Raw genomic sequence first — 50,777 nt, 5'->3', positions numbered from 1 at the left:
GGCCGCTCTAGAGCTTCGCTTCTGATTCCATCAGAAACGAAAATGCTCTAACGTGATCGCATACTTGAAGAGCCGAGCCGGCTTCAGCCTATCAAAGCCGGGCGGGTTGGGGCACGCTCGCTCGCAGACCGGAAAAGCGCCGTGCCGGAACCGGCTCTCCGGTGCGGCTCTTTCGATGGCCTGACCCGCGGGGTCTTGCGACCGGCGCCGCTGGATAATCCGCTGGAACGAAAGTCGTACCGCCCAACAGAAAAACGCGGCATCCGCGCAAGGAGCGCAGAGCGCGATTGAAATCCACTCCCGTCGACACCAGCGCCCGCAAAGTCAGCGGATTTCGAGCAAGGCCGCTCAGCACTTTTTTCAGGTCGATGTTGCCGTTCGGCTTGATGGCGTTGCGGGCGATCGCCGGGAGCGCCCGCGTCGCGGGATCACTGATCACACGCAAGGCGGCGAAGGGGAGACCTGCCTCCGTCGCATAAGCAGCCGCGATGTGGCTTTCCATATCGACAGCCGAAGCACCGGTCGTCGCGTGGAGCACCGCCTTGCCGGCCTGTCCCAGCACGACCTGCTCGACGCCGGCAAGCCCGGCGCGGACCACCTTCTGACCACCCATACCGGTGCCGTCGATCAGTTCCTCGCTCAAAGAGAGGCCTGCCCGCCACCGCGAAGCACCGTTCACAACTTCCGTTGCAACGACAACGTCTCCCGATTTCAGGGACGGGTCGAGCCCGCCGGCGACGCCGAAGCTGATCACGCCGCGTACCGTGGACGAATCGAATCCGTCGAGAAGCTTGCGCAACTGCCGGGGATTGCTGCTGCTGCAAATGACGGTCATGCCGGGGCCTGCGGCGATGCGGGCTTCCTGAACCAGACCGGTCACAATCAATACCGGCCGCGGGTCAAGGGCATTGCCCACGGACACGTCAATCGTCGTCCCCAAACTCACATCCCGACCCCTACCGCCTTGCTATTGGTGCTTCTCAAATTCCGATACCGCGCCAGCGCCCAGAGCGGGAAGAACTTGGAGTAGCCATGGTACCTCAGATAAAATACGCGTGGAAAGCCCGTGGCCGTATAGCGCTGCTCGTCCCACAGACCTTTTTTTGTTTGTGTGTCTATCAGGTACTTGATTCCCTTCGCCACTGCAGGATTTTCGACCTCGCCCGCCGCCATCAAGGCCAGCAACGCCCAGGCCGTCTGCGAAGCCGTGGTCGGCGCTCCCTCGAATCCCTTATAGTCGAGTCTGTAGCTGACCGCATCCTCGCCCCAGCCGCCATCGGCATTCTGGATCGACACCAGCCAGTTTATCGCCCTGCGGATCGCGGGATCCTGGTGATCGACCCCGGCGGCGTTGAGCGCACAGAGCACTGACCAGGTGCCATAGATGTAGTTCAGGCCCCAGCGGCCGTACCACGATCCCTCCGCGAGTTGGGTCCGGCGCAGATATTCGACGCCTGCCGCCATGGACGGGCTGCTGTCCACGGTCTCGCCGAGTTGCGCCAGCATCGAGACGCACCGCGCCGTGACGTCCTCGGTCGGCGGATCGAGCAGCGCGGCGTGGTCGGAGAACGGGATGTTGTTGAGATAGTATTCAAGATTGTCGGCATCGAACGCGGCAAAGCCGCCGTCCCGGCTCTGCATCCCCTCGATCCACTCGCGACCACGCGCGATCGCCTCGTCGTATTGACCATTCGGGCCGTTCCGGCGCACCCGGTCCATCGCCATGACGACGACCGCGGTATCGTCGAGATCGGGATAGTGGCCGTTGGCGTATTGAAACGCCCAGCCGCCCGGTCGCACGTCCGGACGTTTCACCGCCCAGTCACCCTTGAGAACGAGTTCCTGTTTCGGAAGCAGCCAATCGAGGCATTTACCGGTGCTGTTCAGAGCCTCAGGTCCGCCCGCTTCGAGCAGCGCGTGACAGCTCAGCGCGGTATCCCAGATCGGCGACACACAGGGCTGGCAGTAGGCCTCATCTTCGCCGACGACCAGAAGCTTGTCGATGCCGCGTCGCGTCACCGCGCGCGGCGGATGCTCGGGCGGAAATCCCAGCGCGTCATACATCATCACCGTATTGACCATCGGCGGAAAGATCGCGCCGAGGCCGTCCTCGCCGTTGAGGCGCTCCTCGACGAACGCGATCGCCTTTTTCATGGCGCGCGTCCGCAGCCACCTGGGAGACAGCGGCTCTATCAGTCGCAAGACCCGGTCAAAGCCGGTGAACAGCGAAAACCAGCCAGGGCTTTGGTGCGGAGCCCTCTTCGGCGTGCCGACCGTCGCCGGATCCTGAAGAAAAAGTTCGCGAATGCCTACGCCGCGCGGATTGCGCGCGCGCGGCTTCAGCGCGGCCAGCACCATCAGCGGCACTATGGTGGTCCGCGCCCAGTAGGAGACCTTGTTGAGATGGAACGGCGACCACATCGGCAGCAGCATGATCTCGACGGGCAGCACCGGAACGCTGCGCCAGGTCAGTTCGCCGAAAAACGAGAGCAGAAAGCGCGTGAAGACGTTCACATTCACCGCGCCGCCGCGGGACAGGATGGCCTCGCGCGCCCGCGCCATGTGTGGCGCATCGATGGAATCGCCGGCCATTTTCAGCGCGAAGTAGGCCTTCACGCTGGCGCTCATGTCGAACGGGCCGTCATGCACCAGCGGCCAGCCGCCGTGCGCGCCCTGGATGCGGCGGAGGTAGGCCGCGATCTTGGCTTCGAGCACCGTGTCAACCGATTCGCCGAGGTAATGTCGCATCAGGATATATTCTGACGGGATGGTCGCGTCGGCCTCGAGCTCGAACACAAAATGACCGTCCGACTGCCTGAGGCTCAGAAGTCCGCGCGTCGCATCGCCGATACGATCCCCGAGAACGTTATCGTCGATCGGCGCGGCTGTGGCGTTGATGGAATTCATGGCGACTGACGTCTCAGATTGAACGGGTTTTCAGAACGTGATCGGCGGCCCGGTTTCCGGAACGAACCGATCCCTCGATGGTTGCCGGCAACCCCGTATCAGTCCAGTCGCCGGCGAGGAACAGGTTTTTCCACGCCGTCACAGCTCCCGGACGCAGGCCATTCTGCTCGGGCGAAGCCTCGAACGTGGCGCGGCGCTCGCGCACGATCTGCCAGGCCGGCATCTCGGCCTTGAGGCCGGCGACCGCGCAGATATCCTTCCAGATCGCCCGCGCCAGTTCCTCGCGCGGCATGTCCACCAGCCGGTCGCCGCCGCTGATGGTGATGGAAAATCGATCCGGGAAGGCGAACAGCCATTCGATCAGGCCGTTCACGACGCCGATCATCTGCGGATGATGAGGCGGCGGAACGAAACGGAAATGCGCGTTGACGATGGCGCGGAACCTGGTCGGCACGGTCAGGCCGGGCAGCAGCGTGGCGGCGGAGCGCGGCGGAACCGCCATCACGACGGCATCTTCGGGGCCGAGCGCGATGGTCTGATCGCCGAGCGCGAGTTCCGTGACCCCGCCATTCGCCATCGTGAGGCGCCGCACCTCGTGGCCGACATCGACGCTGCCGCCCCTGGCGCGAATGTAATCGATCGCCGGCTCGATCAGCACTGAACTCAGCCCGTCGCGCGCGATCAACGGGCGGCACGCCTGACCGCCCGCCAGCAGCGTCTCGCGAATGATCGCACCGGCAAGGCCGGCCGATCCGTCGGGCGGATCGATGTTCAGCGCCGCAAGTAGAAGCGGCAGCACCAGCCGCTTATAAAGCACGCCTTCGCATTTGATGGCGTCGCCGACCCGCGTGCCGGCGCTCGCCCAGATCAGCGGCGCGAGCGCGAAGTAATCGGCGGGTGATGTGTCCGGCACCCGGCGGGTGCGGTCGAACACCCAGAACGGAACGCGCCCGTCGTTGATCCGCAGGGTCCAGCGTTTATCGGCGGCAAGATCGATGAACTGGAATTCAGCCTCCGGCGGCCCCTGCAAGCCGGCTTCCGAGCCGATCTTGCGTGCATAAGCCAGCACATTGTGGTTGCCGGAGAGCACCAGATGGTTGCCGTTATCGATCGTGAGATTGGTCGCGCCGTCGAAATAGGAACGGCAACGGCCGCCCACCTGCTGCGCCGCCTCGTGCACGCGAACCAGATAACCGGCGTCGGCCAGGCGCACGCCCGCCGCAAGCCCGGAAATGCCGCCACCGGCGATATGAACGGTCCGTTGCATCAGATCAACGCATACCGAAGGACGATGGCGATCTTCGCCGCGTAGCTCACGCGAACGGGTGAACGTGGCGGCTGAAAACCGCGCTCCTCCAGCAAATCCAGTATCGCGTGATAATATTTCGACATGATGCGCGGCGCACGCACGGCACGGCGCGCGTTGCGATTCATGATCTCATCCGATTCGACGAAATGCGTCCGCGCCCGCTCCATGAGCCGGGCACAAACCTCAGGGAGCGCCGGGCTCGACATCACGGCGGCCGGATCGGCGCAGTCTATGCCGGCGCGGAGCAGAGCCTCGCGCGGCAGGTACAGCCGGCCGATCGCGGCGTCCTCGTCGAGGTCACGCAGGATGTTCGTCAACTGCAGGGCGCGGCCAAGGTGGTGGCTGAGCAGGATGCCTTCCTGCTCCGGCAAGCCGAACACCCGGACCGACAGCCGTCCGACGGCGCTGGCGACGCGATCGCAATACAGATCGAGCGTGGCTTCCTCGGGCGCGCGAATATCCGCCAGCACGTCCATTTCCATACCGTCGATGACGTCAAGGAAATCCTCGCGGCGGATGCCGAAGGCATCAATGGAGGCGACGTAATCGCGCAACCGTTCCGGCGCACCTCCCTGATAGAGCGCGTCGATGTCGTCACGCCACTGCTGAAGCGCGGCCTGCCGTTCGGATCGCGGACGGTCCGAATCCGCGATGTCGTCCACATAGCGGCAGAACGTGTAGATCTGGAACATCGCCTCCCGCTGCGCGCGCGGCAGGATACGCATCGCCGCGTAGAACGAGCTGTTGGACGCGGTTTCTCCCGAACTCGCGTCGGCTGTCGTCGCGATAGTCATGCGCCGGCCGCCGGGTTCGACACCGGCCGCCGCCGCACCGAGCGCCGAAGCATCTCCGCAGTGATGCCGGCGACGCTGTAACCGAGCAGTTGCCACGGCTTGAGGTGAACCGTCTCGCTCAAGGGATCGCGCACCTTCAGCATTGCAACGATCTTGTCGGCGAACATCTGGATCACGGCGACGTCAAGCCCCAGCCGCATGTCCCTGATCTCGCCCGCCAGCGGCCGGCCTTCGTTGAGCAATGCTTCGGTTCGTCCGGCGAGCGCGTGCAGGCATTGCAGCAGTGCCGGCGGGGCTTTCTGCTCCCCGAGCATCTCCACCGAAACGCCCGATTCAGCAAGTGCGTCGCGCGGCAGATAGACCCGGTTGAGGTTTTTGTAATCCTTGGCGCAATCCTGAAGATGGTTGTTGATCTGCAGGCCGGCGCACAGGGCGTCGGACGCGGCCCAGGTCGACGTGCTCTCGCCATGCACGTCGAGCATGAAGCGTCCGACCGGCATCGCCGAATAGCGGCAATAATCGATCACGTCGTCCCAGGTCTCGTAGCGCAGCTTGGTGACGTCCATCCGGAACGCCTTCAGCACATCGATGGCGTGGCGCGGCGGCATCGACCGTTGCGCCAGCGCTTTGCGAAGGTTGACGGCTTCCGGCTGGCTGTCTCCCTGCCCCAGAAGTTCACTCTCGAACAAATCGAGCCAGGCCAGCTTGTCCTTTTCACCGAGTTCGGCGTGATCGGCGATGTCGTCCGCCGTCCGGACGAAATTATAGAATGCGAGAATCAGCGCGCGATGGCGCGGATGAATAATCCACGACGCGACGGGAAAATTCTCGTCGCGATGGGTCTTTCCGGATCGTAGCTGGTTCGCGGCAGGCATCAGGAAGACATCAGGACCGGTTACGTTGACTGAATCGCAATCGGGCCTCCCGCTGGTTCCAAAACCGGCGGGCTGAGTAGCCCGCGTTCCATATAGGGGAAACCGCGGGCTAAACCAATGCTATCTTTCGCCTTTTAGTCCGGCCGCCCGGCACTGCGACAAAAGGGAACGAATAAAGCGGGCTGGTCTGTTTTACTGGCCGTGACTCAGCAGAACCTGGTTGCACGCCTTGGAGAGCTTCGGGCGATACTGCTGCAGGCACGCGAGAACCGTCAAATCACCCTGATCCATCACGGCGCGGCAAAAACGGCTGACGTCTCGCACGCAAGCGCGGTGTTCCGCTTCAGTCCCGCTGTGCGGTTGAAGCTGGGGCTGCCTCTGGACCTGCGCCATTGCCAGGGTCGATCCGAAGGACAAAAGCAGGGCGGACGATAGTAAAATCTTGGACATCATAATCCTTCATTGCAACGAGGGAGAACTCAAACCTGCACCATGCGGGTCATACCCGGTGACAGGCCTTTCAAAACTTTGGAAGAGATCACGTCATTCTATCGATACCATACCGAAAGGGTTCACAAGGACCACAGCCGTTTCGACGCCGCGTGCGTGTCGACGCCCCGAACCTGCCTGCTGCTGCGGCGCGCAGCGAACACGATCACCTGGACCATTCCCAAGCACACCCTTCCGATACATCGGCGAATGCCAAAAGCGCTGCGAATACGGCCAAATTTGCGGCGGCAGGCGATTGCCCAGATGCACCCCAGCGGTTTTTCAGATGATAATTTTTAACACGGCTGAAATAATCGACTAAAGTACGCACAAGGATTCTGCTATGCTCCGTGGCAGGTTTGCCGATGGCCCGTCAAGTGTCATCATCTCGTTTTTCACGGTTCATCCGCCGGATTGAACCGCGCGAGCACGGTAGAACTTATAGAGCTTGATGCAGCACGAGAAGCATTGGCAAAGCACCTGCTGATAAGGAAAACCGGCCATGAAGCAGTTTGCCATCGGGCTGATTCAGAGGTCAGCTTTCACCGTCGGTTTAGTCGCGGGCCTCGCATTGTCCGCCCCGGCGAGCTTCGCCCAGTCTGCTCCGTTCACAGGATTCGCAGGAAACTGGTCGGGGAAAGGCACCGTCACCCTGTCCGACGGATCGAAAGAGAACATTCGCTGCAAGGCGTCTTACAGGGTGGATGGCCGAGGCACGGCCATGAACCAGAACCTGCAATGCGCCAGCGCCAGCTACAGGTTCGATCTCTCCAGCGACGTCGCCAGCCATGGCAATAAGATTACCGGACATTGGAGCGAAGCCAGCCGGAACCTCTTCGGCTCCCTGCACGGCCGCGCAGAAGATGGAGAGATCGACGTGTTCGCGCAAGCCGCCGGTTTTACCGCAAACCTGACCATACGTATCCAAGGCAACCGGCAATCGGTCACGATCACGTCCAGGGACGAAATCAGAAACGTTTCCATCACCATGGCGCGTCGCTGAGGACTTACTGATCCACCGTCAAGCTGTGCTGCCGGCGTTGCTTATTCCGCCGGCTTCGCCACGCCGCCGTGGCGGAAGCGTTCGGCAAAGGTGATCAGCCACATCGCGGTGGGGCGGAGGATCAGGAAGTCGGCCACCAGAGCGGCGACCATCGCGAAGGCGCTGAGCCAGCCGAACAGCCGCAGTGAAGGCAGGTCCGAAAACACGGTCACCACCAGACCACAGGCCAGCACCACGGTGGTGAGGATCAAGGCTGGCCCCATCAGCACAGTTGCGCGCTCAACCGCCTTGCCGGCGCCGACGCCAGGCTGGCTCTCCGACCGCAGGCGGTTGAGAAAGTGGATGGTCGCACTCAGTCCAAGGCCGAACGACACCGTGAGCGCGACCACGCTCGCGAACTGCAACCCTTCCCCGAGCAACCATAACAACGTGCCGGACAGCACGACCGGAAAAATTCCGGGCAGGATACAAGCAAACATCACGACGACCGAACGGAACGCCAGTCCGATAAAGACCGCCACCAGCACAAACTCGATCGTAAGACCGTGGTTGAGCTTCTCGATCATACCGGCGCTGTTGCGCGCGGCGATGGCGGACAGGCCGGTGACGGCCACCTCATAACCCGGATGCGCTGTCCTGACGGCATCCATGGCGCGGTCGAGCTTCTCGACCACCGGCAGAATCTGGCTCGAATCGCGGTCAGGCACGCGGCCCGACACCACGACCGCCGTCTGGTCCTCGGAGATGAAGCGGCGCACCAGATGCTCGGGAATGACGCTGACATATTCCTTGAGGGTCGCGACATCGTGGCTGCCGGCCTTTTCGGCGAGCCACCGCCGCAATGTTTCGATCGACCAGACATTGCCGACGCCGGCCTGCTCCTCCACCAGCTTGTGGACCGCGGCGATGGTGGCCAGCGTCTGCGGCGAATACAGAGTCTCGCCGGCGGGGAATTCGATCAGGATGTCAATCGGATTGGCCCCGGTGAGCTTGGCATCGAGGCGACTGCTCGCCGCCACCGCCTGCTCCTTGTCCGGAACCTGATCGGCGAGCCGGTAACGCGGCTCCAGGCTGGCGTAGACCACGGCCAGTCCACCGACCACCAGCAGCGCCAGCACGCTGAAGAAGCCGGGATGCCCCACCATCCGCTCCGCGATCCAGGCGCAGAAGCGGCGCAGCGCCTGCACGCCCCAGTCCGCCGTCTTGAACTTCTCCGCGAAACGCCGTTCGTCGCGAACCAGCAGAACGCCGAACGCCGGCACCAGCAGCAGCACCGCGAGCAGCGCGATGATCGTCGCCAGCAGGCCGGCCTCGCCGAAGCTGCGAATCAGGTCCGAGTTCGAGAATTGCAGCGCGATGAAGGAAATTCCGGCGGTGGCATGGGTCAGGACGCAAGCGGGCCCGACGACGAGGACGGCATTGCGGAAGGCGGAATACTTGTCCTCGCCGGCGATCAGACGGTCGCGCGCCGCGAACGTCAGCTGCATCGAATCGGAAAAACTGATGACCATGATGAGCGGGGTCATCACATTGAGAAACATGTTGAGGCTGAAATTCGCCCAGCCCAGCACGCCCAACGACAGCAGGATGGCAAGCAGCGGCGGAAACGCCGCAATGACCATGAAGGAGACCTTGCGGAAGAACACGATCGCGATCAGGCAGCCCGCCAGAATGCCGGCGACGTTGTAGATGATCCCGTCACGCTCCACCGCGTTGCGGATTTCGAGCTGCATCACCGGCACGCCGGACAACTCTTTGGTAAGTCCGGTGTCCGCAAGATCGTCGTTCATGACCTGGCGGATCTGGCCGACGGTCGCTTTCAGCTTGCTGTCTCTGACGATCGACGGCTCCAGCGACAGCACGACCAGCGCCAGCGTGCCGTCCTCCGACAGCAGCTTGCCGCGAATGATCTCGTTGGACTTCACGGTCTCGATGAACTGGTCGTATTCAGCGCCTTGCGGCAGTTCGGATGGAAAGAGCGCCGCAGGCAGCTTGCCAGGCTCGGGCGCCTGACGCGCCGAGAATAACGAGATCAGGCCACGCACGCCGTCCACCAGTTGCAGATCGGTGACCAGATCCCGCAACTTTTCGAGGTTATCGCGTTCGAGCAGCGTCTTGCCCTCGACCACGACCAGCACATCGAACTCAGTCGACGGAAAGCGCCTGGTGACTTCCTCGTACTGGCGATACTCTTTGGTATCGGAGCGGAACAACTGGCTGAGCGAGTCATCGATCGTGATGCGCTGGATCCCGAACACAGCGCCGACGACCATGGCCAGCAGAATGATGCAGGACAGAATGGGCGCGCGCATCGCAATCAGCCCGATCCGCTCGAACCCGAAAGCGATGCTGAGCGACCGCCCGTCCGGCTTCGTCATATCGGTCGCATCGGGATTTCGCTCATGCATATGCTGTCCGTTCTGTCGAGAACCCATCGCCTGGCAAACTTCCGGAAAGCCCCGGAGCAGACCCTGAAACCGCGGACGGCCGGCCCGGTTCTGACAGCATGCGTCGATTTTCGGGCGCAACGTTTAGAGCATGATCCCGAAAAGTGGAAACCGGTTCTCGGAGAAGATCATGCTCAAACGAAAAATAGGGGACGAGTCTGTTCTGTTTCAACGCAGATGAAACAGACTCTAGCCGTTTCCCGGATAGACTACAAGCAAGGGCGGATCACCCTCTTATCCGCGTCGCTCAAGTCAAAATGATCTCGGTTCGAGGCGCGTTTGACGCAGGTGCTCTTGCCATCCCGGCCTTACACCGCCGCGCCCGCTGGTCCAGCGATTTACTGAGGTGAATTTTATCAGACGGGTGTGACCCGCTGGCCGCTCGGCCTGTCAGCCAGGAGGGTCGGCACGGTCGCGGCCGCTTTATGTTCCGTGGGAACGGCGGTTTCGGCGGATTCCCGAAGTTTCAACGAATAATAGGAAGCATTGGTTTTGCCGCGGGAGGCCGAGCGCGCGAACATGATCAGGTGGTGGGCAACCAGAACCGAGCTGATGAGGTATTCGATCTCACCCCGAGCCAGCCTGCGCAACGCGAATTTCCAGAACACGCGCCTGTAATCGCCGCGCGCCCCCACCTTCCAGAAAATGTTGCGAAGCATGGTCAGGCCGAGCTTGATATTCCGCCATGACCTCTGCTGCCGCGTGCGCGGCTGAATCCGTTTCGGATAGGTTTCGCGGATCTGGTACTCGTAGCGCTCCAGAAGCTTTTCAGGTTCGTACGCGCGGCCCATGCAATCGCGCCAGGTCGCAACGACGTGATCATAAGGCAAGCGGAAGTCGACGTTGGAGTCGCGGCTGTCGTCCTCGATCAGGCGATTTTCGCGTTTCAAACGGTCCCACAGCGGCGTCTTCGGCAGGGCCTGCAGGAGATTGATGGTCAAAAGCGGGATCCGGGAGTGATCGATGAACTCCAGCAAATGCTCTCCGGTTTCGGGCTTGTCGGTATCGAGTCCAAGAATGATACCGGAAACCACCTCCATGCCGTAATCGTTCAGCGTCCTGATCGCCTCCATGATGGGAACCATCATGTTGTGATCCTTGTGCATCGCCTTCAGCGCAACCGGATCCGGCGTCTCGATGCCGCAGAAGATCGTCGCGAAAAATGCTTCGCGCATCTGCGACAGTATCTCCGGACGCTTGGCGATGTTCAGCGTCGCCTCGCAGGAGAAGCGCAGAACGTAACCGGTCTTCTTCTGCCATTCGATCAGATGCGGCAGAAGCTCCAGCGCAGCCTTCCGGTTGCCGATGAAATTGTCGTCGACGAAATAAACCGAGCCGCTGATGCCGCATTCCAGCAGCTTGTCGAGTTCGCGCGTGATCTGCCCGGGAGTCTTGAGGCGCGGATTGCGGCCATACAGGCCGGGAATGTCGCAGAACTCGCATTGATAAGGGCAGCCGCTGGAATACTGGATGCTGCCCAGGAAATAATGCTTGATGTCGGCCAGCTCGTAAGCGGGAATGGGAAACTTGTCCATGTCCAGCCGGTCGGCGGTTTTGAGGACGACCTGAGCGGCGGGCCGCGCCGGATCGCGCGCCAGCCGTTCGATCAGTTCGTCCGTGGCGTCGCCGAGTTCACCGACGTGAAGGTAATCGAAGGACGGATAGTAATCCGGACAGGCGCTGACCGATGGCCCGCCGAGCGCGACGGAAAGATTGAAGGCGTGGGCGCGGCGGCAGATATCGTTCATCTGCTGGCGCTGGATGTGCATGCCGCTGACGAATACGGCTTCGGCCCATTCGAAGTCTTCGTCTGTGGCGAAGCGAATATTCTCGTCGATGAAACGAACCTTCCAATCGGCTGGAAGATAGGCCGCGATCAGCAGAAGTCCCTGCGGCGGCATGAAGGCCTGTACGCCACCGGTCAGCGGATAGGCGTGTTCAAACGTCCCGAACGAGGATGTGTAGCGGGGGAAGACGCAAAGAATACGCCGAACGCCATGCTGACCAACACCCCTCATCGCAGTTTCCCCATCGTGCAAAGGCATATCAAACGAAAACCGTTGTCAACGCTTTCACGCTGATGTTGGTTCCCAGAGCATGATCCGATCAGGTTGAATCGCACATGCTCATGATCTCGTCGTATTTTCTTGCGGCAAACAGGTCATCCACTTCGCTCGAAAACGCCCCAGAGCACGTTCGCTTCTGATTGAATCAGAAGTGAAGCTCTGGATTGTTGTTTTGACGCGTTTTCTTCACGCGAACCGGTGCCCGCCTCGCTCGAAAACGATATGGCTGCCGTTGAAAGCTGCGCAACAAATCCTTCAACAATGTGGCGAAGCGAAAGACGTTTCAGGCATGGCAGACGCGCTCACGGTATCCGCCGCGACACCCATCTCATGAGAAAGCCGGGGATACGGGCTTTGAGTTCATCAAAGCATCGAAGCCGGAATGGCTTCAGCCGCGAATAATCGGCTCAATCGCCGCCGCAAGCTCGAAAATCCGGCGATCCGCTCCGCCCGTCCCGGCAAGCATCAGGCCAACCGGCGGCTCGCCCTCGCGATGACAGGGCAGCGAGATCGCGCATCCATCGAGGATGTTGATCAGCGAACAGTTGCGCAGCGAAAGCATGTTGGCTTTCACGTAGGCCGCATCATCTGCGAGATCAGCTATCAGCGGCGGCGTGGTGGCCACGGTCGGCGACACCAGTCCGTCGTATGGCGCAACGCGCCGCTCGAAACTTCCGATGATCGCGCGGCGAATGGAGAACAGATCAACATAATCCGCTGCGCTGATGCTTTCGCCACGCCGAATGCGGCTGAGAACGCGGGGATCGTACAGTTCAGCCTTCTCGGCGATGAGCGCGCGATGCCAGGCCCAGCTTTCCGCCGCGGCAAATCCGCCCCCGATGTTCAGCGCCGCAACCTCGCCGAACTCGGGAACGGCGATGCGACCGATCAGCGCGCCGGCATCGGCCAGAAGGCCCAGCGCACGCTCGAAGGCTGACGCAACGGTGGGATCGAGGTCGTCCAGCATCACCGTGGTCGGTACGGCAAACCGAAGTCCTCTCACCGAGCGCGGCGCGACCGGCGCGACCGGTTGGTCCGCCAGAACCGCGTCCAGCACGGCGCAGCAACCGACCGAGCGCGCGATCGGACCGTAACTGTCCAGCGTGGCGGACAGTGGGACGCCGCCATCGAGCGGAATGCGTCGCGCGGTCGGCTTGTAGCCGACGATGCCGCAATAGGCCGCCGGAATCCGGCACGATCCGCCGGTGTCGGTGCCGAGCGCGCCGTGCGCCATGCCGTCTGTGATCGAGACCGCCGCGCCCGACGACGATCCGCCCGGCACATGGCCGACATCGCGCCGCCAGCCATTTTTCGGCGTGCCGTAGTGCGGATTGACGCCCAGACCCGAATAGGCGAATTCGGTCATGTTGGTGCGCCCGATCACCACGAAGCCGGCCCGGCGCAGACGCGCCACGACCGGGGCGTCCTTCGCTGCCGGCGGCGCATCCTTGAGCGCCAGCGACCCGGCGCGCGAGACCTGTCCCCTGACGTCGAACAGATCCTTGATCGAAACCGGAATGCCGGCGTACGGCGACGGCGCGGCGTTGACCTCGCGCAGCCTGTCCATGGCCTCGGCCGCGGCGAGCGCGCCGTCCGCATCGACCTGGATGAACACGCGCGCGCCCTCTCCCGCCCGGTCCGCGATTTTCGCAAGGCAGTCGCTGACGAGCGAGCGCGCCGTGACGCGGCCCGCCGCGAGATCGGCGGCGAGCGAGGCCAGGGTCGGTTGATCGGGCATGGCGCATCTCGCAGGCGGACGGATGAATAGATGGCATCCTGGAGCATGATCCGATCATGTTGAATCGGGCCATGCTCTGGAAATTATTGTCTGGTCGCATTTTCCTGCGGCGAACCGGTATCCACTTCGCCGGAAAATGCTCGATTGTCTGGTCGCATTTTCTTGCGGCGAACCGGAAACCACTTCGCCGGAAAATGCTCTAGCCGCTGTTGCGCAGGCCCGCGGAAATTCCGTTGATGGTGAGCTGGATACCCCGCAGCACCTGCTCATCCTCGCACTGCGCGCGATGGTCCTTCAGGAGTTCGACCTGCACATGATTGAGCGGATCGAGATAGGGAAAGCGGTTACGGATCGAGCGCTCAAGCAGCGGATTACCGGCAAGCAACCGCTCCTGCCCCATGATGGCGAGCAGCTTGTCGATGGTGAGATGCCACTCGCGCCGGATGCGTCCGAAGATCGCCTCGCGAAGTTCAACGTCGGGGACAAGATCGGCATAACGCGACGCGATCGCGATCGAACTTTTCGCGAGCACCATGTCCATGTTGGAAAGCAACATGCGGAAGAAGGGCCATTCCCCGTAAAGCTCCTGCAGGAACGCCATGCCTTTGTCGGGATGACTTTCTATCCACGCCTCCACCGCGCTGCCGAACCCGTACCAGCCCGGCAGCATCACCCGGCATTGCGCCCAACTGAAGACCCACGGAATCGCACGGAGGTCCTCGATCCGGCGCGTCTTCTTGCGTGACGCCGGCCGGCTGCCGATGTTCAATGTGGAGATTTCGTTGATGACGGTGGAGGCCCAGAAGTAGTCCTCGAAACCCGGCGTCTCAAAGACGAGGTCGCGATAAGCCTTGTAGGCAAGCGATGACAGCGACTCCATCGCGTCGAGGTATTCCAGGCTCGGGGCGCTCTGCCGCGGCTGTAACAGGCTGGCCTCCAGCGTGGCGGCGGCGAGGATCTCCAGATTGGAGCGGCCCACCTCGGCGTTGGAATACTTGCTGGAGATAATTTCACCCTGTTCAGTAATTCTGATCTGGCCGTTCACCGCGCCACCGGGTTGCGCGAGGATGGCATCGTAGCTCGGACCTCCGCCGCGGCCGACCGATCCGCCGCGACCGTGAAACAGGCGCAGCCGCACCTTGTGGCGCTCGAACACCTCGACCAGGCCGATCTCGGCTTTGTAAAGCTCCCATCCCGACGTGACGAAGCCGCCGTCCTTGTTGCTGTCGGAATAGCCGAGCATCACCTCCTGCAAGCCTCCACGGCTGTCGACCAGCGCCCGATACTCCGGCAGCGACAGCAACCGGTCCATGATGCCGGCACAGGCCTGCAAATCCTCGATGGTCTCGAACAACGGCACGATATTGATGGCGCTGTGCCCGGTGGGATCGAGAAGGTCGGCTTCCTTCAAAAGCAGCGCGACTTCGAGCAGGTCGGAAATGCCTTCGGTCATCGAGACGATGCATTGAGGGATCGCATCAGGGCCAAGCGTTCCGTGCGCCTCCGCCGCGGCGTGGAACACCGCAAGCTCGCCCTGCGTCTCGTCGCTGTATGTGATGAACGGCGATGTCAGCGGACGCGCGCTGCGCAGCTCCCTTAGCAACAGGACGATACGGGCCTCCTCGTCCAGCGTCAGATAGGACGTGCCCGGGCTGGCGGCGGCGAGCAGTTCGGCGATCGTTCTTTCATGAACGGTGGAGTTCTGCCGCAAGTCGAGACAGGCGAGATGGAAACCGAAACAGTCGGCGGCGCGGCGTAGTTTGCGCAGCCGCCCGCGCGCGATCACCGCCGAGTTATTCGCGGTCAATGAGTGGTGGAGAATATCGAGATCGGCGCTGAAGTCGGCGGCGCTCGCATAGGGCGGCGCCGCGCCGTATGGCGGGCGCAGCGTGTCCGCTTTCAGTTTCACGGCGGTGGCCGAAAGCCGCGCGTAAATGCCTGATACCGCGAGGCGGTAAGGCTCGCCGCGGCGATGCGGAGAGGTGTCGGCCGATCGCTCGGCCAGCGAACTCAGTTCCGGCGAGACATCCGTGAGATCGGCGGCCAGCGACAGTTCGCGGCCGAGTTCGTGCAGTTCATCGAGATAGTGACGCAGTATCCGCGAGACCTGCCAATGGAGGGTGCCGCGCATGACGTCCGCCGTCACAAAAGGATTGCCGTCGCGATCGCCGCCGATCCAGCTTCCGATCCGCAGGAACGACGCGATCTCGTTCGCGACGCCGCTCTCGTCCGGATCGTGCAGGCGATCTTCCAGCATGCAGTGCAGCCGCGGCACCTCGCGAAGGAACGTATAATCGTAGAACGACAGGCCGTTCGCGACTTCGTCGAGCACCGTCAGCTTGGTCCGCCTCAGGAGATCGGTCTGCCACAGCGTCAGCACCGCGCGGCGCAACTGTTCCTCGCTGGCCTCGTATTCGTCTGGCGTAAGTTGCATCCGTTCGCGACGGTCGAGCAGCGCCGCGACCTCCATCTCGCGATCGATGGTGCTTTTACGGCGAACCTCGGTCGGATGAGCGGTCAGCACCGGACTGACCACCGCGCTGTCGAAAAAATCTCGCAACTCGGCCGCGCTGAACCCGGCCTTGCGCGCGCAGGCAAGCGTGTGCGCCAGCCGGCCCTGATGCCACGCCCCACCCGCAAGGGTCTGGCTGCGCATCTGGCGGATATTGTTCTGATCCTCGGCGATGTTGGCGAGATGCGAGAAATAGCTGAAGGCGCGGACGACCAGCACCGTCTCGTCCGTCGACATGCCGTCGAGGATGGCTTCCAGTTCGCGCCGCGCGGGCTTGTCATCATCGCGGTGAAAGCGGATCGAGGTCTGCCGGATGCGTTCGACCAGATCGAACGCCTCCGGTCCCTCGCGATCACGCACGGTATCGCCGAGAATACGCCCGAGCAGCCGGATATCGTCGCGCAGCCTTGCGTCGAGGTCGGCGGCGTCAGACTCCGGCTGACCTGCACGAGGTAACGGCATCAGACTGGACATCACGCTGCTCCTGAAAAGTCGGTTCTTCAGTGGCAATTTTCCTGCTGCAACGCAAGAAATGCTGGCCCCTCGATGCACAAAAGATGGACGGCTTGGAAAAAGGCATGGTCGAACCGGCGGAATGAGGCGAGACGCCGCCATTGCCCGGCCACTCAAGTTATAAGAAAACCAATGCCATAGGTTCTTTGTCCCCGGATTATGCAAGGGGCGGCGGTGGCGCTGCGCCGAAAGCGGGGTTATCCTTGCGGAAAGAGGTCACCCGTCATTTCAAAGGACGACCGTGCATGTCCGTTCTCTCAGGATCCAAACCGGTCCTGAAAAGCGCCAGAGGCTCGCGCGTTTGAACTCGACGCGCCAGGCGGTATCCACGCCATCCGCCATGGCGTCCACCCCGGCCGGTTGCAGGACAAGACGCGATTCGCGCAGGCCAACTCCCCGCAAATCGCTCTCATTACCGAGAAGACCGAGATCGTATTTTGGTATTTCAAGCGCCAGCGTTCCAGCGTCGGACGGTGGCGGTCATTTCCCGGAGGAATCGATGTCCAGCCCTGCTCCCGTCACCGACTGGGTTCACGATTTTGACCATACCGATCCCCGCTGGACCGAAAATCCTTACCCGATCTGGGACGAGTTGCGCGCCAAATGTCCCATCGCTCACACCAACCGCTTTCTTGGGGTTTACCTGCCGACCACCTATGAGGCCGTCAAGCAAATCTCCCACGACACCGAGCATTTTTCGTCGCGCCGCGTGGTGGTTCGCAACTTCCGCCCGGAGCCTCCGCCGCCGGCGCCGCCCATCACATCGGACCCGCCCGCGCACAAACACGCCAAGCAGATCCTGCTCCCGCCTTTCGCGCCCGAAGCCGTGGCGAAGCTGAAACCGAGGATACGCGCGATCTGCAATGAACTGATCGACGGCTTCATAAACGAGAAAGGCTGCGACGCGGCGGCCCGCTATACGAGATACATTCCGACCCGGGCCATCACCATCATGCTGGGCGTGCCGGAAGAGGACGGCGATCTCTTCATCAAGTGGATTCACGAGATACTTGAAGTCGGCCTGAATGACGACGCGGCGGTGATGCAGGCCGTTCGTGAAATGGTCGGCTATTTCGCCGGGCAGATCGAAGCAAGAAAGAAACACCCGACCAGCGACCTGATCGCGACATTGATGAATGCGCGGGGCGAGGACGGACAACCGTTGACGGACATGCATGTCCAGGGCGCGCTGCGGTTGCTGCTGGTCGCCGGCATCGACACCGCGTGGGGCGCCATCGGCTCCTCGTTGTGGCACCTTGCGCAAACGCCGGCGGATCGCGAGCGTCTCATCGCCGAGCCGGAACTGATACCGACCGCCGTCGAGGAATTCCTGCGCGCCTTCGCGCCAGCCACATCGGGGCGCGAGGTCATGAAAGAAACCGCCGTGAGCGGCTGTCCGATGAAGCCCGGCAACATGGTGCTGCTATCGTTCCCGGCCGCCAACCGCGACCCGGCTGTCTTTCCCGATGCGGACAAGATCATCATCGACCGCAAGGAGAACCGCCACATCGCTTTCGGCGTCGGCATCCATCGCTGCGTCGGCGCCCACCTCGCCCGCATGGAAATGCTTGTTGCGATCGAAGAGTGGCTCAAACGAATTCCGGAGTTCCGGCTCGATCCGTCGGGCGAGGTGAAGTGGTCCGAGGGCAGCGTGCGCGGCCCGCGCCAGCTTCCGCTGCTGCTCGGCAAGGCTTGAAGTCCGATTCGACTGCGCAAAGGAAGGAAGCGAGACGTGCCGCACGAACGTTTCCAGTTTTCGGGATCAGGTGGTCATAAACTTGCGGCCACGCTGGACCTCCCCGACAGTGAGCCCGCAGCCTATGCGCTGTTCGCGCATTGCTTTACCTGCGGCAAGGATGTGCTTGCGGCACGGCGCATCGCCGACGGGCTGACGAGGCGGGGAATAGCCGTTCTGCGATTCGACTTCACCGGCCTCGGCGCCAGTGAAGACGAATTCGCCAACAGCACGTTCTCCTCCAATATCGCTGATCTGGTTCTGGCGGCCGACCATTTACGTCAAACCCGCAAGGCGCCGGCGCTTCTGATCGGCCACAGCCTCGGCGGCGCGGCCATTCTCGCTGCCGCGGCACGGATTCCCGAAGCAGAAGCGGTTGTGACGATCGCAGCGCCCTCAGATCCCGCGCATGTCACGCACCTGTTCGCCGATCACGTCGCGGACATCCGCGCGCAAGGCGCGGTCGAGGTGTCCCTCGCCGGCCGCCCGTTTCCGATCAGCCGGCAATTTCTCGACGATATCGCCGAGCACAACCTGACGGAGCAGATCGCGAACCTGCGAAAGGCGTTGCTGGTCCTGCATTCACCGACCGACGACATCGTCGGCATCGACAATGCCACCCGCATTTTCGTTGCTGCAAAACATCCAAAGAGCTTCATATCGCTCGCCGGCGCCGATCATCTGCTAAGCGAGAGGCGCGATACCGGCTACGTGGCGGAGGTGATCGCCTCCTGGGCGCAGCGCTATCTCGAATCGCAGCCCCCCGGCACCGCCGAAAGCCCGGCCTCGCGCAACGTCGTCGTCCGGGAAACCCGCCGCAGCAAATTTCAGCAGACGGTGACCGTCGGTCCACATCGGTTGATGGCCGACGAGCCTATACCGGTCGGCGGCGACGATACCGGACCCGGACCTTACGACTTCCTGCTTGCAGCGCTCGGCGCCTGCACCTCGATGACGCTGCGATTATATGCCGAGCGAAAGGCGCTGCCACTCGATCGCGTCACCGTAACGCTGCGGCACAGCAAGGTTCATGCGGCGGATTGCGCCGAGTGCGAAACCAAAACCGGCACACTCGACCAGATCGAGCGTGAAATCGCGATGGAAGGGACGCTGGACCCGGAACAGCGGCAGAAACTGATTGATATCGCGGACAAGTGTCCGGTTCACAGAACGCTGACGTCGGAGGTCCGCATCACGACACGCACGGCAAGCCGCTGAACCAGCGTCCACTCCCGAGCGCTACCCGCCAGGCCGAGGCTGAAACTTCACCGCCTCGCCGCCTCTACTTCTTGTCCTTTGTTGTTCGTCCGGTCCCAAGTCCCGACATGTTGACGAACATATCCTGGAAGCGCTCCGCCATCTTGGGATCGAACCAGTCCTTCATAATCGCTTCCGGCGAGAACTTGTCGAGGTTCTCCGCCATCTTCTGCTGAAGCTTGTCCATCACGGCATTCTGCATCGGCTGAACGTCCGGAAGTCCCAGAAACTGGCGGGCCTCAAGGGGCGTACATTCGATCTCGATGTTCATCTTCATGGCGCACTCCTGGATTGGCCTCGATATGCCAGCGGGAGGACAATATCGCCGCGATGACAGCCGTGGCGCAAGCGCCATGCGAACCGCACAGGTTTTAACGAAAGCGCTCCGCGGCAAACGGTCTCGGGTCTGCGAAAGGCGCGTCGCCCGTCATCATCTCGGCCAGCAGCCGGCCCGTGACCGGGCCCAGGGTCAGACCGTGATGCTGGTGCCCGAAGTTGAACCACAACCCCTCATGGCGGGCCGCCTTTCCGATCACCGGCAGCATATCGGGCATGCACGGACGCCGTCCCATCCAGGGCGTTGCCTCGATCGCCTCTCCAAGGGGAAACAATTCACGCGCCAGAGGCAGCGTTCGTTCGATCTGCACAGGGGTCGGAGGCGCATCGCGCCGCGCGAACTCCGCGCCGGTCGTCAAGCGAATGCCCTGATTCATCGGCGCCAGCAGATAGCCTCGATCCGAATCGAGAACCGGACGATTGAGAACCGCATTGCCGCGTGGGACCAGATGCAGGTGATACCCGCGCTTGATGCCGAGCGGCATGTCGTAGCCGAGCGGACGGAAGACATCATCCGACCACGGCCCCAGGGCGATCACGGCCTCGCGTCCCAACAGCGCTCCTTTCGGACCCTCGACGCGCCATGCCGCTTGACCTTGCGTCAGCGTGCGCGCGTCGGCCGCCATGAAACGCCCGCCTCGACGCACGAACAACGCGGCATAAGCCTTCGTCAGCGCTCCCGGATCCGGAATAAAGCCCGGCGCGGGCCAGTGAATGGCGCCGGCGAACGTTCCGGACAGATTCGGCTCGCGCGCGGCGATCGCCCTGGCGTCGAGAATATCCCCTTCAACCCCATACGGGCGAACGCGTTCGAGATCAGCGATGCCCTTGTCCAGCGTCGCCGTCGACCGGAACAGCTTGATCCAGCCCGTCCGGCGCAGAAGCTGCGGCACGCCCGCTTCCGCGATCAGGGCCTCATGCTCGGCAAGGCTGCGGCTGATCAGCGGCAGGGCAGCCATCGCGCTGCGCAACGCGCGCTCGGGCGCGGATGCAAAAACATAGCGGATCAACCACGGCAAAAACGCAGGCAGATCGCGGAAGCGATAATGCGCTTCGGGAAAACGGTTCAGCGCATAGCGCAGGACCTGGCGCAGATCGTAGGGAAACACGTACGGGAAAACCGACGCGGATTCGATCAGGCCTGCGTTTCCGTAGCTCGTCTCCCGGCCCGCCCCGTCGTGCCGGTCGACCAGGATGACATCGCGCCCCCGCTTCTGGAGATGCAGCGCCGCGGAAACGCCGACAATTCCCGCGCCGAGAACCAGAACATCGGATTTGACTAGCGCCACACGAATCTCCGAACGCAGGACCGTACGGCCTCGCCGAACGTCACCCCTCACATTTAAGTATTGCGGTTCAGGTGCGCAAACCGCCCCGTTTGTGGGTGGTGATTGTCCGCCATCCTCAACTTGCAGATCGTCAACTTGCGGACAGGCTGGACCGTGGGAGCCACAGAGGCGGCTCGGCCATCGCCGCCGGACACCATCCAAGCCTTCGCCGGGTGACAGCCGACGAGAGTTTATAGACGAGAGTTTATGTCGGTCGCAGCGCTTTCGACTCCATGTCGAATTCAGCGATCTGCCTGCGACGTTCAGACTTGGTGCCGCTAAGGTGATCGGTCGCGATCGCAACATAGACAGCCGGAAGCACGAACAGGGTGAACAGCGTTCCGATCATCATGCCGGCCACGACCACGAGGCCGATCGAGAACCGGCTCGCCGCGCCCGCTCCCGACGCCGTCAGCAGCGGCAGCAGACCTGTAACCATCGCCGCGGTCGTCATCAGGATCGGACGCAGCCGGACCCGCGCCGCTTTCTCGATCGCCGCCCGTTTGTCGAGCTTCTCGTTGAGCTGAAGTTCGTTGGCGAATTCGACCATCAGGATGCCGTGCTTGCTGATAAGGCCGATCAGCGTCAGCAGGCCAACCTGGGTATAGATGTTGATCGTCGCGACGCCGAAGAACAGCGGGATCAGCGCACCGAGGATCGCCATCGGCACGCTGATCATGATGACGAGCGGGTCACGCAGGCTTTCGAACTGCGCCGCCAGCACCAGGAAGATGATGATGAGCGCGAAGCCGAAGGCAATCGCGAGCTGATTGCCTTCCGTGACGTATTGCCGTGCGTCGGCGAGATAATCGTGACTGAATCCCTTCGGCAGGTTTTTCGCCTGCTGTTCGAGGAACTCCACGGCCTTGCCCACCGTCACGCCCGGCATCGGCACGGCCTGGAAGGTCGCCGCATTGAGCTGGTTGTAGTGGGTCAGCGCGTTGGGATCGGTTTCAGTCTTGATCGAGACCAGCGTGGACAGCGGAATCTGCTGGCCGCCGGCCCCCGGCACGTAATACCCATCGAGGGATTGCGGTGACAGGCGCTCGCCGCGTGGCACCTGCGGGATCACCTGATAAGAGCGTCCCTGAAGGTTGAAACGGTTCACATAGTTGCCGCCGAGCAGCGTCGCCAGCGTCCCGCCGAGCTGCTGCATGGTGACGCCGAGGTCATTGGCCTTGGTCCGATCGATAGCGACGCGCACCACCGGCTGGTTATAGTCGAGGTCGCTGTCGGAAACGATGAACAGACCACTCTTCTGCGCCGCCTCCTTGAGCTTGATCATCTCCTCATAGACTGTCTGAAAGCTGGATGTGCTGTAGAGCACCATCTGCACCGGCAGACCGCCCGGACCGCCCGGCAGCGGGGGTCGGTTGAAGGCGAAAGCGTTCACGCCCTCCACCTTGCTGATTTCACCTTGCACCAGCGGCTTGATGGTCATCGCGGAGCGCTTGCGTTCGTCCCACGGTTTCAACAACATGCCAGCGATACCATCGTTGATGCCGTTGGTGCCGTTGATCACGAAGCGCAGGTCGGTCTCGGGAAAATTCGCATATGCCTTGTCGAGCTTGTCGCCGTAAAAATCCATGTAGTCGATGTTGGCGTATTTCGGCGCCTTGATGACCGCGAACACGATGCCCTGATCCTCTTCAGGCGCCAGCTCCGTTGAGGTGTTCATGTAAAGAAAGCCGACCAGCCCGAGGATCGTCACCGCGAACATCGCCGTCACCGGCCGGTAGTCGAGCGAGCGATCCAGCTTCCGGCCATACCAGTCGGTAACCGAACTGAAAATCCTGTCGACCTTCGCTGCGAACCACCCCTGCCCGCCGTGCTTGAGCAGCACCGAGCACATCATCGGCGACAGTGTCAGCGCGATGACGCCGGAGACGATCACCGCCCCGGCCAGCGTGAAAGCGAATTCGCGAAACAGCGCGCCGGTGAGACCGCCGAGGAAGCCGATCGGCGCATACACCGCGGCCAGCGTGATCGTCATCGAGATGACCGGGCCGACGATTTCGCGCGCGCCCTGCAATGACGCCTGAACCGCCGACTTGCCCTCTTCGAGATGCCGGTGAATGTTCTCCACCACCACGATGGCGTCATCGACCACCAGGCCGATCGCCAGCACCATCGCCAGCAGCGTCAGCAGGTTGAAGCTGAACCCCGCCGCCAGCATCAGCGCGCAGACGCCGATCAGCGACAACGGGATCGTTACCACCGGGATGATGACCGAACGCAGCGAGGCGAGAAACAGGAAGATCACGACGATAACGATGAGGACCGCCTCGATCAGCGTATTCTGCACCTCATGGATCGAGGAGGTAATGAACTTGGTCGAATCGTAAGCCACCTTCATCTTCATCGAGGGGGGAAGATTGCGCTCGATGTCCGGAAACAGCGCCCGTACTCCGGAGACGATGTTCAGCGGGTTGCCCTGCGGGGTCGCCTGCACGCCGATGAAGATCGCGCGCTGTCCGCTGAAAGCGACGCTGGCGTTCGTGCTTTGCGCCGCGAGTTCCACCTTGGCGATGTCTTCCATGCGCACGAAGCCGCCGTCCTTGGCCTTCACCGTCATGCGCTTGAACTGCTCGACGCTTTGCAGGTCGGTATTGGTGGTAACGTTGGAGATCGTATAGTAGCCCTTGGTCTGGCCCGCCGCCGCCTGGAAGTTGTTGGCGGCGATCGCGATAGCGACTTCCGCGGTGGTCACGTTGCGCCCGGCCATCTTCATCGGATCAAGCCACACCCGCATCGCGAAAGTCTGGCCGCCCAGAATGTCGGCCGAAGCCACGCCGTCCACGGTCGAGAGGATGGGCTGCACCACGCGCGTCAGGTAATCGGAAATGGCCGAACCCGACAGTTCGTCGCTCGAGAAGCCGATATACATCACCGCCGTGGTCTCGCCGGTGGACTTCAGGATCACCGGGTCGTTGGCTTCCTTCGGGATCAGATATCTCACCGAATTGACCTTCGACAAAACCTCTGTGAGCGCCGCGTTCGGATCGAAGTTCAGCTTGACGTAGACCTTGATCTGGCTCTGGCCCTGGGTCGAGGTGGAGGTGATGTAGTCAACGCCTTCGGCCGACGCGACCGCCTGCTCGATCGGCGTGGTGATAAAGCCCTGCATCAGATCCGGCGACGCGCCCGGATAGATCGTGGAGACGGTGATCACGGTGTTGGACAGCTTCGGATACTGCCGGACCGGCAAGTTGAACGCCGCCGCCAGGCCGATCAGCAGGATCAGCAGGCTGACGACGACCGACAATATCGGCCGCTTGATGAAGATGTCCGTGAATGCCATGAAGGCGCTCCATTGACGCGTGGCTGTTCCGGCGAGCGGAGCATGACCGCGAGGCGTTCGATCGATCCGGAGCCGCCGACGTGGCGGATCCCGCTCTTTAATCAGTTCAGCGGCGTCTCCGCCGGAATCTGCGGCATCGGATCTTTCGAGATCTCGACCGCGGCGCCCGACTGCAGCTTGAGTTGGCCGACCGCGGCGACCCTGTCGCCGGGCTGCACGCCTTTCTCGATGATGGCGCGACCATTGATCCGGTCGCCGGTGCGGACAAAGGTGCGCTCGACCGTCAAGCTGGTCTTGCCGTCATCCTCCTTCTTCTCCTTGATGAGATAGACGGAGTCGCCATACAGCGTGTAATCGACCGCGGTTTCCGGGACCGTGACAGCCGCCGGCTTGTCCGGCAGCACCACGATCACATCGGCGAACATGCCGGGTTTAAGGATGTTGTCCGGATTGACGATGGTGGCCTGGACGCGGATGTTGCGGGTTTCGGCGGCTATCTGGGGCTCGATGGTGGTGATCTTGCCGTCAAACTCCCTGCCCGGATAGGCATCGACCGACACCCGCACCGTCTGGCCGACCGCAAGCCGCGCGCTGTCCTTTTCAGTCACGGTGAAGTTCGCGAACAGGGTCGACAGATCGGTCAGCGACACGATCTGCGTCCCCGCGTTCAGGAACTGTCCCACTTCCACCTGACGCACGCCGAGCACGCCGTCGAACGGCGCGCGCACCAGCTTCTGCGAAATGATCGCTTCGGTCTTGGCGATGCCGGCATTGGCCTGGTCGAAAGCAGCCTGCGCCTGGTCCACCGTCACCTGCGGACCGACCTGGCGCGCGGCGAGCTGCTTCGCCCGCTCCAGGGCAAGTCTCGAAACCGTCGCCTGGGCCTTGAAGCTGGCCAGATCACCCTGCTCCGGCTGGTCGAACAATTGAACCAGCGGCGCTCCCTTGACGACGCGGCTGCCGGCGGTGAACAAAATCTCGGTGATGCGGCCGTTCACATCGGACGTTACATTGACCTGATGCACCGCGGCCAGGCTGCCCACCGCCCGCTGCAGGTTGGGCAGGACTTCCGATTTGACCTCGACCGCGCTGATCGTCACCGGCGGCGGCTTATTATTGGCAAAGAACTGCGCGATCATGTGCGCGCGAAACGCGTTGAACCCGACCAGCCCGCCGACCAGCAACGCAAGCAGTATGCCGGCAATGATAAACCAGCGAACCATGCGCACCGGGCGCTTGCGAGGATTCTCGTCCAGTTCGCGCGGCGGTACGTCGGTCTTGTCGCCGGTATCGCCTTCCCTTCTTACCGTCATGTCATGCACTTTCTGCGGCCGACGTTTGGGCGGCGTTGAATACAGGTTCCCGGTCCAGATGCAAGGCAATCGCCGCTGCATTCAAACCGATCCCCCGAAGAATGAATTCACAAATCTGCCGTTCCAGGTCGGGCTCGCCGCCATATGACAGGGCTGGAACGGAGGGAAACCTGGTGAGAACCAACATGAGAACCGTATGATGAGCGAACCAGAACAGATTGAGCGGATCACGCCCGACCCGCTCGGCATCCCCTTCTGCAATCGCCTGCTCAAGTGAAGCTGTGAAGGCCCGGCCGATCAGATCCCGGATTTTCTCGTACAGTAATCGGGCAAACTCACCGTCGTCGAGCTGACTTGAAACCATGAGGCGCAGGCGCTGCGCTTCCTGCTGATCCGGCGAAGCGGAGACGTTCAGAAAGTGCCTGACCATGCCGCGGACAAGGATAACGAGCGTCTCCGTCGAGGGCTCGCGATCAAGCAGGCGATGCAGCGCCGGATCCGCCTCGCAGGCTTCAGCCAGAATTTCGGCGTAGAGCGCGGCCTTGGTGGGAAAATGCTTGAACAGCAACGCCTCTGAGATCGATGCGGCGGTCGCAACGCTCTTGGTCGTCGTACCCGCAAATCCGTGGCGTGCGAAACACTGTTTCGCAGCGCTCAGAATCAACTCACGTCGCAGATCGCCGGTCATCCGCAGGCTGCTCATAGCGTCGTGAGTAAGCACTCACTTCAATTTAGTCAAGACCAATGTTGCATTGCATCAATTCAATTCAATTCAAGATCGAAATGATCCGGAAGCCCTTTTTAGATGCCGGGGAAGCGATGGAATACGGCGGTCGGGCGGTTACGGGAAAAGTCCGCGCGTTGCCTTCGCGGACCGCACTTTCTCAACGCCGAGCGCCATCGCGGCGGTGCGATGCGAAATACGGTCCCTTTTCGCCCGCTCGACCATCTGGGCGAAGGCGCGATCAAGGATCTGGTATTCGCGGCGCGTCACCTGGTCTTCTTCCCAGAACAGCTGCTGCAAACCCTGAACCCATTCGAAGTAGCTGACCACCACGCCGCCGGAATTGCAAAGGATGTCCGGGATCAGGAAAATCTCGTCCTGTCGCGTTTCCAGGATCAGGTCGGCTTCAGGCGTCGTCGGCCCGTTGGCGCCCTCGGCCAGAACGCGGCATTTCAGGTTCTCGGCGACGCGCGCGTCGATCACGCGCTCCACCGCGGCGGGAACGAGCACGTCGCACGGCAGGGTCAGGATTGCCGCGGGATCGTATGAAAGCTGGTTGGAGTATCCCGCGATGCTTCCCTGCGCCCCGGTGTGGCGCAGCAGCCCGGGAATATCCAGGCCCTTGCTGTCGTAAAGGGCGCCGGTGTGATCGCTCACCGCGATGATCTTGACGCCGGAATTGTAAAGTTCGAGCGCCGCCTGGGAGCCGACGTTGCCAAAGCCCTGAACGACGGCGGTCGCACCACCGAACGCGATGCCGCGTTCGTTCATGACGCGGCGGACGAGATGGGCAACGCCGCGGCCCGTGGCCTCGCGACGGCCGAGCGTGCCGCCCGTGCTGACGGGCTTGCCGGTGACGATCTCGGTGACGGTGCGGCCCTGATACATGGAATAGGTATCCATGAACCAGGCCATCACCTGCTCGTTCGTGCCCATGTCGGGCGCCATCACATCGGTGTGCGGCCCGACGAACGGAATCATCTCCTGCATGTAACGGCGCGACAGTCCTTCCAACTCGCGCATCGAGAGCGATTGCGGATCGACGCTGACGCCGCCTTTGGCTCCGCCATAGGGCAATCCGACCAGCGCGCATTTCCAGCTCATCCAGATGGCGAGCGCGGCCACCTCGCCGATATCCACGCACGGCGCAAAGCGCGTGCCGCCCTTGGTCGGACCCAGCGTGAGGTGATGCTGCACGCGGTATCCCTCGAAAACCGCGATCGATCCGTCGTCGCGATGCACCGGGCAGGAAATCGTGATGGCGCGCTTGGGCATCAGGATGCGCTCTCGCTCATCCATCGGGATCGACAGGTGATCAGCGATGACCCCGAATTGCTGAACCGCCATGTCGAAGACCGGGCCGGCGTAAACCGTCATGGTTCTCTCCCTGTGTGTCTGATTCGCGAACCGTGCCAGGCTATTGATCCGCCGGATACGTCGCGCCGAAAGCGAGCCTTCGCTATGCCTTCAGGATGGTGAGCCGTCAGTTATGCAGTCCAATGATAACATCCATCGCCCGGATACAGGCTGTATAAAAGCATCATGTGAAGCCTGTGCGTCCACCGATCGCCGCATGATGGAGGCCGCGATGGTTCAACGGACGCACAGGTTATCGAGCCTGACCATCGGAAGGCGATGTTTCCACCGGCGGGACGTCAGGCAAGCGCTCGCTTGAGATCGAAAGCGGGATCGGCAGCCTGCTCCGGCGGGATCGAACCGTTCACGGCCAGAAAGCGACGGCCGAAGACGTGATCCGATGCACGGTTGACCGACTCGACGCCGATCAGACAACCGCCCTTGTAACAGAACGCGGAGAACGACCCCTGCCCGACGTCGCCACGCACGACGACCTGATCGTAACCGGTCGTCAAACCCGCGATTTGCAGCTTGTCCGGCCCCTGATCGCTCCAGAACCACGGAAAACCGTCATAGTTCTTCGCGTGACCGGTCAGCCGCGCCGCCACGCAGCGAGCCTGATCGGTCGCGTTCTGCACGGATTCGAGCCGCAGCGACGCCCCGAAACGCTCGCTCGCAAACAACGCGCAGTCACCGATCGCCGAAATGTTCGGGTCGGCGGTGAGCAGATGCTCATTGACGATAATTCCGGAGGCCACCGGCAGGCCCGCCTCCCCCGCCAGTTCGACATTGGGCAGAACGCCGATGCCGACCACCACGAGATCCGCCGGGAGTTGTCTGCCGTCGCTCAAGGCGACGCCCGACACGCGACCTCCGTCGCCGGCGATGCTCGTCGCCTGCACCCCGAAATGAAGGCGAATCCCCGCTTCGCTATGGCGCTGCTGAAAGAACTCCGAGATCTCCGGCGTCACAGCACGCGCCATCACGCGCGGCGCAAGCTCCACGACATCGACCTCAAGCCCCTTCGCCCGCGCCGTGGCCGCGAATTCGAGACCGATAAAGCCCGCCCCGACAACGACCACCCGCCGCCGGGTGGCAAAGAGCTGCCGCAGCTTCTCGCTCTCGTCGAGCGATCGTAGATACAGGACATCCTCCAGATCGGCGTTGGGAACGTCGAGCAGACGGTTGCGCGCGCCCGTCGCCAGGACGAGGTGTTTATAAGGCCGGGACGCACCGGAGGCACACACGAGTTGAAGCGCGCCACGGTCGATGGCGACGGCGCGATCGGCGATCAGTTCGATACGCTGATCGTGGTAGAACTTCTCCGGCCTGAACATCACCGAATCCGGGCTTCCGCCGCCTTTCAGGTAGGCTTTGGAGAGCGGAGGCCGCTGGTAGGGCAGATGCGGCTCGTCATTGATCAGACCGACAGGCCCCTCGTACCCGGCCTGACGAAGCGAAACGGCAAGTTGAAAGCCGGCATGGCCAGCCCCGACGATCAGAATCGGTGCGTCCTCCATTCGTCAAGCCCACCAGTTCAGGACGGTCTGAACGTCTGTCATATCGCCTCCAAAGCGTTATCTTTCCGGGAGCGGGTGTCGGCCCGCGCCGTTTCTTGCACGAACCTGCAGCCGATTGCCACTCCCGGCGGATCCGCCGTTAACAATCAACCGGGGCATGCGACACATCGTGTAAGCGGAACGGTCCTGATCGATCCGAAACTGGCCTCTCACCCGGAGCGACCCCAGATGACAGCCCTCAATCCCGGCTCTCCCGAAGCTTCGGGGATGTCCAGCGTCGCGCTCGCGCGCATTGATGATCACCTGAAGCGGCGATACATCGACGCCGGACGGTTTCCGGGCACACAGTTGATGGTGTATCGCCGCGGCAACCTCGTGCATCACTCCGTGCAGGGTTTTGCCGACCTGGAACGCAAGGTGCTCCTGAAGGATGACACCATCTTTCGTATCTATTCCATGACCAAGCCGATCACCTCGGTGGCTTTCATGATGCTGGTGGAACAGGGTCTGGTTGCGCTCGACGATCCCGTTCACAAACATATTCCCGAATGGAAGAACCTTGGCGTGTTCCAAGCGGGCGCCGCGCCTGCTTTCATGACCAGGCCGCCGTCGCGACCCATGCAGATCGTCGATCTGCTCCGCCACACATCCGGACTGACCTACGGTTTCCAGCAGCGGACCAGCGTCGACGCGGCGTATCGCGACAAGCAGATCGGCGCGCTGGACCTTGCTGGCACGCTCGATTCGATGATCGCAGATCTTGCCGGTATTCCGCTGGAATTCTCGCCGGGCGAGGCCTGGAACTACTCGGTCTCCACGGATGTGATCGGCTACCTGATCGGCAGGATCAGCGGCACTCCCTTCGACCGGTTCTTGAAAGAGCGTATTTTCGACCCGTTGGGAATGGCCGACACCGGCTTCTTCGTGCCGGCCGGCAAGGCGCACCGACTCGCGGCCTGCTATAGCGCTGATGCAGGCGGCATGATGCCGGCTCATTCGCCGGCTGCGACGAGCGGGCTGACGTTGCAGGACGATCCCGCCACCAGCCCTTTCCTCTCCCCGCCTGGCTTCATCTCGGGCGGCGGCGGCCTGTGCTCGACCGCCGCCGACTACCTCACCTTCTGCCGGGCGCTGCTCAACGGCGGTGAACTCGGCGGCGTCAGGCTGATCGGGCCGAAAACGCTGGCGCTGATGACGAGTAATCATCTGCCCGGCAATCGGGACTTGCCGGAGGTGTCGCGGTCCATGTTCTCAGAGGCGACCTACAGCGGCATCGGCTTCGGCCTCGGCTTCGCCGTCACCATCAATCCCGCAAAGACGCTGATAGCCGGAAGTCCCGGCGAATACGCCTGGGGCGGCGTTGCGACGACGTCGTTCTGGATCGATCCGGCGGAAGAGCTGATCGCCATCTTCATGACGCAGGTGATCCCCTCGACCGCCTATCCTGTCAGGCGCGAACTTCGCACCATGGTGTATGCGGCCATCACCGACTCCAATCTCTGAGCGACGTTGTTTAGGTACTCAGGCCTCGACCCACAATTCGTCGTTCACTCACTCGCCGACTGACGCGAGCGTACGCTTCGCCGCGATCAGGTGCGGAATGTCGTACATCCTGCCCTCGATACCTATCACGCCCGCATCAGGCTGACTGGCGAAGGCGGCGACGACGCGGCGGGCGTGCGCCAGATCGGCTTCGCTTGGTGTGAAGCAGGCGTTGATGGTCGCGACCTGATCCGGATGGATCGCAAGCCGTCCGACAAATCCGTCGCGGCGGGCGACACGGCAACTCTCGGCAAGGCCCGCCTGATCCTTGAAGTCACTGTACAGCGTATCCAGCGCAAGAACCCCGGCCGCGTTGGCGGCGAAAAGACATTGGGCGCGCGCGACCTGATAAGGGAATGTCCAATCGCCGTTCGGCTCTTTATTGGTCAGCGCGCCCACCGCGGCGCTGAGATCTTCAGCACCCCACGTCATGGCTGCGAGCCTTGAGACTTGCCCTGGACGTCGTGCTGCATAACCGGCAAAGCCGAGCATCGCAGCCGGCGTCTCGGTGGCGACAGCCAGCAGTTTCACATGACCGGCGGGAATGCCCGCGGCCACCTCCAGGACATCGACGTAGTGTGATATCTGCTCGATATCCTGAATGCCGTTGACCTTCGGAATCAGGATGCCGTCCAGCCCCGGGCGGACCACAGCCGCGAGATCGGCCAGCGTCAGGCCCGTTCCGAGCGCGTTGATACGGACCAGAAACGTCCAATCCCGGGCAATCGCGCCACTGAGGAAACTCTTCACCGCCTCACGCGCCATCGCCTTGCGGCCCGGCACGACAGAATCTTCCAGATCGAGCACCAGCGCATCCGCGCCGCAGCTATCAGCTCGCGCGAGCTTCCGATCGCTGTCAGCGGGGACGAAAAGTAGCGAGCGCCATTTCATGCCGGACTCCGCATCATCAGCGCGTTGCGCCGGCAGAACACCACCTCTTCGTCGCGTTGGTTGTATCCGCGATGCTCGAAAGTGACGATACCCTGCGTTGGCCGCGACTTGCTGTCGCGAACCGAAATCACTTTCGATTCCGCGCGCAATGTATCGCCGGCGAATACCGGATGGGAGAACTTTGTTTCTTCCATGCCGAGGTTTGCGACCGTGGTTCCAAAAGTGGTGTCCTGCACCGAAAGGCCGATGACGAGACCCAGCGTGAAGATGGAATTGATGAGAGGTTTGCCGAATTCGGTCGATCTGGCGTATTCGTGATCGATGTGCACCGCGGCCGGATTGCAGGTCAGCGAGGAGAACAGAATATTGTCCATGTCGGTGACGGTTCGCCGAATTTCGTGAACGAACGTCTGCCCGACGGAAAACTGCTCGAAATACAGTCCGGCCATTCGGTTTCTCCTCGACCGCCATCGGATTGAACGCTCAGCGTCGACATCATGGCCGGTTCCGGAGTTTGCCATCCGCTACCGCCGACCGCAATGAGCCGGACTTATAGCTTCGGCCCCGCGACCAGAAGCAAGCGGAAATCCGATCAGACATTCGCGCGTTGAGATCGCGAACCAGAACGGCCTCGATATTTTATCGGGGATGCTCTATAGCGTCCCTGCGGGACGCATGTCCTCGGGCCTGACCCCGGGGATGGATGACCTGCTCGCGTGCAAAAAGCGCCCAGAGCATTATCGCTTCTGATTGAATCAAAAGCGAAGATCTATGATATTGATTTGACGCGTTTTCTTCACGCGAACCGGATTCCACTTCGCTCGAAAACGCTATAGATCAAAATTAGGGAGCCGCGATTCTGTTCGGAAGCGGAACGGCCCCGGATCAGGGCAGCCGGCTGGCTTACGCTCCCACGCGACGCCAGTTGCGCAATGTTCTCGCAGATCGAGAATCCATCCCTCATGGAGACCAGATTGACCCGGAAATTCGTTGCCGAAGCCGCCTCGCTAGCTGTCTTTGGAGCAGGGCTCGCGAGCGTCTATATTCTCGCCAAGGTACTTAAAGGCGACGTCGCGGATTTGACGATCGCATTGATCGCCACAGCCATATTCGTTGTGTCTTATGTTCTTGGCCAGTGGGTGAAACGCACGATCGACCCGCCGCACGCCGCCAAATAATCATCCCCGGAAACCATCGCTGAAGGGCTCTCGTCAGCCCGTATTCTCAAGCGAGCCTTGTGAGCCTGGCAATCGCCTCTCACCGCCGGACGGCGGTCCACCTGCCGACACATCCGTCACTGCGCCGATAGGATCCGCCCCCTCTGTTTCCCGAAAGCCGGCCAACCGCGCTGAGACTCACACCGCCGCCGGCATTTGTCGAGGCTTGAAACGCACCGCTTCGGCTGACGCGACCGCTTCCGCCGCCGGAGACGATGACCTGTGTCCCTGAAACCGTAAAGGAGCCGCCGCCACTTCCCTGACAGTTGGTGCTTGTCCCCGTGAACGACCAGCCGCCATCGAACCCGCCGGCAGCAGGCAGATTGCCCCGCGCGGGCGGATTGCTCTGGCGAGCATGGGGCGGCTTCGGGCGGCTCTGCGGCGGCTGATCCTCCCGGCGGTCCTGAGAAAGGCCCGCTATCGCTACGCTGGTCGCCGCGGCCAGCGCGATGGCAGCCATGAGAGCAACCTGAAAATCCCTGAGCATTCCTGTTCTCTGCATCAACCGCGAGGAGCTTCGATCAACGCTCGCCCCGCCCGTCCCTCTGTCCATTGACATCGTCTCTATATCGGCGCCCCGTCCTGGAAAACCCTAGATTTCTTTGTTTTGATGGAATCAGCAGCAAAAAGGCTGTGGGACGGGCCTTTTGCTATTTGACTCAGGCAGGATGCGACTCGTGATGCAGCGAGCGGCGGCCTGATGCTCTTTACGATATGCCGCAGCGATCATCAGGGCGACCGCCATCGACGCCCGCGGAGAGTCCGGCAAGGTGGTTCCGCGCTTCGATTACGCCCAGTCAAAGTGGAGTGTTTCGCGGAAGGCGAAACGCTCGATATGACTGGCCACGACCTCCCGCAGGGTCGCAAGGCTGGCGGCGTCCTCGGTCGCCAGGTCGATGACAAGACTTTCTGGTTCGGCTGTCAGCCGGGCCTCTCCCAGAGGAAGCACGATCCTGCCGTTGACGGAATCGTACTCGGTTTCGAATTTATGGGCCCAATGTTTGCAAAGCTGCTGCAAGTATCGGCTTGCATGCACCGTGTTCACCGTTGCGCGGCTCGTTTCCATGGCGTTGCGGGACTGCGAGTTCATCGACGACCTCCAGGCTCGAATGCGATTGGACCGTGACGTCGCGGCATGATTCACCGCCTGCATCCGGTCCCGCGCCCCTCGGCTCAGGAGTCTGATGCAATTGCGTTGAACAAGACTCCTGGAGCACGATGCGATCGAATTGAATCGGACCATGCTCCAGAAGTTATTGTCCAGTCGTATTTTCTTGCGGCGAATAGGTCACCATCCTCGGGCTTGACCCGAGGATGGTGACCTGTTCGCGTAAAGAAAACGCGTCAAACCAAAATCATAGAACCCCGCTTCTGATTCAATCAGAAGCGGAAAGGCTCTAGAAATTAAACGTTGCCGACAGCATGTAGGTTCGCGGCGCACCCACGGCGAGGAAGCCGCGGGCGGCGGATAGATAGTAGGCGTTGTCAGCCACGTTCTCGACGATGGCCCTCATCACGATGGGCTTGCCCAATGGACCGACGAACGTATATCTCGCCCCGAGATCCACCCGCGTCCAGCCAGAAATGGATTGCGTGTTGGCCTGATCGTAGAACACGTCCCCGGTACGGATCAACCGGCCGGTCAAGGTCACGCCCGCAGCCATCCAATGCGGCAGATCGTATTCGCCGTAAAGGTTCAGAGCCGTGACCGGAACGCCCGGAACGTCGTTGCCGTCGAAGCGGCCTCCAATCGTGTTGACCTGCTTGGCATCCATGAGGGCAATGCCGCCGAGCAGACGAACACCCTCGATCGGCGAGCCGAACACGTTGAGTTCGAAACCGCGGTTACGCTGCAGGCCGGCGACGGAGAAGAGGTTGGTGCCGGGATCCGTAAAGGCGAACGGCTGCCTGATCTCGAAGAGCGAAGCCGTCACCGTGACGGTGCCAAAATCGTACTTGGCGCCGACCTCCTGTTGCCGACTCACCACCGGCGGGAAAATGGTGCCGCTATTGCCCGCGAGCGCGGGCGCCGTCGGTCCCGCATCGAGCGATTCAATGTAGTTCGTGTACAAGGACAGCCGATCGGTCGCACGCAAGACAGCGCCGACGGCCGGGCTGAAGCGAGCCTGCTGATTACGTGAGGTCTCCATGCCCAGATTAGGTCCGGGCGCGGTCGCATAGCCGGTGATCGTCATGTCCTGCCAGCGCCCGCCGAGCGTCAGCAGCAGTCTGTCGTCGAAGACCGAGAGCGTATCGGACACCGCGACGCTCCGCGCGACCAGCCGCGTAAACAACGGCCTGTCATCGGACCTCGCGAAGCCTGTGGTCTGGAACGAGCCTGGCGGCAAGCGGACGGGATTGTAGATATTCGTCACGTAGCTGAACGGCGTGAAGCCGAGAATGCCGCCGCGGTAAAGCTCGTTGGTCATAGTGACCGCAGCGACGTTGAACTGGTGACCGATGACGCCGGTCCGGAACTTCGAACGCAGGCCCATCTCACCGGCGAACCCCTGAAGTTTCTGCGGCTGAACCGCAAGCGTGTTGGTCGCCGTCCCGTCAGGGTTCGTAATCCGGTAGGAGGAAGTGAGGAAGTCCTCGTTGTATCTGCTGCCGCCGCCCGCGATATACACGGTCGTATCCGGCAACAGATCGTACTCGGCGCGGCCAGCGACCATCTTGTAGCGGCTGTCGATGAATTCGTCGCGGCTCGATGTGTTGATGCGCCCGTTCTGCGCGTGGGGGATGATGATATTCGGGGCCGCCGCATTGAACAGCGAGGTCGGCGCGCGGATGTTCTGAACCGAACTGTTGAAGTCCAGCGACGCACGGAACCGTTCGCCGCGATAATCAAGACCAAGCGCGGCGACACCGACTTCGGCCGAGTTGAGATCGAGCGGCGTATCGCCCTTGCGGTAAGAACCGTTGAAACGAACGCCCCACTCCTTGTTTTCCCCGAAGCGACGGCCGAGATCGGCGTGGTTCCAGATCTGCGAGTTGCTGATGTAGGTCGTCGTCAAGCGTGTCAGAGGTTCGTCGCCGGCGCGCTTCGGAATCATGTTGATCGTGCCGCCGGTGCGCGCGGTGCCGCCGCTGAGCAGCGCGCTCGGACCCTTGAGGACTTCCACGCGCTCGACTCCCTCGAGAAAGCTCCGGCGCGGGTTGGCGAGGTAGAACAGCCCATCGTAAGCGGTGTCGAGATTGGTTACCGAGAAACCGCGGATGAAGAACGAGTCGCGCTCACTGAACGGCGGCGCGTCGTTACGGACCGAAGGATCGTTGAGCGTGACATCCCCGATGCTTCTGGCATGCTGATCCTCCATGAGCTTGGAGGTATAGCCGGTGACATTGAACGGCGTCGTGAGAACCGACGTGTTGCCCAGCATACCCATCCGCACGCCCGTTCCGACCTGGCCGCCGGCATATGGCACCGGAGGCTGTCCGACGGTTCCGGTCTGCGGCAGAGCTGGCGCGGAAGGAGCGGCCGGCGGAGGCGCCGCCTCGCGGGAACGCGGCCGCACCGCGGCCCGATGCGGATTCGGCGTCGCGCGAACCGTTCGGTTTCGCGTCGCCGGGCGCGTCCGCGGCGCGATAACCTCGATCGGCGTGAGCGTCGTTCCGGCGCTCGAAGATGAGGACTGCGCGATGGCGCTTTCAGACAGAGGCAGGACACCCAGGCCTGAGATAATGAGAGCTATTTGACCAACCTGCCTTTTCATAAAAAGTCTCCAATACAATGTGTGTTCAACAATAAGTGCGGATGGATAGCGGAGCAGAAGCGTGCTCCGCGCTGATTTGCGGTGTGACGACGGGTTTCGAGCGGCCTTCCGGTCATCGCAGGCGCGCCATGCAATACGCATCGACGAACACGCCATCTCTGAACGTCGCGGCTTTGTGAGTGCCCTCGATCTCGAAACCGAATTTGCTGTAGAGCGCCAGAGCGCCGACATGGTCGGTGAACACGGTCATTTCGATGCGTTTGATGTTCAACCAATTGTCGGCGGTATCGATCATCGCCTCGAGCAACCGTGTGCCGATGCCTTTTCGGGAATGATCTTCGTGAACGCCGATCCAGAACTCGGCCGCATGAGCGCGGCGTCCGTAGAAGGGGCGTAGCGCCGAGGCGCCGACGACCCGGCCGTCCAGCTCCGCCGAGAGATGCAGATCCCGCGGAGACTGCGGTTCGAGCCACTTCTTGACGGAGTCGAACGATTCGTAAGGAAGAGCGAGAGTCCAGAAACGGAATGTGCGCTGATTGACGATCTCGAAGATATCAGCAGCGTCATCACTGCGCATGGCTCGGATAGTAATCTCCATTCGCTTCTCCGGAAGTTCGGTCAGACGATCATGTGCCGGCATCTCGTGACTCCGTGGGCCGTCTCTCCCGCGCTGGATGCCGCCTGTGGGCCCGGCATGAAGGCGGTTCTCTTGCGGTCTCGCTATCGAAGATGGACGAAGCGCAGACATCAGAAGTCGAGCCTGAGACTTGCCAGGAACGACCGACCGGATTCGTAAAGAGGCCGCACCAGGCCATTGCCGAATTCCAGGCCGTAGGTGCCGCGGGCGGTATAGGTGGCGTTGAACAGGTTCCTGATCTCTCCCCGCATCTTCAGCGAAGGCAGATAGAAGGAGCGGTGCTCGATAAAGGCATTCAGCACCTGATAGCCTTCGAGCCGGCCGATCCCGGTCGCGGGATCGAAGAGCGTGTTGTTATCAAAGACGATCTCGACATCGCCGCCGACCGTCAGCTTCCACGGCGCGATGGTGTGCACGGCCTGGAACGTCAGCACATCCCCGATCGGGGCCGTCAGATACCTGCCCACATAGGAGTTGGCCGGCTTACCGTCGATTTCCGCATCGATGCGTATGAAACGCACCCGCACAAATCCGTCGGCCCAATTATAAGTACCACCAGCCTGGAAGCCCTGCGTTTGCAGATTGAAAGCTCGCAACGCCATGTCGGGCGCCCATAGAGGCACACGCGCATCGTTGATCTGGGTACGAAAGACGCCCCCCTCGAGTTCAAAGCTTCCATAATGTGCAACGAGACCCGCCGTGGAGTTGTTCGACGTCACCGACTTCGGTCCGGCGCCGTAGTTCCAGGCGGGGTTCTGGGCGTAGTTCTCCGACAGCGGGATGCCGGCCCAGACACGCGAATAGCCGGCCTTGGCTGTGAGAAAGCTCGTCAGATCGTGTTCGCCGGACACGTTGCCGCTGAGGCCCTGGTCACTGGAACGAAAGCCGTTGACGCCCTCGAAATGCTGATGCTCTCCGCGCAGGCCGAAGGAGAGCCTGGTGCGTTCCCAGGGCCTTAGCCGTGCCTGGGCATAAGCGCCGAAATTGCTGGCCCGTTCGGCTGTACGGTAGTCCTTGTCGGTGTATTCGGCACGGTCCCGATAAAAATCCAGGCCCGCGACGATATTGCCGATGGGCAGAGCAAACTTGTTCTCCAGCTTTCCGTTGAAACTTTCGGTGACGCCTTCGCTGGTGTAGCTGTAAGTGTCGATCGTGGCGCCGCTGTACTGGTCCACCGCGACTTTCGAGCGGGTGTAGGCCAGCACGAACTTGGGATCCCACCATCCCTCGGGCGAATCGTCGGTATAGGTGAAGACGGTGTTCTGCCTATCGAGCTTGTAAGGACGCAGCAGAGGCGTCGGCCTGACGTCCACGATCTGCGCCGCGTTCGCCCGGAAGGGCCGGATGGCGTCGTCACGCATCTGTTCATGACTGATCGCGAAGCGCTGACCTTCGATGCCCTGATAGGCGGCCTTGCCGATTCCACTTAGAAAGTTGGTCGCGGTGCCGAGCACCTCCTGGCCATTGCCGGCCCTGAACTCGTTTCCCTTGCCATATGTCAATGAGCCGAGCGTCTCGAAGCCGCCCTGGCGGGAGTAGCTGGTCAGATTGTTCGTCGAGACATGACCGTTGAAATTGAATATCGACTTCAGCGAACCGCCGAATCCGTCCCCGGACAGAAAATCCCTCGCGTCCTTGGTCACATAGGCGATCGCGCCGGCGAGCGCTCCGGCGCCGGAATCAACGGGCGCCACTCCCGCATCGATGCGCACGGCCTTGAGAAGGTTCGGGTCGATCATCGTCGTCGCGTTGTGGTGGAACACCTTGTTGTTCTGCCGCGCGCCGTCGATCGAGACCGCGAGGTTGGTCTCCTCGATGCCGTGCACGTAGACCTTCTGGGACATCGGCAGCGGGGATCCGACGGTGACGCCCGCCTCACCGCGAAACAAGCCTTTGACGTCAGTTGCGTTGCGACGCTCGATATCCGCGCGGGTAATGTTGATTTCGCTGACGCCGCCGCGTCCGATGTCCTGCGCGCCGCCTGTCACACTGATCGTATCGAGCGTGACGACATCGCCGCCATAACCAACGGAAGCGCCCGGCGCCTCGATCGCGACCGTGCGCGGGCCCGTGAAATGATAGCCGAGATTCGAGCCGGCGAGGATTTCCCGAAGCGCCGTCTCGGCTGAATACCGGCCGCTTACCGCTCGCGAGATACCGCGGATTGCGCCTGCGTCCGGACGGACCACCTGGATGCCGGTCGCGGCCGTGAAATCGGCAAGCGCCGAAAGACGCGGTTTCGCAGGGATGCTGAAGCTGTAGGGGGTATCATCCCTCGCCCATGCTTCATGAGCGCCAGCGACGAGAAGCATCACCGAACATATCGACACCCCGCAACTCAGCACGGCGGCACTGGTAAACTTCCGCATGGTCTGTGTAGGTCCCCCACCCCGACCGGGGGAGCGCGCGCGATCGGCAACCCTTCCCGATATTCAACGGGCAAGGGAGCCAGACCCCGTAAAAAAAGATGAACCTTTTATCGATAGATCAGCGTGGCGAAACCCGGAACCGAGAGGGTCCGGACCCCGAGCGTGCTCCGGAGCGCCTCCAGAACGGCGCCGGGATCATCGGCCCGGAAGGTGCCGGACAGCGTCATCCGTCGCAGCTCCGGATCGACAATCAGCACACGGCCGGGCGCCATGTTATCGAGTTCTTTCACCACCCGCGAAAGCGGGGCCCGGTCGAGGACGATCAATCCACGCCGCCAGGCGAACACCTGTTCGGGATCGACCGCCTCCGGTGCGCCGAGGCCGCCATCCTTGAGCGAGACGCGCTGCCAGTTCGTCAGATTGACCGGTCCACGGGTCGCTTCGGCATCGGACACCGCGACCTGGCCGTGCTCAACCGTGACTGCGCCGGCTTCGCGATCGACCTCGAAGGCGGTGCCGTGCACCAGAACATCGACCCGCCCGGCGTGGACGGTGAAGGGGCGCTGCCGATCCGCGACCACGTCGAACCACACACGACCGCGCAGCATGGTGATCGCGCGGACGCCGCCGACCATATCGGTCTTCAGCGCTGTACCGCCGTCCAGCATCACGAGCGAGCCATCAGCAAGGCGCACTTCCCGCCGCTCGCCGGGTTGCGTCGCAACATCCGCGAATGCGCGGTCGATCATGCCCGGATCGCGCCATATCGCGCCGCCACCGGTCAGCACCATCGCGATCACGGCCGCGGCGGCGACTCTCAATCCGAGTTTCAGCGGCCCAGGCCGCAGCGACGCAGCGGCGCTGCGATGCCAGCCGCCGGCGGCGAGGTGAGCAGCAGGCCGATCGAGCGCTCCCCACAACTCCGAGATGTCGACCATCGCATCGTGATGAGCGGGATCGGCCTTCAGCCAGGCCCGATAGGCGCGTCGCGTCTCGTCGGAGGCAAGAGGGTTATTGAGGCGGACGAACCATTCAGTCGCCTCCCGCGAAGCCCGCTCCCGATCGTCCCTGTTGTCCGATGCGAATACCATACTCTCTCTCGCGCGACGGCTCCGTAACTATATTATGCTGTATCTGGTCTACCGCTGCACAGATGGAGTAAAGCGAGCTTCCAGGCGGCCAATGCGGCGCCTTCCGCTGCGGACCTGCAATTGCGACGACAGGCGGGACACGGAACACGGTCGCGCCGCGCCTCCGGAACAGCACGGGCAAAATGATGTGATCCGCTGCGACGCGAAGAGCAGTTTCGACACGATTATCCTGGCTGCCTCGACAGGGACGTCATTCGGAGAACTCGTAGCATACAACGTTTCATAACCATTGATTCATCATAATATATACGTCATTCAGCCACACCGGCTTCCAACAAACGCCTCGTCGAACATTTCATAGCAGAAAATCTGCTTCAAACTGGCTGTATTTGCAATGAGCTTCGAGGAGCCGCTCGCAATGACCGCGCTCCTCTCGAGTCTTTCACCACTTCATGGAAACGGTGAAAGACTCTATCTTCATGTTTTGACGCGTTTTCTCCACGCGAACCGGATTCCATCCTTAGGGCTCAAGCCCGAGGACATGCTTCGCTCGAAAACGCTATAGAGATCGACGTGATCCGAATGGGTTTGCGATCTGACTGATGTCGTGGCGTACGAACTACCATCGCACGCCGTTCTCTGTCGGGCAGCCCGGCGGCGAACACGTCAATTCACGGACATACCCCAGGGTAAGCGCCGCCAAAACGCGGGTTCGGCGATGAGCGATTGAATTGCCCGGTGAATGCAACGTGACCGGACTCAGATGGAGCGGCCCTCGACAATCGCTTCCAGCGGCACCGTTCTCTGCATGAGAGCGCCGATGTGCGCCAGTAAGGCGACCCTGTCCCGGATGAGGGTCTCAAAGCAATCTTCTCCGAACCATTCGAGCGAGGCATCAGCATCACTCATGACCAGAGCCGCGGAAAGGAAGGCATCGAGACTCATGGCGCCCTCGAACAGCGGCACCATGCCTTCGCGGCAGCCGGCCGCGGCATAGACATTTCCGGGAGCGAACACGTTGAGTTCGCCGCGAGAGCGAACATTCTTCAGATGATAGTGCCCGATGAAAGGGGCGAGCGCGCGGTGGGCGGAAACCAGATCGTCGCCGCCTTCCCACACATGCAGCGCGTCGAAGTTAATTCCGAGACCGGGATGGTCGACCTCCGCCAGCAGGCGCAGGGTCGAAGCGAGGCTGTCGGCCAGAGTGTTGGGATGAGTCTCGACCAGAAGCCGTATCCCATGGTCATACGCGATCGCGGCCATGTCGCGCACGCGGCTCGTCATGACCTTCCGCTTGTCCTCGGGCACCTCGCGGCTGGGCCGGTCGCCGACGAAGGTGCGGATCTTGGGAGCCGACCAGTGTTGCGCCATTCGGCAGAGCCTGTGCGTTCGTTCGCGAACGATCGCGGGATCGCCATCGGTCGGCAGATAGTCGCTCAGCATCGACACCGAGAGACCAAGATCACCGAGCCAGTCGGCGCCGTAATGGGGATGGGTTCGCGCCAGACCGCGCGCATGCGCACCCCACAATTCGATTCCGTCAAAACCGCTGCGCCTTGCCCAGACGGCGATATCCCAGATCGAGATCAGGTGATGGCGAAAGGTAATGGTGCAGACCGAGAGCTTCATCATCGTGCCGCCGATAGACATTCTGGCGTCGACGCAGGCTTCCAGCCTTGATCGGCGCACCAGTTGAAAAATACCGCCTGCAGGCGCGCCTTGATGGCGGTCTCAAGCGCATCGAGTTTATCCAGCGCCGCAAAGACATCCGCGGCATGGGCGTAATCACCGGTTTGCGCCAGCCGCAGGATCACGAAATGCAGCCCCTTCAGGCCGACCGCGAGTTCTTCGATCTTGTCGCACCAGTGCAGGAACTCGTCGTTCGGCAGATTGAGTGCGCGCCAGAAATAGGCGAAGCCGTGCTCATAGGCCCATTTGCGGATCGCGATCACCGGCAACTCACGTAATGCTGTTTTCAGATCGGATACGCTGAGATCGGCGCGTCCCTCGACATGGGCCGCCACGATCTCCCGCACGCTGCGGATCAACGGATTGTCGCCGGAGACGAAGCAGGCGAGAAAGAAGTCGCGGATGTCCGCGGCCAACGGCAGCGTCACCATCTGGCGATCAAAAATATAGCCGCCCGCGACGCTCGGCTGGGCAATGGCTTTCAGAAGGCGCTCGCGCGCGATCGGACCCTCCCAGCGGAAATCAGGATCGCGCACCTGCCAGATATCAGGGTCTTCGGTTGCCTCCAGCATGAGATAGTGTGGAAACGGATTCTGGTTGAACTTGTTCTCCCGCTCCGGCAGGTGAAACATGTCGAGCATCACCATGACGCTTTCAGTCGGCCGGCGTGCGGCTACCAGACCGATGAGCTTTTCAAGATTGGCCTGCTTCGATGCCGAATGATCATACCATTGCGTGACCTGCACGCCGTAAAGCCGGTGGAACCAGCGGCGGAAGAAGTCGTGGCTGATCTCGGGCGTATGATAGAGCAGTTCGTGCCGCGTTGAGACGGCGAAGTCCGCATCCCATACGCTGAAATAGAACAGCCGGTGATCCAGTCCAGCCGCCTTCACCGCATCGCACAGGCAGGAGACGAAGCAATGGACCTTGATGTCCGGATATTCCTCGGCGTGGACGTCGGGCACGGCGGCCTCCGACGCGTTCGCCGCGACATCTGAGGTGGTCCTCGCACCGGCCAGAAGGCTCGCGAGATCGTCCACCGTTTCGATGTCGGGGCCCGTGACCATTTCTTCGGAGATGACAAGGCCATGCTTCAGTTCCAGATGCAGAAACAAGTCCAGCAGCAGAACTGAATCGAGATACAGATCGGCGTTCAGCCGCGAGTGCGGGCCAAAACCATCGAGATGAGTGTTGTTCATCTGCTCGGCGAGCACCGCTCGGATCGAGGCGACTATCTCCTCGCGTGTCATATCGCGGCCTCCGCGATAGCGTGTTCGAGTCGCCCCTCTGCGTACAACGCCGCGATCTCGCGCCGATTGATCTTTCCGTTCGCCTGCCGAGGCACGCGAGCGAGGCGCACCGCCTCCATGGGAACCTGGTGGACAGCGAGATTCTGCATGCACCATTCACGCAGGCTTGCGGGCGCGATGGCGCGTTCAGCGCAGAAGGCCAGAGCCACGCGTTCGCCCGCGGACGGATCGACCCGGCGGAAAGCCACGGCGTCCGTCACACCCGGCATTGCCATCACGACATCCTCCACTTCCCGCGGATAGACGTTGATGCCGGAAACGTTGATCGTATCATCCAGCCGCGCGACGAAGACGAGCGTTCCAGTGCCTGTCAGATAGCCGAGATCGCGGGTGTGAATCTCCCGCTCGCCCGCCCTCACCACGATCTCGCGCGGCGCGCCCTCCCCGCCGGTCTCGACGCCCAGATGGGGTAGCGGGATTCCCATTTCATCCGGTGCCGTAAGGTCGGGATTGATCGCGACACAGCCCGCTTCCGAGCAACCATATTGTTGAAAGAGATGCGTGGTGCGGGCGCGGATCGAAGCGAACCAGGGATCTGGCAGAAGCGTTCCAGAGGTCATGGCGGCGAAGATCGTCTCGCCCGCCGGCAGCAACCGGGAGATCGTGTGCAGCATGGCCGGCGACGAATACAGCAACGGCTGCCGGGTCTCGCGAAGGCGCGCGATCACATACTTCGGATTGCCGGTATTGAGAACATGCGGCGACTGTCCCCGCTTGAGCGCCACAAGCACGCCGCAGATCAGCCCGTAGGAATGGGTGACCGGGCAGGCGACCAGGGGCGTCATGCTCTCCGGTTCACGGAAAGCCGAAACATAGCTTTCGATCTCACGGTCGATCTCGGCCCAGGTCCGGGCGACCCGCTTCGGCTCGCCTGTCGTACCCGACGTCGTCTGTAACAGCAGTCCCGGACCCGCGGCGCCCCCTTCAAGCTCCTCAACGGCAAAACCATCGCAGACAAGCCGGTGACAGCCGACGCTGACCGCAAGCCGTCGCGCAGCCGCGCGTGGCGTCGAGGGACGGATGGGAAGCACGCTGGCGCCGGCCGAGCGGAGCGCGAAGAACAGCGCGAGGAATTCCGCCGTATCGGAAAGGCACACGGCATAGCTGAGGCCCGGATGGTCCGCGATACCGACGGCGAGAGCCGCGCGTTCGCTCATGGCCTGCATGCGAGCCTGGTCGTAGGAGGTGTCGTCTATGCGAATCATCATGCGTTTTCTCGTGCCAACAAGGAAAGGTCCGCGAGTGCATTCGGGACCTCGTGTTGAAAATCGGAGCCGTTGAGGCCGAGCTTTCGGGCGAGCAGGCTTTCGGTCAGAATCTCGCGCGTGCCGAAGCCAAGCCGGGCCGCGCGCGCGCCGAGATCATGCTCCGTGATGTAAGCGGAAAGCTGCCGCGCCACGCGCTGCCAGAACGCGTGCTCGTCGATGCCGTAGAAGCTCTGCGCCAGATGCGAGATTTCGGAGAGGCTGAAGACGAACACGCAGTCGACGAACAGGTCGCGCAGATCCTCAGGGCGTTGCATCCAATAATATTGATTGGGCTGCGCGTTGCGGTAGTCGGGGTTCAGCGTTTCGAAATCCGGGGCGAGCGCCGGATCGGCAAGGAAGCCCGGCACGAATTCCAGGCTGTCGTGGAAATCGCGCAGGATCAACCGTTCCGGCCATCCGTCGCGGTGAACGAGCACCATGTTCTGGCCGTGCGCCTCGGTCGCGATGCCATGGACGATGAGAAGCCGCCATACCGGCAACAGGGCGACGTGGATCAGGCGGTCGAGCCATTCCATGACGCCGTAGCGGCTCACCCACGGATCAATGAATGGCCGCCCGTCCGCTTCCACCGCCATCAGCGCATTGAACGGCGCCGCGGCCTCGCCGTCGGCGAGCTTGTCCTCGACGCTCTCGCGCCAGATCGCCGCGATCTCGCCGCCGAGCGGGCCATCGCGATCCATGATCAAGCCCGCGTGTTCGCGCAGAATGTCGAGACGGCAATCGCCCTTGAACAGCGGGTCGGAGTCGATCACTTCGCCGAGCCAGTGCGACAACACCGGAGCTGTCCCGACCGAATGCGGTTCGATCGTGCGGCGCGTTGAGGTGTTGACGATGTTCATCGCCAGTTTCACGCCGCTGCGGCGCGGGTCGCGCACATTCGTCAACGAGCGCACCGACTGGCTGGCGCGGTAGGGATCCCCGGCAGTCCCCAGATAATACACGCGCCCGGACTGGATCAGAGATTTCAGTCGGCCTTCGGACAGGTCGCGCCATTGCCAGGGGTGGATCGGCATCAGACCGAAATCCCGTCCCTCGATGCCGAGCGCGGCGCTCCGCCGTCGTAGCTCATGCCAGCCCTGCACGCCGATCTCACGCTGCCAGAACAGATCCTCGCTGTCGGGCAGCGCGAGATGCAGCAGGTCGCGCGCGACGGCGAGCCAGACCAGTTGGAAGCTGTTGCCTGCTTCAGGTCCGTAAGCGCGATGGTCCGCCTCATCGAAGCCGGTGCGCGACTTGAAACAGGGATGATAAGGATGCCCCTCGTCGATCGCCGCATCGAGCGCACAGAACGCCAGATGCCTCCGGTCGCGAGGCGACAGGTGCTGACAATTCCAGCGCATCAGCGCGGCGGTCTGCTCAAGCTCGCGGCCGAGTTGCGCCCGCGCCTGCTCCGCGCCGGGCAGCGCCCCGACAATGTCGGCGATCGAAGCCTGATGCCATTCGCCGGCAGCGCGCCATTCGACGGTTCCCTCTTCGAGGCGTGGCCGGCCGAAAGCGCCGAGACGACCGCGTGCCCGCCAGGCACGACCATCGACGCTCCATTCGAAACCGCGAGCACCTCGGATGGTCCGGTCGATACTCCCGAACAGATTTTCGTAAAGCGCCGCCGCCGTAAGCTGGCGCACTATTCGCTCTTCCGGCTGGTCGGCGATATCAAAGGGCAGCGGCACGAGCACCTCCCTGAGGCGCGGCACGGCTTGCCGCGCACAATGGATTGGGGAGTTGCACATAGATCGCCCGGCCATCATCCGCTTCCAGCTCGTCGATATCGAGCATGCGGGTGAGCAGGTTGGCCTTGGCCGCGATGGTCGGACGGTTGAGGAATCCCGCGGCGAATTCACCGCCGACACCCGTAAGTTCGCTTGCGAGACGTTCCAGCCGCGCGCGCAACATGGCGAGCAGCGCGTCTTCCATGATCAGGCCATCATGCCCCATGCGCGCGATGACCGAGCATATCTGATTGACGATCAGGTAGTAGCCGAAGCGCTCCTGGATCACGCAATCGTCGAAATACAATCCGGGGATTCCATCGGTCTCCGGCGCCAGCGCCGTCAATCGGTCGCGGTGAGTGTTGGACAGGTAGAAGCCCTGGTTGTCGCGATAGTAACAAGCCTCCGGATAGCCGGACGAGACATCGAGCAGGCTGTTCTGCTGGTGCGCTTCGAGCGCCACGCCAAGCTCATCGTAAAGCCTGACCAGCGGCTCGAGCGCACAGTCGAGATAGGCCGAGAACCAGCGCCGGCAGACCTCCCTCACCGGCTCCCCGCCGCGCGCGGCGAGATCGCGGATGATCGTCTCCAGCCAGGAGCGCGCGCCCGGCGGCGGATCGGCGGTCAACGCGGCGATGGTGACGCCGCTGCTTTCGCTGCCCGTGGTGAATGGATTCTCGCGGAAGATCACCTCGAAGCCGCTTTCCGCGCGGCCGGGCAGCGCCAGCGTCAGGTAGGCCGGATCCCGGATCAGGCGGAAACGCGGATAGCGCGCCAGAAAATCCGTGCCCGCGAACAGCCGCGACATCGCAACGCCGGCTTCAAGCTCAGGCATATGGTTGACGCGCAAGGAATTGGTGATCCGCACCGGCAGCGAGAATTTCAGCATCCACGGCAGGTCCGCGTTGTAGACCGTGCGTACCGAGGAGGTCGGCGTGAACCAGGCGCCGATGGCCCCAAGCGGACGCAGCCGTCCCTGAACAACCAGCTGCGCGACCGAGGGGTCCAGCATCAATGCCTCGGCCTGCAGGGGATGCATGGGGATCAGCGCCTCGCCCGGACGCAAAGCCTGGCAATCCTGCAACGGAATCAGCGTTCGAAGAATATCGGGCAGAGACACGCCCGGCGCGGCATCGTGACGTAGCAAGGTTGCATCGGCGGCGAAAAAATTGAGACGAAAGCGTCCGTGATGCTCGGGGGCATAGGCTGGCCGCTGCCAGCTCGTCATGCCCTGAAGGCTCTTGGGCGTGGGATGCAGCCAGTGGCCGAACGCCAGGCTCTGCTCGCCGTCAAGGAAGCTCATTCCGCATCGGTGCGCCGCCGCGCATTCCAGCCCGTCCGCGATGCAGCGGTAACTCGTGAGCACGCGACCCAGCAGTTCGACTTCTTCATTGCGCATGGCATCCGCCCGCTCGGCGCCCATGCTGGCGTAGCATTCCTGCACCATGAGATAGAGCGCACGCAGCGGCGCGATCTCGCGCCACGAATTCCCCGGCAGGCGGCAAACAAAGATTCGCCCAAATCTTAACGGTCCGCACAACGAGTACCGCTCGATTTCGGCACGCAACCGCGCGGCCGTCATCGCGCAGTCCCATTCGACGCAGTCCACGGCCACGCCGTCCTCAGGACAGTGCGCCGAGACCACGCCGGGATCGACCTCACGTAAGTAACAATTGGCAAAGCTCTGGAATGTTGCGCGTTCGGCGATCTGGTTCTTGGATATCTGCATCAGCACGTATTCTTCTGTGAACCGCCCGGGATCGATGGGCCACATCGACTAAACGGCCCGCAGCCGCCAATGCCGTAATGGGAACCCGGCTCACAGTTTAGAATTCAACCAACTATCAGTTGCAGAGATGTTCTTGACGTTGAGAATGCCTATAGTAACGCTAGAACGTATCCCTGTTCGAGTAAGCACCATAAAGCTGCCAGCCAGAATGTTGTCTCCGGACGATCGCTGTCCGAGATCAGGCTGATGCGCGACGAGAGAACAGCATGTCGTCCACGACAGAACTGCTCAATATCTTCAAGGCGGAGCAGAGCCAGCTTCAGCGGCTGGTTCGGCGCCTTACGGGAAATCCGCACACCGCTGAGGATGTCGTCCACGATACCTTCATCAAGCTGATGCATCGCGATGTGGGGAAGTGCGATGTCGGCCTGGTCGTCACCACGGCGCGCAACCTCGCGCGCGATGCGATGCGCGCTGAACGCGTCCGCACCTCCTATGCCGAAAGCGTATCACGCGAGCAGGTGCATGGTGGCGTGGTCGGCCCCGAGGATGCCGTATCGAGCCGGATGGATCTCGACGCGCTGTTGCGCGCGCTGGAGACATTGCCTCGCCGCACCCAGCGTATCTTTCTTCTCAGCAAGGTCGACGGCATGACCTATCCGCAGATCGCCCGCAACCTGGGTATCTCGGTCTCGACCGTCGAGAAGGAAATGATCTCCGCCCTCGAGTTCTGCCGCAACTGGAGACGCCGGCGAGAGAATGTTTGAGCTTGCATGCGCGATGCAGTCGTGCCGCAGCCCGATCGGCACGATACATGATTTCCATGTCCTGATTTGAGGCAATCGTCTCAGTCATCAACCATAGGCAGCAGATCGTCCTCGTGCGCTTGGTCAGGCTATTCGCGTGAAGAACCCGCATGAGAACAATAATTTAGAGCCACGCTTTTGATGAATTAGAAGCAGAGAAGCTCCAGCCTTCCTTGACAAGCACGAGACAGATCGGCGCGGTCGAAAACAGGATGGACACGGCAACTTGCGAAGCCAGGTCGATTGCCATAGGGTCGCGGAATCCGAGTGGAGTGGAATCTGTGCTCGCGGCGTTGAGGAGAAGGTACACAAAGATCGCCATTGCGGCGCTTTACGCGCTGGCGATGGTAATGGTGGGTATGGCTCATCAGCCTGCCAGCCAACACCTGACTCCGATCGAACTCGCCCAATACGTTCTTCCGGATAGTACTATCCCGATCCTGTGTTCCGAAGATCCTGACCACACGGACCCGGGCCGCACGGATCTGAAATCAGCCGGTTGCGATGCCTGCAGACTTATTTCCGGGCCTGGTATCGTCGGCGCGCCGCCTGTTGTCAGCCTTGCTCGTCTGGCGTTACCGACGGGTTTTTCTCTGGCTGGCTATGCGTACCAACCCGTTATACGCGCCTCCGACAATTTTCTGTCGCGCGCGCCTCCGAGCGTGGCCTGAAGCGTCTCCACGCCGCGAACAGCTCGGCGTGCATTCAGCTTAACGTGACTTGGCGATATGCGCCATGGCCTCACGTAGCTTTAACGACAAATGACTTGGCGATATGCGCCTTAGCTACACCTAGCTTAGCGATAAGCGGCTTGGCGATAGATGGCTGGCGATCGACCCGCGCAGGGTTTGGTGTGCAGGAACGCTTGCAGACTTGAGCTTGCAGCCAGTCATTCGCCTCGCTTGAGATTAAGGATGGCCGCGTTCCATACGCCGGAACGGCCGCGTATATGCGGTGCTGACGCGCCGCTCTCAACAATCAGCGAGCCTGCTCGCAGAAGAGAGATAGAGAGATAACGTATCATGATGCGTCATTCAGGAATGACATTATCGAGAAAGCACCATGCGCGGATTGCGCGCGCCGCAATTGCCGGCGTTGCTCTGCTCATCGGCGTCTCCGGCCCGATTCACGCACAAGGGAATCCGCAAACCACACCGGCCATCACCGCTCCTCATTCGCCCTCCGGGCCGTCCACATCGGAGATATCGTCCACCACGGGTTCCGGCCTCAACTCGACGTCGCCGGCGCCCGCACCTGCGGCCGCTTCGAGCGCCGGCCTT

36 protein-coding genes and 1 pseudogene are annotated in these 50,777 nt (G+C 62.0%); 7 read left to right on the top strand and 30 right to left on the bottom strand.

Annotated features, from left to right (window positions below; translation table 11 throughout):
• Positions 1-91: 91 nt before the first annotated feature.
• From NWI01_RS02970 to NWI01_RS19505, 6 genes are all read right to left on the bottom strand, one after another.
• A complete protein-coding gene (locus tag NWI01_RS02970; RefSeq protein ID WP_181410351.1) occupies positions 92-946 on the bottom strand; it encodes a phosphorylase in 855 nt (284 codons plus the stop codon).
• Positions 943-2,907 carry a squalene--hopene cyclase gene (gene shc, locus NWI01_RS02965; RefSeq protein WP_141382457.1) on the bottom strand — a complete coding sequence of 655 codons (1,965 nt, stop codon included), beginning with the start codon at positions 2,905-2,907 and terminating at the stop codon, positions 943-945. Before shc ends, NWI01_RS02970 begins: the two co-directional genes overlap by 4 nt.
• Positions 2,908-2,920: 13 nt before the next feature.
• Entirely contained in the window at positions 2,921-4,174 is a 1,254-nt protein-coding gene (gene hpnE, locus NWI01_RS02960; RefSeq protein ID WP_141382456.1) for a hydroxysqualene dehydroxylase HpnE, read from the bottom strand.
• Positions 4,174-5,010 carry a presqualene diphosphate synthase HpnD gene (gene hpnD, locus NWI01_RS02955; protein WP_141382455.1) on the bottom strand — a complete coding sequence of 279 codons (837 nt, stop codon included), beginning with the start codon at positions 5,008-5,010 and terminating at the stop codon, positions 4,174-4,176. The genes hpnE and hpnD overlap by 1 nt, the downstream gene beginning before the upstream one ends.
• Complete coding sequence (hpnC, locus tag NWI01_RS02950; RefSeq protein ID WP_141382454.1) at positions 5,007-5,885, bottom strand: squalene synthase HpnC; 879 nt, start codon at positions 5,883-5,885, stop codon at positions 5,007-5,009. The genes hpnD and hpnC overlap by 4 nt, the downstream gene beginning before the upstream one ends.
• Positions 5,886-6,077: 192 nt before the next feature.
• Positions 6,078-6,335, bottom strand: a complete 258-nt coding sequence (locus tag NWI01_RS19505) for a hypothetical protein (RefSeq protein ID WP_141382461.1) — start codon at positions 6,333-6,335, stop codon at positions 6,078-6,080.
• A 541-nt stretch (positions 6,336-6,876) separates the two neighbouring features.
• On the opposite strand from NWI01_RS19505, the gene NWI01_RS02940 reads away from it, so the two are divergent.
• On the top strand, positions 6,877-7,377 hold the full coding sequence (locus NWI01_RS02940; protein ID WP_141382453.1) for a hypothetical protein: 501 nt from the start codon (positions 6,877-6,879) through the stop codon (positions 7,375-7,377).
• A 41-nt stretch (positions 7,378-7,418) separates the two neighbouring features.
• Here the strand turns inward: NWI01_RS02940 and NWI01_RS02935 are convergent, their stop codons facing one another.
• The 4 genes and pseudogenes from NWI01_RS02935 to ppc all read right to left on the bottom strand — a co-directional run bounded on the left by NWI01_RS02935 (position 7,419) and on the right by ppc (position 16,602).
• The gene (locus tag NWI01_RS02935) at positions 7,419-9,785 is read right to left on the bottom strand and encodes an efflux RND transporter permease subunit (protein WP_141382452.1); all 2,367 of its coding nucleotides are present in this window, start codon (positions 9,783-9,785) and stop codon (positions 7,419-7,421) included.
• Between the two features lie 479 nt (positions 9,786-10,264).
• Positions 10,265-11,842 (bottom strand): annotated as a pseudogene (locus NWI01_RS02930) (B12-binding domain-containing radical SAM protein); the annotation flags it as partial.
• 436 nt (positions 11,843-12,278) lie between these two features.
• Entirely contained in the window at positions 12,279-13,628 is a 1,350-nt protein-coding gene (locus tag NWI01_RS02925) for an amidase (RefSeq protein ID WP_141382450.1), read from the bottom strand.
• 199 nt (positions 13,629-13,827) lie between these two features.
• Positions 13,828-16,602, bottom strand: a complete 2,775-nt coding sequence (gene ppc / locus NWI01_RS02920; RefSeq protein ID WP_244613621.1) for a phosphoenolpyruvate carboxylase — start codon at positions 16,600-16,602, stop codon at positions 13,828-13,830.
• A gap of 550 nt (positions 16,603-17,152) precedes the next feature.
• Here ppc and NWI01_RS02915 point away from each other — a divergent pair.
• A complete protein-coding gene (locus tag NWI01_RS02915) occupies positions 17,153-18,349 on the top strand; it encodes a cytochrome P450 (RefSeq protein WP_141382448.1) in 1,197 nt (398 codons plus the stop codon).
• 36 nt (positions 18,350-18,385) lie between these two features.
• On the top strand, positions 18,386-19,606 hold the full coding sequence (locus NWI01_RS02910) for a bifunctional alpha/beta hydrolase/OsmC family protein (protein ID WP_141382447.1): 1,221 nt from the start codon (positions 18,386-18,388) through the stop codon (positions 19,604-19,606).
• A 64-nt stretch (positions 19,607-19,670) separates the two neighbouring features.
• On the opposite strand, the gene NWI01_RS02905 is transcribed toward NWI01_RS02910, so the two are convergent.
• The 7 genes from NWI01_RS02905 to NWI01_RS02875 all read right to left on the bottom strand — a co-directional run bounded on the left by NWI01_RS02905 (position 19,671) and on the right by NWI01_RS02875 (position 29,523).
• Positions 19,671-19,922 (bottom strand): DUF6489 family protein, encoded by a 252-nt coding sequence (locus NWI01_RS02905; protein WP_141382446.1) that lies wholly within the window; start codon positions 19,920-19,922, stop codon positions 19,671-19,673.
• A 94-nt stretch (positions 19,923-20,016) separates the two neighbouring features.
• A complete protein-coding gene (locus tag NWI01_RS02900) occupies positions 20,017-21,270 on the bottom strand; it encodes an NAD(P)/FAD-dependent oxidoreductase (protein WP_141382445.1) in 1,254 nt (417 codons plus the stop codon).
• A 244-nt stretch (positions 21,271-21,514) separates the two neighbouring features.
• Positions 21,515-24,610 (bottom strand): multidrug efflux RND transporter permease subunit, encoded by a 3,096-nt coding sequence (locus NWI01_RS02895; RefSeq protein ID WP_141382444.1) that lies wholly within the window; start codon positions 24,608-24,610, stop codon positions 21,515-21,517.
• Positions 24,611-24,711: 101 nt separating this feature from the next.
• A complete protein-coding gene (locus NWI01_RS02890; RefSeq protein WP_141382443.1) occupies positions 24,712-25,923 on the bottom strand; it encodes an efflux RND transporter periplasmic adaptor subunit in 1,212 nt (403 codons plus the stop codon).
• 1 nt (position 25,924) lies between these two features.
• Entirely contained in the window at positions 25,925-26,626 is a 702-nt protein-coding gene (locus NWI01_RS02885) for a TetR/AcrR family transcriptional regulator (RefSeq protein ID WP_141382442.1), read from the bottom strand.
• A 138-nt stretch (positions 26,627-26,764) separates the two neighbouring features.
• The gene (locus NWI01_RS02880) at positions 26,765-28,024 is read right to left on the bottom strand and encodes a Glu/Leu/Phe/Val family dehydrogenase (protein WP_141382441.1); all 1,260 of its coding nucleotides are present in this window, start codon (positions 28,022-28,024) and stop codon (positions 26,765-26,767) included.
• Positions 28,025-28,302: 278 nt separating this feature from the next.
• The gene (locus NWI01_RS02875; protein WP_141382440.1) at positions 28,303-29,523 is read right to left on the bottom strand and encodes an NAD(P)/FAD-dependent oxidoreductase; all 1,221 of its coding nucleotides are present in this window, start codon (positions 29,521-29,523) and stop codon (positions 28,303-28,305) included.
• 228 nt (positions 29,524-29,751) lie between these two features.
• Between NWI01_RS02875 and NWI01_RS02870 the strand changes: the two genes are divergently transcribed.
• Positions 29,752-31,026: a serine hydrolase domain-containing protein gene (locus NWI01_RS02870; RefSeq protein WP_141382439.1), complete on the top strand. Its 1,275-nt coding sequence runs from the start codon at positions 29,752-29,754 to the stop codon at positions 31,024-31,026.
• Between the two features lie 48 nt (positions 31,027-31,074).
• Here the strand turns inward: NWI01_RS02870 and NWI01_RS02865 are convergent, their stop codons facing one another.
• Together NWI01_RS02865 and NWI01_RS02860 are read right to left on the bottom strand one after the other, a co-directional pair.
• Positions 31,075-31,956: an HpcH/HpaI aldolase/citrate lyase family protein gene (locus NWI01_RS02865; RefSeq protein WP_141382438.1), complete on the bottom strand. Its 882-nt coding sequence runs from the start codon at positions 31,954-31,956 to the stop codon at positions 31,075-31,077.
• Positions 31,953-32,405: a MaoC family dehydratase gene (locus tag NWI01_RS02860; RefSeq protein WP_141382437.1), complete on the bottom strand. Its 453-nt coding sequence runs from the start codon at positions 32,403-32,405 to the stop codon at positions 31,953-31,955. The genes NWI01_RS02865 and NWI01_RS02860 overlap by 4 nt, the downstream gene beginning before the upstream one ends.
• A gap of 525 nt (positions 32,406-32,930) precedes the next feature.
• Between NWI01_RS02860 and NWI01_RS02855 the strand changes: the two genes are divergently transcribed.
• Positions 32,931-33,134 (top strand): hypothetical protein, encoded by a 204-nt coding sequence (locus tag NWI01_RS02855; RefSeq protein WP_141382436.1) that lies wholly within the window; start codon positions 32,931-32,933, stop codon positions 33,132-33,134.
• A gap of 79 nt (positions 33,135-33,213) precedes the next feature.
• On the opposite strand, the gene NWI01_RS02850 is transcribed toward NWI01_RS02855, so the two are convergent.
• From NWI01_RS02850 to NWI01_RS02800, 11 genes are all read right to left on the bottom strand, one after another.
• Entirely contained in the window at positions 33,214-33,633 is a 420-nt protein-coding gene (locus NWI01_RS02850) for a hypothetical protein (protein ID WP_141382435.1), read from the bottom strand.
• A gap of 327 nt (positions 33,634-33,960) precedes the next feature.
• A complete protein-coding gene (locus tag NWI01_RS02845) occupies positions 33,961-34,263 on the bottom strand; it encodes a DUF2218 domain-containing protein (RefSeq protein WP_141382434.1) in 303 nt (100 codons plus the stop codon).
• A 307-nt stretch (positions 34,264-34,570) separates the two neighbouring features.
• On the bottom strand, positions 34,571-36,889 hold the full coding sequence (locus NWI01_RS02840; RefSeq protein ID WP_141382433.1) for a TonB-dependent receptor: 2,319 nt from the start codon (positions 36,887-36,889) through the stop codon (positions 34,571-34,573).
• A gap of 112 nt (positions 36,890-37,001) precedes the next feature.
• Positions 37,002-37,487: a GNAT family N-acetyltransferase gene (locus tag NWI01_RS02835; protein ID WP_141382460.1), complete on the bottom strand. Its 486-nt coding sequence runs from the start codon at positions 37,485-37,487 to the stop codon at positions 37,002-37,004.
• Positions 37,488-37,636: 149 nt separating this feature from the next.
• Complete coding sequence (locus NWI01_RS02830) at positions 37,637-39,895, bottom strand: TonB-dependent receptor (protein WP_141382432.1); 2,259 nt, start codon at positions 39,893-39,895, stop codon at positions 37,637-37,639.
• 107 nt (positions 39,896-40,002) lie between these two features.
• The gene (locus tag NWI01_RS02825) at positions 40,003-40,986 is read right to left on the bottom strand and encodes a FecR family protein (RefSeq protein ID WP_141382431.1); all 984 of its coding nucleotides are present in this window, start codon (positions 40,984-40,986) and stop codon (positions 40,003-40,005) included.
• Between the two features lie 759 nt (positions 40,987-41,745).
• Positions 41,746-42,618: a sugar phosphate isomerase/epimerase family protein gene (locus NWI01_RS02820; protein WP_244613619.1), complete on the bottom strand. Its 873-nt coding sequence runs from the start codon at positions 42,616-42,618 to the stop codon at positions 41,746-41,748.
• On the bottom strand, positions 42,615-43,925 hold the full coding sequence (locus tag NWI01_RS02815; protein WP_141382430.1) for a DUF6005 family protein: 1,311 nt from the start codon (positions 43,923-43,925) through the stop codon (positions 42,615-42,617). Before NWI01_RS02815 ends, NWI01_RS02820 begins: the two co-directional genes overlap by 4 nt.
• Positions 43,922-45,190 carry an AMP-binding protein gene (locus NWI01_RS02810; protein ID WP_141382458.1) on the bottom strand — a complete coding sequence of 423 codons (1,269 nt, stop codon included), beginning with the start codon at positions 45,188-45,190 and terminating at the stop codon, positions 43,922-43,924. The genes NWI01_RS02815 and NWI01_RS02810 overlap by 4 nt, the downstream gene beginning before the upstream one ends.
• Positions 45,190-46,923: an IucA/IucC family protein gene (locus NWI01_RS02805; protein ID WP_141382429.1), complete on the bottom strand. Its 1,734-nt coding sequence runs from the start codon at positions 46,921-46,923 to the stop codon at positions 45,190-45,192. Before NWI01_RS02805 ends, NWI01_RS02810 begins: the two co-directional genes overlap by 1 nt.
• Positions 46,907-48,691, bottom strand: a complete 1,785-nt coding sequence (locus tag NWI01_RS02800) for an IucA/IucC family protein (protein WP_141382428.1) — start codon at positions 48,689-48,691, stop codon at positions 46,907-46,909. Before NWI01_RS02800 ends, NWI01_RS02805 begins: the two co-directional genes overlap by 17 nt.
• Before the next feature lie 266 nt (positions 48,692-48,957).
• On the opposite strand from NWI01_RS02800, the gene NWI01_RS02795 reads away from it, so the two are divergent.
• The gene (locus tag NWI01_RS02795; RefSeq protein ID WP_141382427.1) at positions 48,958-49,458 is read left to right on the top strand and encodes an RNA polymerase sigma factor; all 501 of its coding nucleotides are present in this window, start codon (positions 48,958-48,960) and stop codon (positions 49,456-49,458) included.
• Between the two features lie 320 nt (positions 49,459-49,778).
• On the top strand, positions 49,779-50,168 hold the full coding sequence (locus NWI01_RS02790; protein ID WP_141382426.1) for a hypothetical protein: 390 nt from the start codon (positions 49,779-49,781) through the stop codon (positions 50,166-50,168).
• Positions 50,169-50,777 lie beyond the last annotated feature (609 nt).

This window comes from Nitrobacter winogradskyi (assembly GCF_006539545.1).
In the GTDB taxonomy this organism is placed as follows: domain Bacteria; phylum Pseudomonadota; class Alphaproteobacteria; order Rhizobiales; family Xanthobacteraceae; genus Nitrobacter; species Nitrobacter winogradskyi_A.
Note: the sequence above shows the minus strand (reverse complement) of the source record. Positions and strands in the feature narration are given on the sequence as shown.

Excerpts from the sequence above, each read along its gene's own strand:
- shc (WP_141382457.1), bottom strand. The coding sequence starts at position 2,907 with ATGAATTCCATCAACGCCACAGCCGCGCCGATCGACGATAACGTTCTC.
- hpnE (WP_141382456.1), bottom strand. The coding sequence starts at position 4,174 with ATGCAACGGACCGTTCATATCGCCGGTGGCGGCATTTCCGGGCTTGCG.
- hpnD (WP_141382455.1), bottom strand. The coding sequence starts at position 5,010 with ATGACTATCGCGACGACAGCCGACGCGAGTTCGGGAGAAACCGCGTCC.
- hpnC (WP_141382454.1), bottom strand. The coding sequence starts at position 5,885 with ATGCCTGCCGCGAACCAGCTACGATCCGGAAAGACCCATCGCGACGAG.
- NWI01_RS19505 (WP_141382461.1), bottom strand. The coding sequence starts at position 6,335 with ATGTCCAAGATTTTACTATCGTCCGCCCTGCTTTTGTCCTTCGGATCG.
- NWI01_RS02940 (WP_141382453.1), top strand. The coding sequence starts at position 6,877 with ATGAAGCAGTTTGCCATCGGGCTGATTCAGAGGTCAGCTTTCACCGTC.
- NWI01_RS02935 (WP_141382452.1), bottom strand. The coding sequence starts at position 9,785 with ATGCATGAGCGAAATCCCGATGCGACCGATATGACGAAGCCGGACGGG.
- NWI01_RS02925 (WP_141382450.1), bottom strand. The coding sequence starts at position 13,628 with ATGCCCGATCAACCGACCCTGGCCTCGCTCGCCGCCGATCTCGCGGCG.
- ppc (WP_244613621.1), bottom strand. The coding sequence starts at position 16,602 with ATGCCGTTACCTCGTGCAGGTCAGCCGGAGTCTGACGCCGCCGACCTC.
- NWI01_RS02915 (WP_141382448.1), top strand. The coding sequence starts at position 17,153 with ATGTCCAGCCCTGCTCCCGTCACCGACTGGGTTCACGATTTTGACCAT.
- NWI01_RS02905 (WP_141382446.1), bottom strand. The coding sequence starts at position 19,922 with ATGAAGATGAACATCGAGATCGAATGTACGCCCCTTGAGGCCCGCCAG.
- NWI01_RS02895 (WP_141382444.1), bottom strand. The coding sequence starts at position 24,610 with ATGGCATTCACGGACATCTTCATCAAGCGGCCGATATTGTCGGTCGTC.
- NWI01_RS02890 (WP_141382443.1), bottom strand. The coding sequence starts at position 25,923 with ATGACGGTAAGAAGGGAAGGCGATACCGGCGACAAGACCGACGTACCG.
- NWI01_RS02885 (WP_141382442.1), bottom strand. The coding sequence starts at position 26,626 with ATGAGCAGCCTGCGGATGACCGGCGATCTGCGACGTGAGTTGATTCTG.
- NWI01_RS02880 (WP_141382441.1), bottom strand. The coding sequence starts at position 28,024 with ATGACGGTTTACGCCGGCCCGGTCTTCGACATGGCGGTTCAGCAATTC.
- NWI01_RS02875 (WP_141382440.1), bottom strand. The coding sequence starts at position 29,523 with ATGGAGGACGCACCGATTCTGATCGTCGGGGCTGGCCATGCCGGCTTT.
- NWI01_RS02870 (WP_141382439.1), top strand. The coding sequence starts at position 29,752 with ATGACAGCCCTCAATCCCGGCTCTCCCGAAGCTTCGGGGATGTCCAGC.
- NWI01_RS02865 (WP_141382438.1), bottom strand. The coding sequence starts at position 31,956 with ATGAAATGGCGCTCGCTACTTTTCGTCCCCGCTGACAGCGATCGGAAG.
- NWI01_RS02860 (WP_141382437.1), bottom strand. The coding sequence starts at position 32,405 with ATGGCCGGACTGTATTTCGAGCAGTTTTCCGTCGGGCAGACGTTCGTT.
- NWI01_RS02850 (WP_141382435.1), bottom strand. The coding sequence starts at position 33,633 with ATGGCTGCCATCGCGCTGGCCGCGGCGACCAGCGTAGCGATAGCGGGC.
- NWI01_RS02845 (WP_141382434.1), bottom strand. The coding sequence starts at position 34,263 with ATGAACTCGCAGTCCCGCAACGCCATGGAAACGAGCCGCGCAACGGTG.
- NWI01_RS02840 (WP_141382433.1), bottom strand. The coding sequence starts at position 36,889 with ATGAAAAGGCAGGTTGGTCAAATAGCTCTCATTATCTCAGGCCTGGGT.
- NWI01_RS02835 (WP_141382460.1), bottom strand. The coding sequence starts at position 37,487 with ATGGAGATTACTATCCGAGCCATGCGCAGTGATGACGCTGCTGATATC.
- NWI01_RS02830 (WP_141382432.1), bottom strand. The coding sequence starts at position 39,895 with ATGCGGAAGTTTACCAGTGCCGCCGTGCTGAGTTGCGGGGTGTCGATA.
- NWI01_RS02825 (WP_141382431.1), bottom strand. The coding sequence starts at position 40,986 with ATGGTATTCGCATCGGACAACAGGGACGATCGGGAGCGGGCTTCGCGG.
- NWI01_RS02820 (WP_244613619.1), bottom strand. The coding sequence starts at position 42,618 with ATGATGAAGCTCTCGGTCTGCACCATTACCTTTCGCCATCACCTGATC.
- NWI01_RS02815 (WP_141382430.1), bottom strand. The coding sequence starts at position 43,925 with ATGACACGCGAGGAGATAGTCGCCTCGATCCGAGCGGTGCTCGCCGAG.
- NWI01_RS02810 (WP_141382458.1), bottom strand. The coding sequence starts at position 45,190 with ATGATTCGCATAGACGACACCTCCTACGACCAGGCTCGCATGCAGGCC.
- NWI01_RS02800 (WP_141382428.1), bottom strand. The coding sequence starts at position 48,691 with ATGCAGATATCCAAGAACCAGATCGCCGAACGCGCAACATTCCAGAGC.
- NWI01_RS02795 (WP_141382427.1), top strand. The coding sequence starts at position 48,958 with ATGTCGTCCACGACAGAACTGCTCAATATCTTCAAGGCGGAGCAGAGC.